This is a genomic window from Delftia sp. Cs1-4, assembly GCF_000214395.1.
Lineage (GTDB): Bacteria > Pseudomonadota > Gammaproteobacteria > Burkholderiales > Burkholderiaceae_C > Comamonas > Comamonas acidovorans.
The window spans coordinates 4624390-4681302 of the sequence record NC_015563.1; the positions used below are offsets into that span (position 1 = coordinate 4624390).

A 56913-nucleotide genomic window follows, 5' to 3' on the forward strand; every position below is an offset into this window, starting at 1 on the left:
CGCCACCTTGGGCACCAGGAACCCCGTGTAGTTGGCCATCAGCCCCACCAGCAGCGCGCCGATCAGCGCCCCGCCCGTGCTGCCCAGCCCGCCGATGATGATCACGATGAAGATCAGCACATTCACCTGCGCCCCCATCTGCGGCACCACGCTCTGCTGGTACATGCCCCACATCACCCCGCCCAGCCCGGCCAGGGCCGAGCCCGCCACGAACACGCCCACGAACAGGCGGCGCACGCGGTAGCCCAGGGCCTCCACCATCTCGCGGTCCTGCACGCCCGCGCGGATCAGCAGGCCGATCTTGGTGCGCGACAGCGTCCAGGCCAGCAGGGCAAACACCGCCAGCCCCACCAGCACGGCCACCACGCGGTACTTCTCCACGGCGGCATCGCCCAGCAGCCAGGCGCCCTTCATGCCCTGGGGCAGCGGCAGCGGAATCTGCTGCGGGCCCCAGATGAGCTTGATCAGCTCCTCGCCGATGATCATGCCGCCCATGGTGATCAGGATCTGCTTGAGATGCTGGCCGTACACGGGCCGCACGATGAAGCGCTCGAACGCCAGCCCGATGGCGCCCGCCACCAGCATGGCCACCACCATGGCCGGCAGCACGGCCAGCAGGTTGCGCCACAGCTGCTCGGACCCCGTCCAGTCGCCCATGGCACCCAGCACGCTGGTGGCCACGAAGGCACCCAGCGCAATGAACACGCCGTGGCCGAAGTTCAGCACGTCCATCAGCCCGAACACCAGCGTCAGCCCCGAGGCGATGATGAACACGATCATCCCCATGGCCAGCCCCGCCACCGTCAGCGTCAGCCAGGTCGAGGCCGAGCCCACCAGCGGCAGCGCCACCAGGGCCAGCACGGGCACCAGCAGCAGCGGCTTGAAATCCCAATCCAGCTTGTTCAGCTTGTTCATAGCGAAAGCCCCAGCAGCGACTGCTGCAACGCCGCGTCTGCCGAGAACTCGGCCATGCCGCCCGCGTGCACCACGCGGCCGTTGTCCATCACCGCCACGCAGTCGCCCAGGCGGCGCGCAAAGCCCAGGTTCTGCTCCACCAGCACAATCGTCGTGCCGCCCGCCTTGAGCTGAGCGAAGGCCGCGATCATGTTCTCGATGATGGCCGGCGCCAGGCCCTTGCTAGGCTCGTCCACGATCAGCAGGTCGCGCGGCTCCACGATGGCGCGCGCCACCGCCACCATCTGCTTTTGCCCGCCCGACAGCTTGCCGGCCGGGTGGTTCCAGAACTTCTCCACGGCCGGGAACATGCCGAAGATCCACTGCAGCCGCTGCGCGTCCATGCGGTCGGCGCGCGAAGCGCCGCGCGCGGCCAGCAGCAGGTTTTCCTGCACCGTCAGGTCCGCGAAGATGCCCATGTTCTCGGGCACATAGGCAATGTTCAGCCGCGCGATCGCCGGCGTGGGCAGGGCCGTGATGTCGGCCCCGCCAAAGGCGATGCGCCCCTGGCTGGCCCGCCACAGGCCCATGATGGTGCGCAGCGTGGTCGTCTTGCCCGCGCCGTTGCGCCCCAGCAGCATGGTCAGCTGACCGCGCGGCACGGCCAGGTCCACGCCATGCAGGATGTGATAGGCCCCGATATGCGTGTGCACGCCCGACAGTTCGAGCAGGTTGGGGTTTGGGTTGAGGTTGGCGGCAGCGCTCATGCGGCCTCCTTCACGGCGCCCTGCTCCGGCATCACACCCAGGTAGGCCTGCTGCACCACAGACGAGGCAATGACCTCGGCCGGCGGCCCATCGGCCACCAGCGTGCCATTGGTCAGCACGATGATACGGTCGGCTAGCTCGCGCACCACATCCATCTTGTGCTCCACCAGCAGGATGATCTTGCTGCGGTCCTGCTTGAGCGTGCGTATCAGGTCCAGGATCACCGGCGCCTCGTCATGGCTCATGCCCGCCGTGGGCTCGTCGAACATATAGACCTGGGGTTCCAGCGCCATCAGCAAGGCCACCTCCAGCTTGCGCTGGTCGCCATGCGGCAGCGCGGCCACGGCCTCGTCGCGCCGGGTGGACAGGGCCACCTGGTCGAGGATGTGCAGCGCTCGCTGCGTGAGCGCGCGGTGGTCGCTCCAGATGCTCCACAGGTTCAGGCCGCGCCGGTGCGCCCCCTCGTCGCGCGCCTGCACGGCCAGGCGCACGTTCTCCAGCACGCTCAGGTGCGGGAACAGATTGGTGAGCTGGAACGCCCGCCCCAGCCCGGCCCGCGTGCGCGCCGAAGGGGCCAGCCCCGTCAGCTCGCGCCCGCCCAGCAGCACGCGCCCGGCAGTGGCCTTGAGCTGCCCCGAGATCAGGTTGAAATACGTGGTCTTGCCCGCCCCGTTGGGCCCCACGATGGCCGTCAGCGTGCCCGGCTCGAAAGCGCAGCTCACGCCGTTGACGGCCACATGGCCCCCGAAGCGGATGGTCAGATCCTCTGTGCGCAACATTGCTCAGCGGCCGTTGCGGATGGGGACCTGCATCTCCTCGGGCTTGATCTCGCGCACCAGCTCCGGCACGCCCCAGGCCAGCGCCGGGTCCACGCGGATCTTGAAGTGGTACATGCTCTGCAGGGCCTGGTGGTCTTCCTTGCGGAAGGTCATCTGGCCCTTGGGCGTGTCGAAGCTCATGCCCTCCATGGCCTTGATCAGACCGTTGGTCTTGGTGTCTCCACCTGTCTTCTTGAGCGCCGTCACGATGGCCATGGCCGCAGAGAAACCGCCGGCCGTGAAGAAATCCGGCGGCGTCTTGTACTGCTTGTAGTGCATGGACACCAGCGCCTCGTTCACCGGGTTCTTGGGAATGCCGTAGTAGTAATAGGTAGCACCCTCCATGCCCGGCAGATTCTTGTAGGCCGCCATGGCGGGCAGGATGTTGCCGCCCGTGGCGATCTCGATCCCGTAGCGCTTGAGATCCATGTCCGCAATCTTGAACGGATTGCCCGCCCCGGCCCACACGATCCAGATGATCTTCCGGCCCGGCTGGTCCTTGAGCTTGTCGATCAGCCGCTGCGCCCCTGCCGTGAAATCCGTGGTGGCGGCAGGCAGGTACTCCTCATGCGCCAGCTTGCCCTTCTTGATGGCGTCCTTGAAGGCCTTCACCCCGTCGCGGCCGAAGGCGTTGTCCTGGGCCAGCGTGGCAATCGTCACGCCCGCCTTGTCGATGGCCACTGCATTGCTGATGGCGTCCTGGCTGGAGTTGCGGCCCGTGCGGAAGATGTACTTGTTCCACTTGTCGCCCGTGATCGAATCGGCCACGGCCGGCTCCACCAGCAAAATCTTCTTGTATTCCTCAGCCACCGGCAGCATGGCCAGCGCCACGCCGGACGACGTGGGCCCCACGGCCAGATCGGCCTTGTCATCGGAATACGCCGTGGCCAGCAGGCTCTTGCCCAGGTCGGGCTTGCCCTGGTCGTCCTTCTCGATCACCACCAGCTTTTTGCCATTCACCGCCATGCTGCCGCCCGTGGCGTACTCCAGCCCCATCAGCAGCCCCGCCTGGGTCTGCTTGCCATAGGCCTCCAGCGCGCCGGTCTTGCTGTAGACGTGGGCAATGCGGATCTCGCCCTGCTGGGCCATGGCGGCAGGAGCCGCAGCGGCCATGGTGGCCATGGCGGAGAGTGCGAGGGCGGAATGCAGGAAGGGGCGGCGTTGCATGGTTTGTCTCCTTGGGTTGGCGGCTGGGCTGGCGCCCGCTGCTTTTGTGGGGAGGGACCATGCATGCTTTGTGCCAGGCAGGCCCAGGCGGGCCAAGCAGGCGCAATGGCGGGCACGGGCAGAGCACGGGCAGCGAGTGCCCGACTATTGAACAGATTCAGTGTCTTGATTTCAGACAGTTGCCTGAATCCGATACAGGGCAAACCATGAACCCCTGGCACCCTTGCACCCCAGGGTTCTGCCCCTGCGCTTGGCCACGCAGGGCATCAGGCCTTGGCGAGCCGCTCCTTTGCCAGCTTCGTGCCTTCTGCCAGCGCCTTCAGCTTGCGCCACGCCACGTCCCGGCCCATGGGCGCCAGGCCGCAGTTCGTGCAGGGGAACAGCCGCTCCTTCGGCACGAACTCCAGCGCCCGGCCGATGGTGTCCGCCACTTCCTCGGGTGTCTCCACCACGTCGCTGGCCACATCGATCACGCCGACCATCACGTCCTTGCCGGCCAACAGCCTCATCAGGTCGGGCGGCACATGGGAGTGGATGCATTCCAGGCTCACCTGGTCGATGCGGCTCCTGGCCAGCGCGGGAAACACCGTCTCGTACTGGCGCCATTCCTCGCCCAGCGTGCTCTTCCAGTCCGTATTGGCCTTGATCCCGTAGCCGTAGCAGATATGCACGGCCGTCGTGCAGGTCAGGCCCTGCGCTGCGCGCTCCAGCGCCTGCACGCCCCAGTCGGCGGCATCCTTCATGTAGACATTGAAGGCGGGCTCGTCGAACTGGATGATGTCCACGCCGTCGGCCTGCAGCGCCAGGGCCTCCTGGTTGAGCAGCTCGGCAAAGGCAAAGGCCATCTTGACCTTGTCGCCATAGAAGCGGTCCGCCACGGTATCGACGATGGTCATCGGGCCGGGCAGCGTGAACTTCAGCTTCTTCCTGGTGTGCGCACGCGCCAGTTGCGCCTCGAAGGCATGCACGCGGCCCTTCAGGCGCAGGGCGGCAACCACCTGCGGCACCATCGCGTCGTAGCGGTTGTCGCGGATGCCCATCTTCACCTTGTTGTCGAAGTCGATGCCCTCCACCTGCTCCAGGAAGCCGTGCACGAAATGCTGGCGCGACTGCTCGCCGTCGCACACGATGTCCAGGCCTGCATCTTCCTGGGCCTTGATCCACAGCAGGGTTGCATCGGCCTTGGCCTGGCGAAGCGCATCGCCCTCGGCCCGCCACTGGGGCCAGAGCTTGTTGGTTTCGGCCAGCCAGGCTGGCTTGGGCAGGCTGCCGGCGATAGAGGTTTCAAACATCTGAGAATTCCTTCAAGGCAAAGAGGGGTGGTGCCAGCGTACTTCAGGACCGTTGTCCCAAGCCGCTGCGCAATCAATGAAAAATGGTCTGTCTGTCTGCCTGGCCGGTCAGAGCGCGCAATCGGCAGCCCACTGCTCAAGAACATTCCTGTACGGCTTGATGAAATGCTCCTGCGCAAACCTGCCCTGCTTGACGGCCAGCTGGCTGCGCTCTTCACGGTCATAGACAATCTGCGTCAACGAGTAATCATGGTTCTTCAGGCTCGGCTGATAGATTTTTCCTGCCGCGCAATTGGCGTTGTAGATCTCGGGGCGGTAAATCTTCTGGAAGGTTTCCATGGTGCTGATGGTGCCGATCAATTCGAGATTCGTGTAGTCGGCCAGCAGGTCGCCCTGAAAATAGAAGGCCAGGGGTGCCACGCTATTGGGCGGCATGAAGAATCGAACCTGCATCCCCATCTTCCCGAAATACCGGTCCGTCGATGACAGCTCATTTTGCTGATACTCAGCACCCAGTACGGGATGCTGGTTCCCGGTGCGCTGATAGGTCTTGCTGGTAGAGGCGCTGATGCAGATGACCGGGGGCTTGTTGAAGTGCTCCCTGTACGTGCTCGAACGGGCGAATTGCTTGAACAGCTTGCCATGCAGGTCGCCAAAATCGTCGGGCGTGCCGAACTCCTGGCGGTTGATGTTGTATTCCGGCAGCAAAACACTGAAGTCATAGTCACGCACATAGGATGAGAAATTATTCCCTGCAATGCCGGCTATGCGCTTGTTCGATCTTCTGTCGAGAATGCTGGTTTTCAATATCTCGATCAACGGAAATACGCCACTTCCCATCTCCGCACCCATGCCCATCTCCACGGAGATGATGTCCAGCTCGACTGAATAGCGGTCTCCCGTCGGATTGTCCCAATGCGCCAGGTCATTGAATCGGTTGTCAATCATCCTCAGCGTATGGCGCAGGTTCTGCTGCCGGCTCGTTCCCCGGGCCAGATTGGCAAAGTTGGTGGTAATGCGCGTGCTGTCCGATGGGTGATAGTTCTCATCGAAACGGATGCTCTTGAGGCTGAAGTGCAGTTCTGCGTTCATGGTGATCCAATGACCTGATTTAGAAATAAAAAAACGTGGGTTGATTCAGGCCGCAGCCATTTCCTCGGCCAGGCAGGGCCTGGCGCGATGCATCAGCTCGACCAGCGGCAATGCCCGTTGCACCGCCAGTGCGGCCCGCTGTATCAGGGCCTCGTCGTGCAGGCGGTAGTCCACGAAATCCTTGTCGGTCGCGTAGACGCCCAGCGGCAGCGTGCGCGCCTGGAAGAAGCTGAACAGCGGCCGCAGCTGGTGGTCGATCACCAGGGCATGGCGCTCGCTGCCACCGGTGGCCGCCAGCAGCACGGGCTTGTCGATCAAGGCGTCCTGGTGAACGAAGTCGAAGAAGTGCTTGAACAACCCGGTGTAGGCGCCACGAAAGACTGGTGTGGCCACCACCAGCACATCCGCCTGCTCCACCGCCGCAAGCTCACGCTCCACCCTCTCGGGCAACTGCGAGCGCCACACCGCGCCGGCAAGCTGCGGCGCAAGCTGGCCCAGCTCCACCAGGCGTTGTTCGCACGGAACTTCGTCGGCGATCAGATCAGACAGATGCTCTGCCAGGGCGGCAGATTTGGAGGGGCGTTGCAGTCCACCGGAAACGGCGACCAGACGAAGCGGACGTGACATGGCTGCTTTCACGCGAGACGGCCAAGTTCAACGCGGGAGCCGGCTCCGGCATCCATGCGATCCGAGGGTGTGGTGATGTCCATGACTGCCTCCCAAAATGCAAACGAACAATGGGAGCGAATGGTATGGATGCGAATCGATGACGTAAAATGGTTTTATTTCACAGATGCATGAACTGCATTCATGTGAAAGTGTGATCCCATCCTTCTGCGCACTGCGCTATGCGGCAGCCATGCCAGGGCCTGCGCGCAACGGGGTTGCTGCGCAGTGAATACAAGGCCAGTTCAGCCGCCCGCCCCATGCACCTGCACCAGGCACTCCCGCAACGCCTGCGCCACAGGTCCCAGCACGCGATCACGCCTTTGCAGCAGGCCCAGGGTGCGCCACACATCGGGCGCGGTCAGGGGCACCCCGCAGACCTGGGCGTGGTCCTGGCGCAGGGCGAGCTGGGGCACGGCGGCCAGGCCCAGGCCCGCTTCCACCAGGGCCAGGGCGCCTGTGACGTGGTTGCACTCGTGCCAGGCCACGGGCTGCTCAGGCAGGCCGGCCATCACCTGGTCCAGCAGCAGGCGATTGCCGCTCTTGTGGGAGACGGAGACCAGGCGCTTGCCCGCCAGCTCGGCCCATTCCACCTGGCTGCGCCCGGCCCAGGCGTGGCTGCGCGGCATGGCCAGCACATAGCGCTCGCGCGTGAGCGCCTCAAAGCGCAGCGACGGCTCCTGGCTGCCCGTGAAGCTCAGGCCAAAGTCAGCATCCCCGCGCAGCACGGCCTCCACCACCTGCTGCGCGCTCTCGTCGATGACATGCACCTGCACATCGGGCTGCTCCACGGCAAAGGTCTTCAGCACGGGCGGCAGCAGATTGGTGGCCACCGAAGGCACGCAGGCGACCGTCACCCTGCCACGGCGCAGCTTCAGCTGGTCATCCACGCGCTGCACGGCCTCGTCCAGGCCGGCCAGGGCCCTGCGCGCCTCCTGCAGGAACTCATGGCCCACCTCGGTCAGTTCCACACGCCGCGTGGTGCGCTCCAGCAGCCGCGCGCCCAGCACGGACTCCAGCCGCTCCACCCGCCGGCTCAAGGCAGGCGGCGACAGGAAAAGCGCTTCTGCGGCCAGGCGAAAGCTGGCTTTCTCGGCCGTGGTCACGAAGGCGATCAGTTCCCCCATGTCGAATTTGATGCGCTGCACGCAACAGTCCTTCCAAAAGTTGCAATTCACAGAATAACACCCGCTGCATAGGATGGCGCCCTTGATAACGCTGCCCCCTGAGGGCAGGCAAGACCAACAAACGGAGACGACATGCACCAACGCAGACTGATCGCAGGCGGCGCCCTGGCCGCCCTTCTTTCCCTGGCCGTGGGCACCGCCCAGGCCCAGGACTTCCCCCCAAAGAAACCCGTGGTCATGGTGGTCGGCTTCGCCGCAGGCGGCTCGGCCGACATTGCCGCGCGCATCATCGCCAAGAAGCTGGGCGAGAACATCGGCCAGAGCGTGGTCGTGGAAAACAAGCCCGGCGCAGGCGGCAACCTGGCCCACACGCAGGTGGCCAATGGCCCGTCCGACGGCTCGGTGCTGCTCTTCGGCTCCATCGGCCCGCTGGCCATCGCGCCGCACTTCATGAAGATCGGCTACGACCCGCTCAAGGACCTGGCCCCCATCACCATGGGCGTGAACTTTCCCAACGTGCTCGTCGTGCCTGCCGCCACCGGCATCAAGACCCTGGGCGAATACGTGGCCAAGGCCAGGCGCGAACCCGGCAAGCTGGACTTCGCCTCCACCGGCCCCGGCTCCGCATCGCACCTGGCCGGTGAACTGCTCAACGATGTCGCCAAGATCGACACCCTGCACGTGCCCTACAAGGGCGGTGCGCCCGCGCTGCAGGATGTGCTGGGCAACCGCGTGACCTCCTTCTACGCAGCCCCGCCCACAGCCCTGCCCCACATCGAATCGGGCAAGCTGATCCCGCTGGCCACCACGGGCCTCACGCGCCCGGCATACCTGCCCAACGTACCCACCGTGGCCGAAAGCTTCCCCGGCTTCAATGCCACCAACTGGTACGCCTTCGTGGCATCCGCCAAGACACCCAAGCCCTTGCTGGACCGCTGGAACACCGAGCTGGTCAAGGTGCTGAACACCCCCGAAGTGCGCGACAACCTGCTCAAGCACGGCCAGACCGCCGCCCCGGGCACCCGCGAGGAACTGGGCCAGTTCATCGCCGCCGAGCACGCCAAGTGGGGCCGCATCATCCGCGAGCGAAAAATCACCGCCGATTGATTCCCTCGGCAGCCGTTAGCCGTTCCCCAACCATAAAAAACCAGGAGACAAACCATGACCGCCATCCGTTCCACCCCCCTGCAGTCCTCCGTGCCATCCACCCTGCGCCGCCGCACCCTGGGCGCGCTGCTGGGCGGCGCACTCAGCCTGGGCCTGGCCCTGGGCGCTGCCACGCCTTCCACCGCCGCCGCAGATGAAATCCGCGTGGTCACCTCGGGCGGCTTCTCTGCCGCCTATGACCAGCTGATACCCCTGTACGAGCAGGCCACGGGCCACAAGGTCGTCACCTCGCGCGGTGCCTCCATGGGCAATGCGCAGGACTCCATTCCCAGCCGCCTGGCGCGGGGCGAGCAGTTCGATATCGTCATCCTTGCGGATGGAGCCTTGGACAATCTGGCCGCCCAAGGCAAGGTGGAGGCGGGCAGCCGCGTGGACCTGGCGCGCTCCATGATCGGCATGAGCGTGCGCAAGGGCACGCCCAAGCCCGACATCAGCACCGTGGACGCGCTCAAGCAGACACTGCTGGATGCCAAGACCATTGCCTACTCGGCCAGCGCCAGCGGCACCTATCTGGCCAACGAGCTGTTCCCGCGCCTGGGCGTGGCCGAGCAGATGAAGGGCAAGGCCACCCGCATCCTCAGCGAGCGCGTGGGCGCCGTGGTGCTGCGTGGCGATGCGGACATCGGCTTCCAGCAGGTCAGCGAACTGCTGCCGTTCAAGGAGCTGGAATTCGTCGGCCCCCTGCCCGATGAAGTGCAGCAGCGCGTCTTCTTCTCCGCAGGCGTGGCCACCGGCGCCAAGAGCCCTGAGACGGCACGCCACCTGATCCGCTTCCTGGCAGCCCCCGCCGCCGCACCCATCGTGCGCAGCACGGGCATGGAGCCGGCGGCCAAGCCCTGACGGCAGGCCCACGAGCCCTCAAGGCCCTCGACACACAGGGGCCTTCACCCCTCCCCGGTTCGACCTCCATTCAGCGGCGCTGCAACGGCACTGCTGCGGCATGCCGCTGCCCAGCCCTATCACCCTCGCCACACCCATGAACACCAAAACCCTGGTGCTGATCACCCTCGCCGCCGCACCGCTGTCGGCCCTTGCGCAATCCAGCATCACGCTCTACGGCATTGCCGATACCGGCGTGCGCTACACCAGCGGCCTCACCGCCGCCAACGCGGCCAGCAACACCTCGGGCGCCGCGCTGTCCAGCGGCGTCAACACCACCAGCCGCTTCGGGTTTCGCGGCCGCGAAGACCTGGGCGGCGGCATGTACGCCCTGTTCAACCTGGAAACCGGCCTGAACCTGGACACCGGCACCACCGCCAACTCCAGCAAATTCTTCGACCGCGCGGCCATCGTGGGCCTGGGCGGCAACTGGGGCCAGGTCACGGCCGGCCGCCAGACCAACCTGCTGGCAGATGCCATCAGCCCCGTGGACCCCGTGGGCATGCGCTTCGCCGCCTTCAACCCCAACATCGCCACAGCGGCCCTGAGCAGCCACGGCCTGGGCGTGGAATACGGCAGCGCGGGCGCCACCACGGGCTCGTACCGGCTGGACAACTCGGTCAAGTACACCGGCCGCTTCGGTGACCTCACCGCCCGCGCCATGTACAGCTTTGGCGAGACGGCGCAAGGCGGCTCCGCCCGCTCATCGGCCGGCGCAGGCCTGGCCTATGGCACGCAGACATGGACGGTCTCCGGCGCCTACCAGCGCTTCAAGACCGCAGACCAATGGGAGCTGAAAGCCGCCACCCTGGGCGCCAGCTACAAATGGGACAACCTGCGCCTTGCGCTGAACACCGCGCGCAGCGACGGCCAGACCAACGCCACCACCGCCCGCACCGTGCAGCGCGTGCACTCGCTGGGCGCCACCTGGTCCGCACGCAGCACGCTGGACCTGACCGCCGCCCTGTACCGCGTGGAACGCGAACGCAGCGGCCGCGCCGCAGACGGCTACACCCGCGCCCTGCTGTTTGCGGAATACAAGCTGTCACGCCGCAGCAAGCTGTATGCGGAGCTGGACCGCACGCATTGGAGTGGAGGGTTTCAGGGCGGGCAGAACAAGGATGTGGCTACGGGGGTGACTGCGGGGTTGATGCATAGCTTCTGAGGGGCGCTGCAGCGACCCGCAGCGCCCACTTTTGAGGTGCTTGTGGAGGGTTGCTGCAGGCCGACCCAATCCCCTCAGACGCAGGCACCAAGTAGTGCCTGCCTCTTGTCCACCGGCATTGATTACAAGCTACTCTGGCCTAGCCAAGCGCGGGACGGACAGCGAATGGGCTGGCCGCTCAGCCCTCGGCGATCTCCAGGCAGACTTCTACGGTAAAGACTTCGAGCGTGAAGGATTTGAGGTTCGCGTGCTCGCTGGCCAAAAGACCAAAGGCAGTGGACAGGCGCGCCGGCGCGCCCACGTGCTTGATGGCTTCCGCCTTGACGGTGACTTCTACAGAGCCGCGCTTCAAACTGCTTCATTGACCGGTTGACTACACCGCCAAAAGAGATAGGTTGGCGCTGAGGCAGAATTAGCCTATTTCCTGGCTGAGTGCGCAATGGATCAAGACATCTGCTTTTTCTATTCTCAAGACCGCCAACGTCGCATCGCGCTTTTTCGTCGAGAGGTGGGAAGTTTTGGATTTGTCGAACAGTATTACTTCGACAACGAAGCCGCCGGCATCGAGGGGTGGGCCTCCTGCCCGTCAGAGTCATCCTTCTACGCTGACTTGGAGACTGCCAAGAAGGAAGCGGTACAAGGAATCCGATGGGCTGCGAGCGAAGATGGATTTGTCGCTGCCGGAAATTAGGTGTAGCACTGCTTACGGCTAGAAGTGGTGCGCCACGGCGGACTTTGGAACAAATGGCTGATGCACAAAAAGCCATGGTGTCCAAAGTTCTCTGACCGCCGCGCACTGCGAGTGCGCAGCAACAGTTCACCCGTAGGGTGCATTGTCAGTTACCTCTGAACCTCGCATACGGGAAATACCTTTGACGTGACGGGCAATGTCTAGAACAGCGTAATCCACCACTACCTCGGCCACCTCCTTGACTGGGTACCCGCGGGGCGAGGCAGGGTAGTCATGAATTCGCTTGAAGATCTCGTAGTCGCGTGGATGTGCCCAAGGCGTTGTGTTGCCCGAGTTCATATGGCAAAGCCAGATGCGGTCCTCATGGGCTTGCACAAGTGAGGCGGTGTCCACTGTCAGTACGTCGTGCTCTCGGTCATCATAGGCTCCGAGCAATGTGTGGAGTCGTGCCTGCGTTGCCCAAAAAAAAGTCTTCCGATTGATGAACTCGTACCACTGAGTTGGTGTTATGCCGCCCAACAGACACTTTTTTAAACGTGCGTCGCTCATAGGTTTCTGATCCCGCAGCACCAGGGCTACTCCGTCAGTCATAGAGATGCTGACACTTGCCGGACGGCGGTGGCTTTCGAGTTGCCTCCGCTCATCCGCAGTGACCTTAGCGCGATCGAGGCTAGCGGTAGTCGACAGGAGACCTTGTTCACGAATGTTGGGCCAACTGCCTAGCTCTGCCATGTGATAGAGCACGGGGTAACGTGCGACCAAATCTTGTTTCTGCATACTGGGGTCAGGATGAACGCGCGGTCCAATTTCTTCTGTCAATGATGGTACGTATGTCGCCGTCGGCATCGCTCCCACGTGGAAAGCGCGTGTTGATCAATGAAACTGGCGCCTGGGCCACTCTTTCGAGTTCCTCGACAAATTTGATAGTCTCAGCCCCCAGTTGTTCGAATCTGCGCGCGTCACGGTTCTTCGAATTCAAGTAATCAGCGAATGATAAGACAATGTCAGTCGGCGCATTCAGCGCGCAGGCTTGGCGGAATTGCTCCCACTCGAACCAGCCGACCCTCCGGTTACGCCGGGTTGTTGAGGTCCTCTCGTTCCTCTCTAACTCTTCTGGATCAAGCCCTACTTCGTCTGCGATCTCGCGGAAGCTTGTCGGATGCTTTAAGTGCCCTGATGTCGCGCCTTGATCTCCATCGGGATCACCAACCCGGATGGGTGTAGGCCGTACCACCATCAGAATCCTGCGGACTCGGCTAGGCGAGATGCCCGCTTCCGCAAGGCAGCCCGCGACGTTCGTGTCGCGCGACGTCACATGGGGATAGCGGCCGTGGAAGATACTGAGTCCGCTTCCCTGAGTGCCTTCCAAGAAGATTGACTGCCGCTTGCGATAGGCAATCTCCAACTGGCGCATCGTAGAGCCACGGTAGGGTTCTTGCTCACCAACGTAGGGGGCAAGCTCCGGCACGTCCTTGGCCAGCCGAACCGTGGACAAGCCCCGATCATTTATCCGGCGCGCAGATGCGGCACCGCTGCCACTGGCAGTCGACGCGATTGCGCTTTTGACACGGGCCTCGGCATCCTTGTCGGCCTGCTCAATGACCATCACATTCGGATCGATGAACAGTCGCTCGGGCGTCACTCCACAGTCCGCGATCTCCTTCAACAGGCCAGAAACAAACACAGTCATTCCCGGCCCAAGCAAAAGCTTGGCATTCACATCCATCGAGCCAGACGGCAGGTGGTGATAGGTGTACTGCCCTTTTAGCCCCAGCACCGTGTGACCAGCATTGGGCCCTCCCACGCGCAACAGCACGTCATACTCTTTCGCCAAGTACGCCACCACGTGCCCTTTCCCTTCGCTGCCGTACTGACCGCCGACCAACACGTCCACACATCGCACATCCGGCGCTGAGACCAGCCCCAAACTGGCGGCCACCCGCGCCATCGTGTCGCGACTGTCGTTTCTCGTTGTGTTGACGCGCAGGTCTGCATCGTTCTTGAAGCCCTCGATATCCTTCTCGCTCTTGATCAGATCAGCATGCACATACTCAGGCGCCGCTTCCCGGCCAGAGCGTTCGTCAAAGCGCTTGCGCAATGCCACTGTCTGGCCGAAGAGATGCACGTGCACACAGGGCAAGGCATGATCGTTCCGAAAGTGCTCCAGTTGCTTACGCGTGCGTACACTGTCGACTACGATCCGAGATGAGTGACCGAGGGATTGGGCCATCGCACAAACGGCTTGATGCAGCCAACCGTCGAGCGTCTCGCGGTCCAGGGTATCACCCAGTTCCTGAAGTGACTTGCGGTCCGATGCTAGGCCTCGCCGTGCCGCCTCCTGCGTCAGGTAGGCGCTACTGCTGAAGCGGTGATAGTCAAATTCGGACTCTAGCATTTGCGCAAGCCCGCTTTTTCCTGCACCGAGATGTCCACTAATCAACACCACTTGGTCCATGTTGCAATCCCTGGGTTGTTTGAACAATATCATTGGCAATGCTGTATGCAGACCGATCACCCGAGTTGTAGACCACATCTGCGATGGAGCCGAGAGCACGCGATGCGACTTCATTGGGATGGCATACAAGCGCCTCATAACTGACGGCTGCCTCGCGTTTGTCACCCGCAGACTGGCGCTGTAGGTAGCGCGCGCGGAGGACCTCCTCCGACGCGGTTAGGTGGACATGCAGCACGTGTGCGAAAGCTTCGCGGAAATGAGCGACTTGTCGCGGCTTTCTTACCGCATCCAGAAGCCATACCAGCGCCTCGCCCCCCGCGGCCTTTTGCATCTGCTCGACGGCCACGTTCACCGGCCAAGCGTAGTCGGTCTGCACATCCAGCGTGTCGCCCAATTGCTGTAGAACAGCTCGCTCAGGGCTTAAACCTTGCGCGGTGGCAAGTCCAGTTAAATGGCGACCTGTGCTTACTTTGCGGAATCTATACGTATCCAGCAAAGCGGTTGTCACAGAGGTTTTGCCAGACCCGACTGCACCGCTAAGCAACAGCAATCGAGTATTGAAAGTAAGGGCTGATGACACAGTGCGAAATGTAATAGAAAAGTTACATTCCAGAAGCTAGGAGTTTCCCTTGAAGTCCTAGCTCTGATGGCTGATTTCCCGCAGCCAGCGCGCAATTGCCTCTTCTGGCCTCTCCCAACCAGGCGGCTTCAACATCTTGCCCTCCCGATTGAGCCGTACCTGCCCGTCAGGCCACCGGTTGGCTATGTTGCTTTCGTAGACCCACGTCATCGGCATGCCTGGAGCCCCCCCCCTCTCTACCAGCGTTCCCATCAAAGGGCTGAGAAGATCCATTAGCGCATCTATCTACCCGACTATCTCCGTGGCTTCGATCAGTTCGTCGATTTCTGTACGCATCCAGGTGGCGCGCGCCTGTGCCCGAGCCGAGCGGAGAAACCGAAGTAAATCCTGTTCGGAAGCTCTAGTTCTAGATGCATACGCAGGAATCGGGCATGCGCTTCGTCCAGTCCGACGAAAGCATTGCCAGAGTATTGCAAATCCATCGAACTTCCTTATGCAACGCATAGCTCAACTAATGGACTGGGAGATCAGCATGTGCCGTCGTCGCCGCCAAAGTCTCAGCCATGGGTGCAGCGAGCGAAATAGGGGCTATGCGGAACGGAGGCTATGCACCTCTGTGCGGTGGCGGCAATTTTGGCTGTTACACGTCGGAGGCCGACTGAGAGTTAGCCAACGTGAAGCGATGCTTGATAGGTGGATGTTGCCCCGAATTCCCGAAGCCGCCCTATTCGCAATAAAGCGCTTGGTCAGCCCCTGCAGCCTGTTGCCGTCTGAACTCCCGAGGCGAACGCCTTTTCAGCGAAGAATGCGGATGTACCTCGTTGAAGTGCTCGAAAGCCGCTGGCAGTTGCGCCAGTACCGTCTGCGCGTCACGCAGGTCCATGCGCGCCACATAGTCGCGCTTGAAGGTGTTGACGAAGCTCTCGGCCATGCCGTTGCTCTGCGGGCTGCAGACGGGAGTGTTAATGGGCTTCAGGCCCAGCGCGCGTGCCAGTGCCCTCGTTTCGGCGGCGATGTAGGCACCGCCGTTGTCACTGAGGAACTCCAACTCCTGGCCCTGCGGGACCGCTTCGACCGAGCCGAAGCGGCGCTCCACGGCCTCGATGAGCATCTCGCGTACCGGCTCACCTGGCAGCCCTTTGCCCTCCCATGCACGCCAAACCATCCCCTCACGGTCGCAGCAGTCCTTGGCGAACGTGGCCGTCACGGTCTGGCCCGAATCGCACTTGATTTCCAGACCATCGGAGCACCATCGAAGGTCGCTGCGCGAGACCGCAACACGGCCTTCATGCGTGCGTGCGGACTGGCGCCGGCGAGGCGCCTTGGGCAGCAGCAGAGCGGCTTGTGCCATGACGCGATAGACGCGTTTGGCGTTGACCCGCGGGGCGCCCCGTGCCGCACGCTGGCGGTTCACCAAGGCGCAGGTACGTCGGTAGCCATAGCTGGGCAAGTCGGAAATTTCCTGGCGCAGTTCGGCGAGCAGCTCGGCATCGTCGCTGGGGGTGCGATGGCTGCGGCCATCGGCCCAGCCTTCACCGCGCCCAAGCAGGTCGCGCACATGCGAGCGCACCAGCCCCATCGTCCGGCAGACCGTTTTCACTGCTCGTCCCCGGGCAACAAGGGCGAGCGCGCAATCCACTTTTTTCTGCGGCGTACTCCACGGCTTCCTTGAGGATTTCGTTCTCCAAGATTTTCTTGCCGAGCACGCGCTGCAGCTTGGAGATTTCCGCGCGGGCAGCCGCCAGCTCGGATGCGGGAACGACTGCCTCGCCAGCGGAGACGGCGGTCAAAGCACCCTGGCGTTCGAGCTTGCGCCATTGGAACAGCAGTCCAGCCGAAACGCCTTCCTGCCGAGCGACCAATGACACGCTCATGCTTGGTTCGTAGGTTCGGCGCACCAGCGCTGCCTTCTCTGCGAGGGACCAGTGCCTGCGGCGCTGGTCCTTCACGACTACCTCGATTGACTCCGTATGCCTAGTCATAGGCACAGTCCTGTTCCTATCTTCAAAGATAAGCGATAGGACGGGGTCGGGAATCAGGGGGCTATCTCACCTGGCTGGCTCGCTGCCGCAGTCAGCAGACAACCGTTTCTACGACGCCAGCATAGGTAAGCAGTTGGTAAAGGTCAGCGACCTTTTGCCGGTTGCCTCGCTCGTTGCAGAACATAAACACCGCCCGTTGCTTGGCGCGCGATAGCGCGACGAAAAACGTTGCCAGCCCTTCGGGGTTGCCAGGCGTGTGGCTCCACCACGACTTGTCGTCAAGGCCGATGAAGGCAATCGTGTCGTACTCGAGGCCCTTGCTCTTGTGCACGGTCAGAAGCGGAATTTGGTCTGCGCCCTCATACAGGTCCAGGCAGGCAGGCCAGGTACCGGTGGCGCCGGCGCACTCGGCAACATGGATGGTCAACCCCTCCCGAATGAGCTGAGCCATATCGTTGCGCTGATAGCGGACATGGGAGCGAACGATGCGCTCCATGCCTAGGAACGTGTACACCTTGTCGACCGCAGCGGTAGCGGAGGCCTGCGTCGGAGGATTTGCGCTCAGGAATGTCCGAAGCTCGGCCAGGAACTTCTCTAGCGCGGCCTCCGCACTGCGAGTACCCAAAGCGTCCGCCGAGTCCACGCCCGATAGGAACTCCACTGCGGACGAAGCCGTCTGCCACGCTGTCGGCGCCTTCACCCGCGTCCCAAGGCGCAGCATGGCCAGCACGACCAGGGCTATGTCATCGACCAGCAAGTCCTGGATGGATACCTTGCCAACGAACTTGCTCTCATTGCGAATGACCAGACCGGCTGCAGCAAATAGAGGGAGCAGCTCCCGCTCGAATACCTCTGCCTTCTGGCGAACCAGCAGCGCGTAGTCGCGCGGTTGCTTCTTTCGCGCCGCCATATCCATGGCAATCCATGTCGCCAGATACTCGGCCTCGCCCTGGCGGTTAGAACTCGACCAGACCTGCACCACGTCCTTGTCCAGCTCAGCTACGGCTTGAGACTGTGTCGGTATGGCGCCGGCATCCATCGCCGTGGCAACAACATGCTGCACCCTCACCAGCTCCGGCGAGGAGCGGAAGTTGAACAGCAAGGGCACCCGCTGCGCGCCGAAGTCCGCCTCGAGTTGCTCGAAGGCATCAGAACGAGCGCCGGCCCACAGCATGATGCGCTGCTTGTGGTCACCCACCACCGTCACGCTCGCAGAGCTGCCCATGAAGGCCGACTTCAGGAAGTCGTACTGGGCGAATGTCGTGTCTTGGAACTCGTCCACGAATACAAACGAGTACGTCGACCGCAGCGCCGCCAGGATGTTGGGCGAACATCTCAGCAGCAGCTCAGCCAGGCGGTTCAAGCAGGAGAAGGTGAGTTTGGAAGGCTGCGCGTGCTTAAGCGACATTGCCCACCAATAGTTCAGCAGCAGCTCTCGGGCGCTCGCTGGCTTCGCTGCAACCAGTGGCAGCTTGCTGTTCCCCAATACGTCTGCTTCAAATCTGAACAGGTCCAGCCGTCCAATCTCGTGGCGCCACTCCTCGCGCGCTACTGCAATCGCCCCACGTTGGAACTCCCTCAAGTAATCTTTGTCTGGGAACAGAACGTCGTAGGGTCTGGTCGGTCGCCACACCGAAGGAAGGGCGTTGGCGAAGCGATCGACCAAGCTCTTCGTGAGCGCGTCGAAAGTGAACGAAGAGAACCGTTTCGCCAGCTCTGGCGGACATCGTTCCTGCACGCGTTTAGCGAGATTGGCGGCCGCGTCGGTCTTGAACGAAATGGCCAGGATGCGATGCGGCGGCCGGCAAATGCCTGTCTCAAGCAGATAGACCGCGCGTTGAGCCAGGAACTCGGTCTTCCCTGCGCCCGGGCCTGCCACGACCGACGTGTTCCCTGTACTACGTAGGGCCGTCCATGCTGCGGGCTCTAGACCGGGAATTCCACGCGGCGTCCAGTCGTCCGCTGTAACCCTTCGAGCGAAGTCCATCGGGGCCACCTCAGAGGTTCTTTCGCATCACGTCGATGAGTGTAATTAGGAAATGCGGCGCAGTGGCTTTCAGCTGTTCGTCTGAAAGCTTGCTGAGCGCGCGCACATGCGTGCTTGGCTTTCCTCGACCCAGGAACAGATACCTGTACCAGCGAAGCGCGTCGTCCTGGTCGGCAGCGTATGCGGTGTGATTGCCGCCTTCCCCAAGAACTGCATCCCGCGCGTCAACGCCGTCGCGCGGGCCGCGCATTCCGTCTTCCAGTGCGGTATACGCGCCGTAATATGCTTGGAGCATCGTGTAGTCCAAGTCCAGCATCACGGAGAAGAACACGCCGTACCCTTGTAGAAACGATAGCCATGCAGCCAAGTTGCCCGTGTCGAACATCGTGTCGAAGCTGGCAAGGTTTCGCTCGGCTTGGGGGTCGTCAACTGCGATGTCATTGAATAGCGCGGATGGAGGGGTGCCGTTAGCTATTAGCTGCGTCAAGACCGTCTTGACTCGCCCCCATCCACCACCCTGACGGCCCCAATCCAGGTCCAGCAGTGTCGCGTGCGGGATGTCTAGCGTGTTGAGCAGCTTCCACATGTGGTTCACGTGGCGACCACCCAGAGGAACTACGACCACGAACGAGCGGTCGATTTCGACACCCATGGCTTTCGACAGCCGCGGGATGACCACTTCCTCAGTGGCGCCCTCGCCCAACACTACGAACTTCGCAAAGTAGAGCTCCGGATAGCTGCGCACGGCCTCGCGGAGGTACTTCGACGCATCCTCCAGCTCTGTGGGCATCTCCACGGCACGGATGCGGGCTGTCCTGTTTTCGGTCAAGCGAAAGTGGCGGACCGCCTCGGGCTTCACGCGGGACAGGATGCTGGCAGAGTGGCTCGAGATGATCGCCTGAGCCTGGGCCGTGCCGACCAGCTCTTCTACCTGGGCGAGGATGCGCGACAGGTAGAACGGCGCCAGCGTGTTCTCGGGCTCCTCTAGCGCGATGAGCGTTAGCGCCGGGATAGCGATGCTTCCTGGAACAAAGCCGTGCGTCGCGTCGCCCTTTGCAGCCTCTGCTTCAGCGTCCAGGGTGGCAGCCGTCAGCGCTAGATGGAACAGCGACTTTTGCCCATCGCTGAGTTCGTTGATGTCACGGTCGCGTCCGTCATCTCCAGGCTGAAAGGTGACATCCACTTGGCCAATGAACTTATGCCAGCGCGTGTCCACCGGACGGAACATCGGAAACGCATCAGTGCCAGCATCGTGAAGGTCCTGCCAACGGCGCTTCACCTTCTCCTCGATTCGCAGGACCGCAGGTTCTTCCCTGAAGACGGTGTTCAACGTCGCGCCGGCGCCTTCCAGCGCGGTCTTGACTTTCCCTGACCACTGGATGGCCTTCCACAGTCGACCCTTCAGCAGCGCCGACACCTGCGAGGCACCATCGCGCGTGGCCGGGATGTAGAGCAACTGGATTCGCGAACGGTCCGCGCCTTTCAAGTTCACACAATCTTCAGTCTTGTAGTCGGCCAAGGACCGAACCGCTACGTAGGTCTCCTCGATCGCTCCTTCGGCCGTGCCGTCGTCAACCCATGTAGCCTCCAAGCGCAACCTGACTTTCAGATTGCCTTTGTCGTCAGCGGCCATCTGCTGAAAGAACTCTGGAACCGCCGTTGTGTCCATGCCGTGGTCCAGTTCGGGGAACACCAAAATGGCCTCGAGGCTCAGCTCGCGCTGCAGCGGGGCCGCTTTCTCGTGCGCTGGCACGTGAAAATCGCGGCGCCGCAGCCTGCGCTGATCAGCGGTGATGCCGAACAGCCTCTGCAGGCACTGCATCACAGCGGTCTTGCCGCTTCCGTTGGCTCCCACCAGAGCCGTCAACGAAGCATCAAGCGAAAGCTTGGTCCCTTCGGGACCGAAGCACCGGAAGTTGGTCAGCGTGACCTGTTCGATGTACATGGTCTCTCCCTGCCAGCATGAACACGCAAAGCTACGCCACCGGCGATTTTCCGGAATGTAACATATTGTGATCTTCGACCTATGATTGTGCTGACCTTCCTCCAAGATCAGCGCGCAAGCCTCCAGCTGTCTCAGCAGCACGGAGCTAAGCCATTCAAGAACAGCCTCTGCGGAGGTTTCTCACCATCCTCCCGGTTGCATATGTCTCGGACGTGCTTCCACTCCACCATCTGGGCCTCACGAAAAGATGATGCGGTCCGGCAGCTTCAGGCCGTCGAGTCAGTCAAGTAAAAGACGGCAATCGCTGCAAGGCCGAAACCCACAACCCACAGATCAGCATCACAAAATGGGTCGATATCAGACAAGAAGTTGGACGACCGGCCAAGCCGGTTGATCAGTTCCGAGGGAGAGCCCAATTGCTTGGCTCTGCGACTGCCCCATCCCAAACGCATGCACAAGGCATTCAAGTTCCCGCGACGGATGAAAGAGTCAGCCATCAAGACAGGACAGACTCAGAGCTTGGCCCCGACCCATATGCCTCGCCCTTGCACCAGACTCTCTGCCTTCCCGGCAATGACGATATCCGGGTGCTCGCCCTTATCAGCGTTGTCGGCCACGGCATGCCAAACATCGCCCACCCGCTGAAAGCGCCGCACAAGCATCTGCCCTTCCCACGCGAATGCATAGACGCTGCCACGGCGCGGCGTTCGATCCGCACGATTGAGCAAGAGCACGGCACCGTCCCGGATCGTGGGCTCCATGCTGGTTCCAGTGACATGGACGATGCCCGCGTTCACTGGGCTGACGCCGATAGCGCGCAGGAAATCGCGTCGAAACTGGAGAGCTCCGAGTTCCTCGACAAGATTGGTTTTTCGAGAGCGTTCGGGCACGGCTTCAACATCCAGGCGGACGATTTGGATGAAGTCTTCACCTTCCGCGACACGGCCTCGCAACAAGGTATCTACGTCCACGCTGAAGTAATCAGCAAACTTCTGCAGTGACTCCATTCGCACACCGGTTTCCCCGGCAACGATGCGCTGCAAAGTGCCCTGCCCGATGTCGAATCCAGCATTCTTCATGTCACTACGCAGGCGCCCGATCGCCTTGCCCTTGATCATCAGGGCAACGTTTTCGGCCAATGTTGCGTTCAAGAAGCTGCGCATGGGCAGCATTCTTTGGTCTTGCTATACCGATTTCGGTACGGTAGAGTTAGTGCAAATTCACTTGATTTCGCCAGTTTTGAAGAGCCAGCCTATGGCTCAACTTGAAACTCCTCATACCGCTTTCGGTGCAGCTGTCCAAGCTCCGGATCAACTTGACAGCACAAGCTTCAACTAGACGTCGACGCCTACATCCATGCACATCACCCACCACTTCACCCCCGGCCTGCACTTCGCCGCACGCTGGAAGTACGCCGCCCGCGCGCCATCGGGCAGGGCCTGTTGGTCGCGGCTGCCGCTGGGGCAGCCGGATGCGGGCAGGGCCGATCCGCATGGCGCCTGGTGGTGCGTGAGGCGCTGCGCTGCCGTGCTGCGGCGGGAGATGTGGCAGTCTGTGGATCTGCCACCAGGCATGCCCTTGCGGCCGGGGCCGGAAGATGTGGCGCTGGCTCTGCACGCGCTGATGCCGCGTTGGCAGGTGCAGCTCAGCGCAGGAGCCGGGCACAGCCCGCTGCAGTCCTGCACCCGGGCGCTGCTGGCGGGCGGCGGGGCCGTGCTGCAACTGCAGTCAGAGGCGCTGCACCGGTGCCCACAGAGCACGTTCTGGGCCTGGGTGATTGGTGTGGAGATGCATCAGAGAATGCTGCCCGCGCCGGTGAAGCCATGGCCGTCATGCCGTGCGCCCCGCCCCGTCGCGCTACTCGCCATTCCCTTTGGCTGGAGCATGCCCTGGGCCTGCGGCTATGCGGCGCGGGTGCAGGTGAACCGCGACGGGCATTGCGATGTGGATGGCATTGACGGGCAGTGGCGCGAGTGCCGCTGTCTGGCTGCAATCACGTTGTCGCCCGCGCAACGCGGCAATGCAGGGCCATTGGCGGGGCACGCACCGTGTTGAAGTCCACCAAGACAAGGTCCCACATGGATGAGACCACGCACCTCACCCACCGCTTCACCCGAGGGCTTCGCTTTGACGGACTGTGGACCTACTCGGCGCTCACGCCTTCAGGCCGAGCCTATTGGGCACGACTGCCGGCAACCCGGGCAGGCGGCGTGGCTGCAGCAGACCCACAGCGGGCCTGGTGGTGCGTGCGCCAGTGCGTTGCGGTGCTCAATCGCAAGCCCTGGCATTCCGCGCATCTGCCCTCTGGCCTGCCTGCGCAGCCGGATTGTGGTGATGTGGTACTGGCCCTGGGCGCAATGCTTGCGGACTGGAACGTGAAGGTGCTGGATGAGCCCTCGACACAGGCGCCGCTGCTGCGCAGCACCGATGCGCTGCTTGCCGGTGGCTGCTCTTTGCTGCAGCTGCAGGCCGAGGATTCGAGCGATGCCGCGCAAGGCGTTTTCTGGGCCTGGGTGATCGGCGTGGAAATGCACGAGAGATTTCAGCGTGCCAAGCGCATTTCAGCCTTTGAAATGCCCGGGCGCCCTAGCGCGCTGCTGATCTGGCCCTTCGGCTCGGCCCTGGCATGGAACCACGCCTTGAGGGTGACGGTGGATGACGAAGGGCTGTGTGATGTGGATGGCATGGATGCGCGCGCAAGCCGGTACCGCTGCACGGCGGCCATCACGCTGGAGCCACTGAGCAACGACATTGCCATCAACGGCAGCTTCTCCTGACCGGCTTTTCCTGACCCGAAGAAATGCAGAACTCCAATCTCACGCCAGAGCAGTACGAGCGGGAAATTCCGCTGGAGCCAAGCAGTCCCGGTCAACGCCTCATCAGCGGCCTGCGCTTTGATGGCCACTGGCAGTACAGCAGGCGCACGCAAGTTGGCCAGACCCGTTGGACACAACTGCCGATGGCCTCCGACCCTGTTGGCTCGGCCGACCCATATGGCGCCTGGTGGTGCGTTCGCCGGTGCACCTTGGTTCTGGAGCAGAGGCACTGGTTGTTCCTGCGACTGCCCGTTCAGCTGCCCCCGCTTCCCGGCGTGGAGGAGCTGGCACAAATCCTTGATGTGCTGCTGCCCGATTGGGACGTGCAGGCACCTGCTGAATGCGCCCGGACGCCCTTGCTGTGCGCCCAGGCGGTCGAGCAGGGAGGCAGTGCCTTGCTGATGCTGGAGTCACCGCAATGCGATGGTCCCAAGCCGGGCATTTTCTGGGCCTGGGTGGTGGGGTACGAGCCTGAGCTGCCGTTGTCGTGCACCGACGATTGCATTACGTCCGACACGTTGCCGTCAGCGGGTGCGCAGGCCATGGCGCCTCCCAAGGCTTTGCTTGCCCTGCCCTTTGGCTCGACCCTGCCCTGGTCCAGCGGGTACGCCACCCGGATCCAGGTGCAAGCCGACGGGACCTGCCTCCTGCATGATGCGGGCGGCCCGTGGCACCCATGCCAGTGGCTTGGCACGGTCACGCTTGCAGCCAGGCCCGCACCGGTCTGACGCTGGTGACTCTGCAGCCGCAATGCACATGCCCAGGTCTCCCATTCGTACCTTCATGCCCGGCCTGCGCTTCGATACGCAATGGCGCTACGAAGTGGGTACACAGGCGCGCAAGACGCGCTGGGCCACACTGCCCACGGTTCCCGATGCCCAGTGCCTGCCCGATCCGCTGGGCGCCTGGTGGTGTGCGCGGCGATGCGCTGCCGTGCTGCGGCAACGGGCATGGCTGCAGGTGCAATTGCCGCTGCAGTTGACGCCACAGCCAGGCCCGCAAGAGCTGGCACAGGTTCTGGCTTTGCTGCTGCCCGGCTGGAAAGCGCAGCTTGAGAATTTCCCCGCCCTCGCTCCGCTGCGTTGTGCCCAAGCCATGCAGCGGGGCGGCAGCGCCATGCTGCTGCTGGAAATGCCAGGCCACAGATTTCGCCACCCGGCGCTCTTCTGGACCTGGGTGATCGGCATGGAGCGATCACCGCTGCGCCTGCGCTCTGCAAAAAATCTCACGCGCCTCGAACCCCATCCACCAGCGCAGCCGCTGCCCGAAACCTTGCTGGCCATGCCCGCCCGCCGGTCAAGGCCCGGGGCCAACCGCCACGTCACCCGCATCCAGATGGATGCCACCGGGCGCTGCATATCGGATGACGCCGCCTGGCCATCGGATGGATGCAGGTGGCTGGCGTGCATCACGCTGGAACAGTTGGGCGTGGGTTGAGCTGTGGCCGCGGCCAGGTGCCCTGCGCAGCACGCCTCAGGTCGGCGTATCCACGTCATCCCAGTCATTGCCCTCGAAGCGCACGAGCCAGTTCAGCGCATGGTGGCGTTCCATGAGCACGTCGGCGCTCAGCCCGGCTGGCGCGGGCTGCTGTTGCACCTGGGCCTGGCGCACGATCCAGTGCAGGCGGTAGTGCTGGTCCAGTGCGTCGAGGATTTCGCTGTCGGGCCGCATGCGTGCGGCATGCAGGGCGCCCTTTAGGTCGCCCGCCTGCAGCAGGGTGCGCGAGGTGAGCGGCACGTCGCAGATGGCATCGGGGAACGGCAGCGTATCGACCAGGCCCAGCGCCCATTCCAGCAAGTACGCGGCTTCGTAGCGCCAGCCGAACTTGGCGATGGCCTCTTCGGAGGGCTGGGCAGTGGCCATGAATTCGCGCTCGTTGGGGGTGAGCGCAGCCTGGGCGGCCGGCAGGCGCTGGAACAGTTGCTCGGGCGTGAGCGGTTCGCCACTGTTCAGTGCTTCGTTCAGTGCGTCGTTCAGTGATTCGGCGCGCACGGCCACGGCCAGCAGGGCGAAGGCGCGTGCGGCGATCTCGTCGGGTGCGCGCATGCGCAGTTCGGGCTCGGAGATCAGCAGCGGCAGGCTGGCCGCTGGCGTGAAGCCGCGCTGCGCCAGCACCTGCTCGCTGCGCTGCTTGCGCTGCCAGGCCTGCTGCGGATAGGGCAGCGCAGCCTGGTCATCAGGCTCGGCGCCGTTGGCATCCAGCAGGATGCGGCCTTGCGGATCGCGGATGCTGCCGTCCGTCAGAAAGGCGATGGCGTTGGCGCGCTGCGCCCAGCCGGCAAAGGCGTCGAGCTGGGCCGGCGCAATGCCCAGGCTCAGGTGCTGCTGCACGCGCTGGATGTGGCGCATGGCGTGGTAGCGATTGCGCGTCATCTGCCCATCGCCGCGCCCCAGCACATAGCCGACAAAGCCGGAAAGATGGGGCGCCAGCTCAGGGTCCGAAAGATCGCGGCGCCCGGCCAGCGTGTGCGGAAAGTCAAGCGCGGGAAGGTCCCAGACGGTGCAGTAGGCGTTGATGAGTACTTCGTCTTCTGCGGCATCCGACTGGGGTTCGTGCGGCTGGTGCTGGGTTTGCTGGTGTTCCTCTTGGCGAGCGGTCTCGGGGGCGGGCTTGCTGAATGCGGTCTTGAGGCGGGTGAGGAGATTTTTCATGTTCACGGGCTTGGTTCCGGGCTTGGTTCCGGGCTTGGTTCCGGGCTTGGTTCCGGGGTTGGTTCCGGGATTGGGAGCGGCAGGAAACGCACCGCCTCTTGGCCACAGTGCGGCTTGCAGACGGCGGGTAACTCAGCCCTGCAGCTCCAGCACCGCCATCCGGTCATACAGCGTGGCCCGCGAGATGCCCAGCTGGCGCGCCGTGGCCAGTTTGTTGCCGCTGTTGGCGGCCAGGGTGGCGGTGATGGCCTTGCGCTCCAGTTCGGCCACCTGCTGGGCCAGGGGGCGCAGCAGGTCGGTGTCGGCGGGGCTGTTGTGGGCAGGGGACGGGGCGGGTGCAGTCTCGGGGCCGGGCGCGGGTGCGGCGGGTTCCACGCCGGATGAGCGCAGCACTTCGCGCAGTTGCTCTGCGTTGATGGCGGTGTCTTCGCTGCGCATGGCGGCCTGCTCCAGCACGTTGCGCAGCTCGCGGATGTTGCCGCGCCAGGTCTGGCCGGCCAGCAGGGCCAGGGCGTCGGGCAGGAGTTCGGGCGGGGGCATGTCGTTGCGCAGGGCCAGTTCTTCGGAGAGGACTTCCACCAGGGCCGGGATGTCCCGCCTGCGTTCGCGCAGCGGCGGCACGCGGATGGGCAGCACGTGCAGGCGGTAGAAGAGGTCTTCCCTGAAGCGGCCATCGCGCACCATCTGCGGCAGGTCGCGCGAGGTGGCAGCGACCACGCGCACGTCAAAGCGCACGAGCTGGTTGGAGCCCAGCGGTTCGATCTCGCCCTCCTGCAGCGCGCGCAGCAGCTTGGCCTGCAGGTTCAGGGGCATGTCGCCGATTTCGTCGAGGAACAGCGTGCCGCCGTCGGCCAGCCTGAACTTGCCGTCGCGCGGCTTGCGGTCTGCGCCGGTGTAGGCGCCGGGGGCAACGCCGAAGAATTCGGCCTCCAGCAAGGCGTCCGGCACGGCGGCGATGTTGACGGTGACGAAGGGGCCGCCGGTGCGGGCCGATGCCGCGTGGATGGCATGGGCCAGCAGTTCCTTGCCGGTGCCGGTTTCGCCCAGCAGCAGCACGGGGCTGAGCGACTGGGCCGCGCGGCGCGCCTGGCGCTTGACCTCCACGGCCGCCGGGCTGCTGCCGACAAAGCTGGCAAAGCTGTACTTGGCGCGGCGCTCGCCCTGCACGGACACGCGCAGGCTGCGGTTGCGCTGGGCGGCCAGCTCGCGCCGGGCCTCGTCCAGGTCGCGCTGCAGAACGGCGAACTTGCTGATGAGGGGCTGCAGCGTGGTCTCCGGCTGGTCGAAGAGCACGATGCCGATGGCACCGATGACCGCGCCCGCATCGTCCTTGAGCGGGATGCGGCTGACCACGAAGGTGCCGGCGCGGTTGGTGAGCAGGTCGATGAGTACGGGCTCGCCGGTTTCCAGCACGCGGCGCATGCGGGTGTTGGGGATGACGTCCTCGACCATGTGGCCCAGGAAGTCGTCCACCGAGGCCACGCCCAGGTCGGGCAGAAAGCGCTGGTAGCCCTCGTTGACCCAGACGATGCGCCCTGCCCTGTCGGCCAGGAACATGCCCTGGCTCATGGTGGAGAACAGCTGGAACATGGAGCGCGCTGCCAGCGCGAGGATGCCGTCGGCATCGAGCGGCAGGGGCTGGACCAGGGTGGGTGTGGGCGGCATGGATGGCATCCTAGCGGAGTCGCCTTGGGTCCCCTTGAGATCCCTTTTTGCAGCCTGCGGGTCTGCCGCGCTCAGCCCTGCGCGATGGCGACCTGGGCGCAGATGGCGCGGCACATCTGCGCCGCCTGCGCGTTGGCGATGAAGTAGTAGATGCTGACGCCTTCGCGACGCCGGCCCAGCACGCCGGCCTGGTACAGCGTGTTCAGGTGCTGGGACATGTTGGGCTGCGTGGTAGTGATGTCGGCGAGCAGTTCGGTCACGTTCTTCTCGCCATGGCACAACACGCTGATGATCTTCAGGCGCACGGGCGCCGCCATGGCACGGAACAGCTCCGCAGCGCTCTCGAACACGCTGTCGTCGCTCAGGTCCATGCTGTCATTGCGGCTGTCCATAGGCGTCTGTCATCCTGGTAATGGAGGGTGGGCGGTTGGCGGGCCGGCATGCTCGCCGCCCCATCGGGCTAGTTTATAGCCCGCAGGGCGGCAGCGCAGGCTCGGCCCGGCTCGGGTTCGGCTTGATCTACGGCAAGGCGCCGCGTCATCGCTCAGAAATCAACCGTGGCCGACAGCATGAAAGTGCGCGGTGCGCCCAGACCCAGGCTGGTCCACAGCGGCGTGGCCCAGTAGGCCTTGTTGGCCACGTTGGTGATGCTGCCGCGCAGCGTGAGCGGGTGGCCGGCCGCCGTGGTCACATAGCGCGCGCCAACGTCGAACACGGTGCGGCCGGGAACGGACAGCGAGTTGTCGGCATTGATGTACTGCCTGGATGCCGTGGTGGCATTGGCCGTCAGCGTCAGGCCCTGCAGGGCAGGCACATCCCACTCCACGCCCAGCTTGCCCTGCAGCCTGGGCACGCCCGCTGCCAGCTTGCCCTGATTCACGCCGCCGGCCGTGCGGGTGAGCTTGGGCTGTACGTAGGCAATGCCGCCCATCAGGCGCACGCCCGTGGCCACGTTGCCGAAGAAGCCCCATTCCACGCCCCGGTTGCGTTGCTCGCCGCCGAAGGAGAAGACGTTGGAGACAGGATCGGTGTAGCCGTTGGGGCGCTGGATCTCGTAGAGGCTGAAGGTGTGGGCGAAGTCGCCCAGGTCCAGCTTCAGGCCCAGCTCCTTTTGCCTGGATTTGTAGGGAGCAAACACTTCGCCCGCGTTGGCCGCCGTCATGGGTGCGGTGGCGCCCTGGCTCAGGCCTTCGATGTAGTTGGCGTAGACCGAGACACGCTCGCTGGCCTTCACCAGCAGCGCGGCGGCGGGCGTGGTGGCGCCCTGGTCATAGCGCGAGGTGCGCGCGCCCGTGGCCACGTTGAAGGTGTCGCTGAGCACCTGCTGGCGGCGCAGGCCCAGGGTGAGCTGCACGCGGTCCTGCGCAAAAGACAGGGTGTCGGCCACGCCGATGCTGGTCAGCCGCAGTTCGGTGCGAGAGATCGGTGGCGCATTGAAGCTGGTGGCCGGGCCCCAGATGGGGTTGTAGATGTTGGTGATCCAGTCCTGGGCCAGCACGTTGCGGCGGCCGAACTGCTTGTCGGTATGCGTGTAGTAGGTGGCGTTGAGCGCCCACTGGTGGCCCACGCCGGCCGTGTTGAACTTGCCCTTGAGGCCGGCCTCGGCCGACTTCTTGTCCATCTCGAAGCCCAGGTCGGCCAGGTTGGTGCGGTAGTCGCCGGCTGTGTTGAAGACCTGGATCAGGTAGGCCCCCGTGGAACGGTACCGGGTCTTGCTGGTGCCCACGGCGGCATAGGCCGTGACGCGGTCGCCCAGGTCGAGTTCGCCGCGCACCATGGCGCCCTTGTCCTTGGTGTCGTAGAAGGCCCAGCTGGGATTGAGCAGGGTGTCGGCCTTGGGCGGCCTGGGCACGGGCAGGCCTGCGGCCAGGTTGATGCCGCGGTTCAGGCCGTCGGTGCGGTCATCGCTGCTGTACAGGTCGGCCGACAGGCGGGCACGGTCGCCGCGCCAGTCCAGGCCCAGCGAAGCCAGCCGGGTTTCCTTTTCCTGGTGGTTCACGGCGCCGTCGCCGTCGCGCAGCACGCCGTTGAAGCGGATGCCGAACTGCTTGCGCTCGCCAAAGCGGCGGCCCAGGTCGATGTGGGCGCCTAGTTGCGCATCGGACATGAAGGAGGTGGTCAGCCGCGTCAGCGGCTCATCACCCGCGCGCTTGGGCACGAGGTTGACCGTGCCGCCTACCGAGCCGCCGGGCGGCATGCCGTTGAGCAGGGCCGATGGGCCCTTGAGCACGTCCACGCGCTCGAACATTTCTGGCGATGCGCGGTAGAACGGCGCCACGCCGAACAACCCGCCAAAGGTCACATCGCCAATGCTGGAGCTGAAGCCGCGAATGGAATAGTTCTCGCTGATGATGCCGGTCATGCCCGTGCTGAACACGGTGGGGTCGGCGGCGGAGATCACGTCGGTGATGTCGCGGGCCTGGCGGTCGGCGATGAATTTCTCGGTGTAGCTGATGGTGTTGAAGGGCGTCTCCATGAAGTCCTTGTCGCCCAGCAGGCCCATGCGGCCGCCTGTGGATACCTGGCCGCCGGCATAGGCTTCCGGCGCCTGCTGAGCCTGTGCGCGCACGGTGACGGCGGGCAGGAGCACGCCGCCCTCCACGGGCGCTGCGGCGTTGCGGTCACGGCCCAGGGTATAGCTGCCGTTGGCCTCGCGCAGCGCGCGCAGGCCCTGGCCGCGCAGCAGCTCGGCAAAGCCTTCGGCCACGCTGTAGCTGCCCGACAGGCCTGCACTGATGCGGCCTTGCAGCAGGCTGGAATCGACCGTCAGCTCCACGCCGGCCGCTGCGGCAAAGGCGTTGAGCGCCTGGCCCAGCGGGCCGGCGGGGATGCTGAAGGCGCGGGGGGCCTCGCCGGGTGCCGCCCCGGAAGCTGCTCCAGATGCGGCCCCCTGGGCAGCCGCCTGCGCCAGCGCGGACGGCATGGCCACGGCCAGGCCGCCCAGTGCCAGGCCCGCCATGCAGAGCATGTGCACGGCGATGGCCGTGTGCCTGGAGGCAAAGGCCGGGTGCGGCAGGGCGCGCGATGCGCCGTTCTGCGCGGGGCGGGATGGATGGCGTAGTGCCATGCGGGACTCCTTTCGATTCGGGTAGGCGTTGGGTGTTTCACCTTGTCTTCCGAACGAGAAAGCCAAACCCTCAATCGAGAATGCGATCAATTTGCAACCGCAGTTGCCACCGATGCTGTGCCCGCTGCCGGCGCATCGCCGTAGCCCTTGAGCACGTCATCGACCATGAGCTTCACCGAGGTCACGCTGGCCGCCGTGACGTACCAGGCCTCGGAATCGACGAAGACCACGCGGTTGTTCTTCCAGGCGCTGGTCTGGCGCAGCAGCGGGTTGTCCATGCCGGCAGCATCCATGCCCGGGCGGCGCTGCATGATGGCCGTGCGGTCGATCACGTAGAGGATGTCCGGGTTGGCCTGCTGTATGAATTCGCTGGAGATGGGCTGGCCGTGCAGGTCGGCCTCGGCCGCCGTGCTGGCGGGCTTGACGCCCAGCGCGTTGAAGACAAAGCCGTAGCGCGACTGCGGCCCGAAGGAGCTGAAGGCGCCGTTGTTGTGCATGACGATGAGGGCCGTCTCCGCACGGCCTTCAGTGGCGCGCCGGGCCTGGGCGACCTTGTTGTCCATCTCGGCCGCCTTGGCGCGCGCCAGGTCCTCCTTGCCGAAGATGCGGCCCAGGGTGAGCAGGTGATCGCGCACGGTGTCCAGGTGCCGGGTGCCGCTGTTCCTGAAGTCCACGTCGAAATGCACCGTGGGCGCAAAGCCCGAAAGCTCCTGGTAGGCGCTGGCCTGGATGGGCGAGATCAGCACCAGGTCGGGCTTGAGCGCGTGCACGCGCTCCAGGTTGGGCTGGACGATGGAGCCCAGGTCCTGCACGTTGGCATCGTCCTTGTACCGGGCCAGGAAGTGGGGTACGAAGTCCTTGGGCATGCCGGCAATGGGCACGCCGAGCTGGTCGAGGAAGTCGGCCTCGTTCATGTCCAGCGCCGCCACGCGCTGCGGAAGGTGCTCCACCACCGTGGTGCCCAGCTGGTGCTGCACGGTGACGGGCTTGAACTCGCCGGCCGCCGCCTGGGGCGCTGCGGCCTGTGCCGACGGGTTGGCGGGCCGGTCGCAGGCCGACAGGGCCAGGGCAGCGGCCAGGGCCAACATGGAAGCGTGATGGGGAATGCGGAACAGACGGGTCACTGGCTTTCTCTCCTGAAAAATGGGATGCATTGCGTTGGGTGTTTTTGGGAGGCCGGGGGCCGGCTCAGGCCCGGCCGCGCCCGCGCACCATGAGCGCGAGGAAGTAGCTGCCGCACACCAGGTTGACGAGGATGCCCACCGAGGTCCGGTAGTTGAAGACATGCTCCACCGCCAGCTGTGCCGCGATGAAGATGGACACGGCCACGGCGCAGCCCAGCGGCAGCGTGACGCGGTGGCGCGCCGTGCCCGCCAGCGCGTAGCTGATGTGGGCCACGAAGATGCCCATGAAGGCCGTGGGCCCCAGCAGGCTGGTGGACACCGCCACCAGCGCGGCAATCAGCGCCAGCTGCAGGCGCAGCTGGCGCTGGTAGTGCACGCCCAGCGAGATGGCCTGCTCGCGGCCCAGGGCCAGCACATCCAGCACGGGCAGGCTGCGCCGCACGATCACGCAGGCCAAGGCCACGATCAGCGCCGACCACAGCAGCTGCGCGGGCCGCGCGCGGTTGAACGATGTGTAGCTGTAGCCCTGCAGCACAGAGAACTCTCCGGGGCTGATGCGCAGCTGCACGAACTGCGTGAAGGTGCCTATCACCATGCCCAGCACCAGGCCCAGCAGCAGCAGGAAGTACACGCTGTCCCGGCCCCCGCCCAGCAGCCAGCGGTGCAGGGCCCAGGAGTAGCCCAGCATGCAGGCCACCGACAGCCAGAAGTTGCCGCCGGGGCCCAGCACCACCAGGCTTTGCACGCCCATGGCCAGCACCAGCAGCGCCTGCAGCAGCAGGTAGACCGCCTCGTAACCCATGATGGCGGGGGTGAGGATGCGGTTGCCCGCAAGCGTCTGGAAGACGATGGACGACAGCGCAATGCAGATGCCGCCGATGACGATGGCCGACAGCCGCGTCAGCCGCCGTGCAATGACATAGCCGAAGTCCAGGCCCGAGCCCAGCAGCACGAAGCAGGCCGCCAGCGCGGCCACCACTATGGCAGCCGCAATCCATGCGGTTGTGCGAGGCAAGGCCTTGCGCATCACGGCCTCCTGCGAAGGATGAGCACGAGGAACAGCACGCCGCCCACGCTACCCGCCGTCAGGCCGATCGGCACCTCGAAGGGGTGCATGATCAGCCGGCCCACGATGTCGCAGGCCAGCAGCAGCGAGGCGCCGCTGAGCGCGACGATGGGCAGGGTGCGGCCCAGGTTCTCGCCGCAGCGCATGGCCACCAGGTTGGGAATGACCAGGCCCACGAAGGGAATGGCGCCCACGGTGATGACCGTGGCCGAGACGGTGACCGCCACCAGCACCAGGCCCAGTGTGGCCAGCGCCGGATAGCTCAGGCCCAGGCTGGTGGCCATGCCCTCGCCCATGCCCAGCACGGTGAAGCGGTGCGCAAACGCATAGGTGAGCGCCACGATGGGCACGATGAGATAGATGATTTCGTAGTGCCCCTGCACGATGCGCGAGAAGTCGCCCAGCAGCCAGCCCTGCATGCTTTGCAGCAGGTTGTGGCGAAAGGCATGGAACTCGGCGATGGCGCTGAGCACGCTGCCGTACATCAGGCCCACCACGGGCACCAGCACCAGGTTGCGCAGGCGCATGCGGCGGATGATGGCCACGTACAGCAGGCTGGCGCCCAGACAGAACACCAGCGCGAACACCATGCGCCAGGCCACGCCCCACGCGCCCGAGGTGAAGGCCGAGGCGGGCGCCACCGTCAGCGACACCAGAATGCCCAGCTTGGCCGCATCCAGCCCGCCGCAGGTAGCAGGCTCCACAAAGCGGTTCTGCACGATCTGCTGCAGCACCACGCCGCACACCGACAGCCCCACCCCCGTGAGCACCAGCGCTGCCAGGCGCGGCAGCCGGCTGGCCGTGAGGGTGAGCCAGGCATCGCCCGACAGCGACAGCAGCTGCCCCCAGTCCACCTGCCGCGCGCCGATGAGCACGGACGCGCAGCACAGCGCGGCAAAGGGCAGCAGCCACGGCGCCAGGCGCGGGACCTGCGTCCCTGTCTTTGGCTTCGCAGGCTCGCTCAACGGAGGTCCTCGCCCATGCCCGTGTCCGTTCCCGCGCGCGTTCCCGCAATGCGCCAGCCCTTGGCGGCGCGCCGCCGCGCAAGAAAACGCGCGTACAGACCCTGCGCCTGCGCCAGCTGCTGCGGCGTGCCCTGCTCGCTCACGCGGCCCTGGTCCAGCACGATGATCTGGTCGGCCATGGCCACGGTGGACAGCTGGTGGGCAATCACGATCAGCGTGCGCCGGCCGCGCAGCCGCGCCAGCGCCTGGGCGATGGCGGCCTGGTTCTCGGCATCCAGCGCGGCCGTGGCCTCGTCGATCAGCAAAATGGGCGCATCCTTGATGAGCGCACGCGCAATGGCGATGCGCTGGCGCTCGCCGCCCGACAGGCGCGCCCCGCCCTCGCCCACGGGCGTGTCCAGACCCTGCGGCAGGCGCCCGATGATTTCGGCCACGCCGGCTTGGCGCGCGGCCTCCATCACCTCGGCATCGCTGGCCTGCGGGCGGCCCATGCGGATGTTGTCGGCAATGGAGCCCTGAAAAAGGTAGCTGTCCTGAAAGATCTGGCTGATCTGCCCGGCCAGCCGCTCGCCCGCAATCTGGCGCACATCCATGCCGCCCACCAGCACGCTGCCCTGCGCCACATCGAAAAAGCGCGCGATCAGCCGCAGCACGGACGATTTGCCAGAGCCCGAGGCGCCCACCAGCGCCGTCATCGAGCCCGGCTCCACGCGCAGGCTCAGGCCGCGCAGCACCTCGGGCTGGCCCGGCCCGTAGCGGAACACCACATCGCGCAGCTCCACCGAGGCATCGCGCGGCGCTTGGGGTATGGCGGGCTCGGGCAGCGGCTGGACCGCGAGGATGTCGCGCACGGCATCGAGCTGCACGCGCGCGGCGCGCAGCGAGTCGGCGTAGCCGGCTACCTCCAGCAGCGGATCGACATGGCGGCAGGCCAGCAGCAGGGCCACGATCACGGGGATGGCGGCTTCCATTCCCATGCCCATGCCCTGTGCTGCAACGCCGCCCAGGCGCTCGTCCAGCCACAGCGCGCCGGCCACCAGCAAGGCCGCAAACACGGCCTGCACGGCCCAGCCATTGAGCACGCCCGACAGCGCCACCAGGCGGATGGACTGCGCGCCCGATGCGCGCTGCCGGCCCAGGGCCTGCTCCAGCCAGCGCGTGCCGCCGCCTTCGCCATTGAAGGCGCGCAGCACGGACTGCGCCTGGGCAAACTCCACCATGCGCTGGCTGGCGCCGGCCATGCTGCGCTGCAGGCGCTCGTCGGCACGGCGGCCCAGGTGCGCGGTGACCAGCAGCACGCCTGCCAGCAGCGGCAGCGCCAGCAGTGCAATCAGGCCCATGCGCCAGTCCATGGCAAACAGCGCGGCCACCACGGCAACGGGCGCCACGGCGCCGCTGAACACGGGCGTGAACACATGGGCCGGCAGTTGGGCCACTTCCATCATTCCCTGCGAAACGACGTGGTTGAGTCGGGCCGTGTTCTCGGGGGTGAACCATCCCACGGGCAGGCGGGCCACATGGTCACCAAGCCGGTGGCGCGCCACGCGCAGCACGGCCGCGCCCAGGCCCAGGCCGGCCTTTTCCACCTGGCGCTGCCAGGCCCAGCACAACACCACGCCCGCCAGCAGCACGGCCAGCCAGGCCGCGGCGCCGCGCGTATCGCCTGCCAGCAGGCGCGACAGCACGGGCACAAGAGCGGTGACGACCAGGCCGCTGAGCAGGCCGTGCAGCACGGCCATCCAGGCATAGCGGCGGAAAAGCCGGGCATCGTCGCCCAGCAGTTGCATCAGGGTCTTCAGCATGGCGGCAGCTCCGGGGCCAGGGCGGGGGTGGAAGGCTGGGCTTGCGTGGGCGGTGGTGCATACCCGCCCAGCGCCCACAGCCGTGCGTAGCGTCCGCCCAGCGCCAGCAGCTCGGCATGGCGGCCGCGCTCGCGGATGGCTCCGCCCTCCACCACCAGGATCTGGTCCGCATGCATGACGGTGTCCAGCCGGTGGGCGATGACCAGCAGCGTGCGTCCGGCAGCCAGGCGCGACAGGGCTTCCTGGATGGCGGCCTCGCTCTCGGCATCGGCAGCGGCCGTGGGCTCGTCCAGCACCAGCACGGGCGCATCCAGCAGCACGGCGCGCGCAATGCTCACGCGCTGCTGCTCGCCGCCGGACAACTGGGCGTCTTCGCCGATCACGGAGTCATAGCCGCGCGGCAGCGCCAGGATGCGTTCATGGATGTGGGCGGCGCGCGCCGCCTCTTCCACCTCCTGCGCGCTGGCCGAGGGCCGGCCCAGCGCGATGTTCTCGCGCACGCTGGCGTGCACCAGGCGCACGTCCTGCAGCACAAAGGCCAGGTGGCGGTACAGCTGCCGGGTCTCGATCTGCCGCAGGTCCACCCCGCCCAGCGTGATGCGCCCTTCGTTCGGGTCGAAGAAACGCAGCAACAGCCGGGCGAGCGTGGACTTGCCCGCGCCCGAGGCACCGACCACGGCGGTCACCGTGCCGGGCCTGAGCGTGAAATCCATGCCCTTGAGCACGTCATGCCCCGCCTCGTAGGCATGGCCAACGCCTTCGAAGCGGACTTCGCAGCCTTGGGGCAGCCTGCATTGATCGGCGGCCGGTTGCTCCAGTACGGGCGTGCGCAGCAGCGCCTGCACGCGCTGGGCGGCGCCCGTGGCGTGGTTGAGCGCATGCAGGTTGAAGCTGAGCAGCTGCAGCGGCGCGCTGATGCCCGGCGCCACCAGGGCAAAGGGCAGCACGTCCACGGGTGCCATCCAGCCCAGGGCCGTGAACAGCGTGCCGAAGGCCAGCACCACGCCCAGCACGGCCACGGGCGCGATCAACGCATTGGCATTGGCGCGCGCCGACACCAGCGGGCGCGCAAAGCCGAGGAAGGCGTCGGTAAAGCCATCGACGGCCTCGCGGTAGCTGCCATGGGCGCGCCCGCTGGCACCAAAGGCCTTGACCACGGGAATGCCGTTCACGAACTCCACCACGGCGTTGTTGATGCGCGCCAGCCCCGCGCCAAAGGCCGGCATATGGGCGCCGCTGGCCTGCATGGCATGGCGCATCACCAGAAAGAAAATGCCGAACGGCAGGGCCGAGACCAGAGCCATGCGCCAGTCCATGGCCACCAGGTAGACCGCAGAAGCGGCCACCGTGCCCGCGCCGCGCCCCACGGTGGTGTAGAAGTGCGCAGTCAGTTCGTGCAGGGTGGCCACGTCGTCCTGCATGGCCTGCTTGACCTGGCCCGAGGCCCGCTCGGAAAACCAGCCCAGCGGCACGCGCGCCAGCCGCTGCATGGCCGACAGGCGCAGCCCGTGGGTGAGGCGGTTGTCGGCCAGATGGGCAACCAGCTCGCCCGCCGACACCAGGGCCATGCCCGCGAACAGGCAGACAAGGCACAGCGCGATGACGCGCCAGGCATCGGCCGCCACCATGCCGCCATCGGCCAGCGCCAGCCGCGCGATGTGGGCAATGCCCGCCAGCGGCGCCAGCGCCAGCACGGCGCCCGCAAACGACAGCAGCGCGGCAAGAACAAGCTGCGCGCGGATGGGCTGCAGCGTCTGCGCAATGGGGCCGAGGCCGGCCTGGGGGTCATCGGCATCGGTGGAGTGCATGGGATTTCCTGGAAGGCATGGCGGAACAGAAAACAAGGGCTCTTGCCTGTCTTCCGAACGAGAACGCCAAACCCTCAATCCGCAGGGGCAGGAATTTGAATCAGCCGGTAACGGGTTCCGAGAAACGGGGAAGGCGCCGCGATGAAAGGCGCCTCAGCCCGCCGCCTGCACCATGACCCAATAGCGCGTGCGCGCGACCACCTGCACGGGCAGGCCCAGCGCCAGGTTGTGCAGGGCGCGGTCGGTATCGCGCAGCGAGAACACGCCCGTGACGCGCAGGCCGGCCACCTGCGGGTCGCAGCGCAGCAGGCCCGTGCGGTAGCGCGCCAGCTCGGCCACCAGCTCGCCCAGCGGCATGTTGTCGGCCACCAGCACGCCGCGCGCCCAGGCGGCGGCGCTTTCCTGCGCAGCCACCGGGGGCTGGGCCAGATCGCCGGAGAAGACGGCGCCCTGCCCTGCCTCCACGCGCACCACCTGGCCCGGCGCCCGGGCGGGACGCACTTCCACAGCGCCCTCGAACACGGCCACGCGGGACTGCTCATCTTCCTGGCGCAGCGTGAAGCGCGTGCCCAGGGCCTGCACCGTGCCGTGGCGCGAGCGCACGCGCAGCGGGCGCGGTGTGCTTTGCCGATCAGGCGCGGTGGTCACGAGGATTTCGCCTGCGCGCAGCAGGATCAGGCGTTCGGCCCCGTCAAAGCGCAGGTCGATGGCCGAGGCCGAGGCCAGCACCACCTGCGTGCCATCCGGCAGCGTGATCTCGCGGACCTCGCCACGCGCCGTGCCATGGCTGGCAGCGGCGATTTGCCAGGCATCGGTGCCGCGCACCACATGGGCAATGCCACCGGCCATGGCCATGAAGCCCAACACCTGCATGGCGCGGCGGCGGCCACGGCGTGGCGCCGGCGACGCAGCGGAGGTGTCCGCCAGCGCATGCCGCGCAATGCCGCCGGGCACGCTGCGCAGCTTGTCGTCAAAGGCCTGCAGCCGGCTCCAGGCCAGTTCGTGCCGCGGATGCTCGGCACGCCAGCGGGCGCAGGCGGCGCGGTCTTCGTCGCTGGCGTCATCGGCCCATAGCCGGGCCATCCATTCGGCGGCGCGCTGGACAATGGCCGGCTCCAGCAGCTCGCTGGAGGCCTCGGGCGATGCAGGCGATGCAGGTGATGAGGACATGCGGGCGAACCGTTCAGCACACCGGGCCGTGCAGCGCCTGGTAGCAGGCCAGCAGGCCGGCGGCGATGTATTTCTCCACCGAAGACACGGACACGCCCAGCTCGGCCGCGATGTCGCGGTAGGCCATGCCGTCGAGCTTGCACAGCAGCAAGGCCTTGCGCGCCTTGGGCGGCAGGCCGTTCAACGCGGCATCGATCTCCACCAGCGCCTCCAGCGCCAGGGCACGTGTTTCTTCGGAGGGCGCCATCTGCTCGGGCAGCAGGGCCAGCGCTTCAAGATAGGCCGCCTCCACGCGGCGGCGCCGGTAGAGGTCGATCACCAGGCCGTTGGCGATCTGGGTGAGATGGCGGCGGTGCTCGTCGGCCGGCGGAACACGGCCGGTGCGCAGCAGTTGCAGGTAAACGTCGTGCGCCAGATCGGCCGCATCAAAGGCATTGCCCAGCTTGCGGCGCAGCAGGCCGCGCAACCAGCCGTGGTGATCGGTGTAGAGAATTTCGACTTGTTGCTGAAGCGCAAACTCGGCGGCGGCCACGATACCCCTCCCTGTATCCCAGGGCGCAGGCAGGCCAGGGACGAATGACAAATGAGAACCATTTGCATTTTATAGGGAGACAGCCCCGCCGCCGCCAACGCCACCATCAACGCCACCTCCACCGCGTGCAGGCGCGGCTAGCGCGGCAGCAGGCCCGGCAGTATGGCGTTCAGATCCACCGCATCGGCCATGGCGCGATTGCCTTCGTCGCCAGGATGCAGGCGGTCGCCCGAGTCGAAGCGCGCCGCCATGCGGGAGGGATGGGCGCCATCGCGCAGCACGGCATCGAAGTCGATCACCGCATCGAAGGCGCCGCCCAGGCGTATCCAGGCGTTCACCTGCCGGCGCAGGTCGTCCTTTTCGTCCTGGTAGTAGTCGTCCAGCGGCGTGCCTGGCAATGCGCCCTCGAAGGGCGGCAAGGTGGCGCCGATCACGCGCAGGCCGTGGCTGCGCGCCCTGGCAACCAGCTGGCGATAGCCCTCTGCCATGTCCTGCAGCGTGGGACGCGGCGCCTGCCGCGCAAAGGCCGTGCCGGGCCAGGAAATATCGTTGATGCCCAGCAGCACGATGAGGCTGCGCACACCGGGCTGGGCCAACACATCACGCTCCAGCCGCGCCAGCGCATGCTCGCCCATGCCATCGGACAGCAGGCGCGCGCCAGAGATACCAGCATTGACCACTGCCGCGCCGTGCGGCGCAAGGCGCGCGGCCAGGAAGTCCGGCCAGCGGCTGTCCCGGTCCAGGCTGGCCGTGGCGCCGTCGGTGATGGAGTCGCCCATCACCGCTACCACGGGCGCCGCGGGTGACGCGGGTGACGCGGGGCTGGCCTCAACCTGAATACCCGCCAACAGCGGGCGGGCCGTGCTGCTGATTGCGCCAGGGTCCGAAGTCCGCAGCGCCGCAGCAGAGGACTGATCGCCCGCCACGATCCAGCCGGTCTGACGCCCATCCCAGTGAAAACTTTGCACAGGCGTGGCGCCGGGCACGTACAGGCTCACGGCCACCTGCGACAGCGAGGCCAGCGGCAAGGCCACAGGGTCGCTGACCAGGGATGCGCCTGCGGCAATGGTGGCTTGCGCGCTGCCGCCAAAAGTCACGGCCTGCAGGCTGCCAGCGTCAATGGCGCCCTCCGGCAACGGCTTTGCCACGGTGGTCCTGCCCACGGTCACAGGCTGGCCGCCGTAGGCGTTGGACAGCACGATGCGCAGGCGCGGCCCGCCCAGGCTGATGCGCGCCACTTGGCGCACGGTCTGGTCCTGCAGAACGACGGGCAGGTTGGTGGGAAAGAGGAAGTCCGCCCCCCAGACCGGCTGCGGGCTGGCCTGCCAGGTGGCGGCCCAGTTGGAGGCTTCAGCCGAATCCGCTAGCACCGTCGAATCCGCCATGGCAGGCGTGGAAATCACAAGCGCCAGAAGGGCCGCGCCCGAGGCCGTGGAAAGCGATGGAAAAAGTTGCCGCATGCAAGGAACCCGATGTCTGTCGATGGCGGGATCATGGATTCAAGGGCTGCGCGGGACTAGACGGTCTGCTGGAACACCATCTGTGAATTTAATTCACGATGAGACCTGTGCTGTGCTTTGGTAGCGAGGATGGGGTGCGTATTCAAGCGTTTTTTTGTAGGAGCGATGCAAGGCTGAGGCGGTCTTCTGACGGCAAAAATCACATCCTACAGATTCACCCTCGCCAATTACCTGATGTCCAGTTATTGTATTTCAGGCTTGAAATCGCCATGCTCACAATATTTCTTCGCCATTTCCGAAGTGTATTCAGTCGAATTCAAATTAGTAGCCGTTGTCGCCTTCGTCACATAATAAATTTCTTCACTAGAGCTTACTTTTCCCACCAGATATAGATTTTCACCAAATCCATTCGAAATGTCCTGAAAAGCGCACCACCCTGATTTTAATTTCTCAACGCCCTTTTGAAGCAGCGCCACTCCATTTTTTGATGCTTTCATATTCATCTTTTTCTGAAAATCAATAGATTGAATTTTTTCCAGCTGAAAGAACATATAAAAATGATTAGTTTCCACATCAGCATATATTCTGATATTAAAGGCAGTTTTTGGTAAAAAAACGGGAACCCAAGAGATATATCTTTGCCCATCTTCATCCAATAGATCATAGGAAGAGAAGAAGCTCTCCTTTTCATTCTCGACTGAAGAAATAAGAAAAATAAATCCCAAAAGTGCAACCACAACGAATGATCCGAAAGATACTTTTATTATCTTCTTCATGGGCTTATATATTCAATACTCATAAAACAAGCGCTTATTTCGCAAGACCCAAGAATGAAACTCCAAAAATTCCAGTGGAGCCTCTATTACTTGCAGCCTAACTAATCTACATCCGCCACCAAAATTACCGTGACTATTGGACAATTTGACATGCATAACAGTAGCGCCCCGGCCAAAAAGAGCCATTTATTTTTTGCAACAACAGCTAGTCCAACATCAGCAAAGAAAGATCTGTGCACACCCACTCCAGATTGGATGCAATACTAAAATACTCGCTTAACTGTGTGAGTGCATTAGTTAAAAAAGACTATGGCACTTGGCACAAGTCTTCACTTCAAGGAAAGTTAAATCGCGGTAATATCTTCATCTACCCAAACAACCATATTCACCCATCGAATTATTCTTCACCATTTCTTCTCCAGAAGAAATTATTTCATTATTTTTATAAAGAAATAAGTAAAAATACCATCGTCCATTGATTCTTTGTACGCCACATCATCCTTTAAATCACTTGAATATTTTCTCAGCTCTTCAAGAACAACTAATTTTGGCGTATATGGCGGAAATACACAAACAAAGTCGTAATCTTTATTTATATAATAATCAAAACCATCTTTTCTGAAGAAAAAATATCCATTTAGCAAGATTAAAATAATAATTACCAATTTAATCTTCATGGAGTTTTCCAGTCTTTTCTTGCATTAAGCGCACCAGAGTTCTTTCTATGATCCATACACCGCCATCATCAATACTATCTTGGAAATTATTTTTCACGATCTTTGTCAGGTGTTATTTTTTTCTCTCTCGCTCTGCTGCTTATTATTACTTCTACAAAAAATCAACACAAGAATAATTATCGGACTAATGAGAAAATAAATCGTCACCAGCGTTTTTATATTTCTTGGAACCTCACAATAAACAGAGAAAAATACGCTTATCATCCAAATTGATGCGTATATTGTTTTTCTTATTGAATGCATATATATAGATCCAACAATGCAGACCAAAAATACGAAAAATATTGCCCAAAAATAATACAACACCACATCGGTTGCAAAAGCGAAATCCGGCATGGGTAATGCAAGAAAGAAAATCAGTCCAATCGCATCCGCAAGTAATTTTGAACGCATTGCTTTCATTGCCTTTGAAATCTTTCCAAGCTTGTTCTGTAATTTTTCCTAGATCACTATTCTCGCCCGGTTGTACTATTTCCTGGCTTACGTGACGTGCTTTATGAAGCGATCCTTATTCACCACTCCATACCTCAAACCTCTGCGAGACGTCCCTGTGGGTTGTATTCGTGCAGCACATTGCCACAGGGGTCCAGCTTTGCCACCTATCCTGTCTGGTCCGTCAGCGCCATTGGCGTGCCCAGGTGGTCGCAGTCGTAGTGGTGGATGGCGATGCGGGCGTGCTGTTCTTTTTCCTGTTCCTGCAGCTGGGCCTGCATGCTGCCCAGCAGGCGTGTGGGTGCTGTCTGCCTGTTCGCCCAGCGTGGCTTGGGCGCCGGGCGGCAGGTCCAGCGTGTGGGGCAAGTGGCGGGCAGCGTCTTGTTGCACGGCACTAAATAAGAGTTATATCGCAAAGTCAAACGAGCCATCTCGGAGAACGAAACTCATAAAACAGGTTATTTGCAATTCATGTCTTCTTTTTTTAATCGCAGAGCCCCATTTTTAGGAAGTAGGACGTTGTTCTCGCTATAAGCGGAATAACTCCAAAATATTATCACAGGATTTTTTTTGAGATGACTGCAATAATTTGGTATTAACCATTTTATTTCTATTTCGCCGTTGACTTCTGCTCCCGGGAGAATGGAAACCAGCTCCTGATTGCTACCGATTGGTAATGCAAGAGGGATTGAATCCAATTTATCAGATTCATTGTATGCATATATCTTGATCCCTCTGACAAACAGAGAGTGTGGCATTTCGTCTTCTCGTATCCTTAGAGGAAAAGAAGATGTATTCTTTATATTAGTCTTAAGTATTTCATCTTTAATAGATAAATTTAATTCGTATTTGATGAGATTTGCATTGATTGGCGCTTCAGCGTGTACAATTTTTGCAATCACAAGAAAGAATAAGAAAAAAGTATATATTTTCATTTTAATTTGGGTAGGTGCCTGCATTGACTTTTGAGAGACCATTTTTGGTTGCACTTATCTCTGCCTCTATGCCTATCGTTGTGCAACCGATAGGCGGATCCTTCAATGCTCGCTCGAGAATAGCTAGCTCTAACTCATGCGCCTTTTTCTCGGATGAAAGTCTCTCATCCATGTATGTACTTAAAATTTGAGTTACCCCTTTGTTATTTTTGCAGATATCGGGATTTTTCTTCACCACATCATTTCGATGCGAATGCTCATGCGCCACAGTTGTGCCAAGGGCGTTTTGACATCTCCCAATGTTATTGGAATTTATTTTGATCTCGCCATCATCACAATAAACTGTATTCGAATTTAGTGGATTGTCTTTGCTGGCAGAATCTTTTGGAAAGGTTTTTCCAAGGATCCATTCCAAACCTTTGGGATCAGTCCGCAATATGGGAATGGAAGTTGCATATTGCATTAAATTTATCCCCCCTGTCAACCCAATCGGATCCTGATTGATATAACTCCCCACCACCGGATCGTAATACCGATGCCGGTTGTAATACAGCCCCGTTTCCCTGTCATGGTGCTGCCCCGGCAGCCGGATCGCCTGGTGCATGCCCTGCGGGTTGTACTCCTGCAGCGCATTGCCCCAGGGGTCCAATTTGGCGGCCCAGGTCACCTGGCCGGTCTGGTCCGTCAGCGCCATGGGCGTGCCCAGGTGGTCGCAGTGGTAGTGGTGGATGGCGATGCGGGCGTGCTGTTCTTTTTCCTGTTCCTGCAGCTTTGCCTGCATGCCGGTGAGCAGGCGCGCGGTGCTTTCGGCCTGTTCGCCCAGCATGGCCTGGGCGCTGGGCGGCAGGCCGTGGTCCAGGGTGTGGCGCAGATGGCGGGCGGCGTCTTGCTGCATGTCGCGCGGCATGGCGTCGAGCATGGTTTGCATGAGGGCCAGGGCCGGCCTGTGGTTGGGGTCGTCCTGGTCGGGCAGGCCTGCGGTGATGGCTTGCACCAGCAGGTGGGGCTCGTCTTGGGGGTCGCCGCTGGCCGTGGTGCTCAGGCGCACCAGGGGCGTGAAGCTGCCCGGTTCGTAGATGGTGTGCTCTATGTGGCGGGTGTCATCGCCGCCCTGCAGGCGCTCGGTGTGGATGAGGCGGTCGCCGTCCCAGCCGTAGTAGTGGGTGCGGGTGGATTCTGTGGAGTCCGCGCTTTCGACCTGCTGCTTCAGGCGCCTGCCCAGGGCGTCGTAGGTGTAGCGGCTGTGGTGGCGCAGTTGCTCTGCGTTGCCCTGGATCTGGCTGCTGCGCACCGCTATGAGCTGGTGGGCTCCGTCGTAGTGCAGTTGCTGCTGGCTGTGGTCTGCCTGCATTTGCGCGATGCGGTTGCCGCAGGGGTCGTAGCGCCAGACGCGGTCTTCGGTGAAGCCGATGCGGTTGTCTTCCCAGCGCTGCACGGGGCCTTGCCGCTGGCCTGCAAGGTGGCCCAGGCCCATGAGGTTGAAGTCGGTGTGCCGCCAGTGGGCGTGGACCTGGGCGGCCCAGTTGTCTTGTGAGTCTGTCTGGCCCGGCGCGCCGGGTGCTGGCAGGCGGTTGCCTGCAGGGTCGATCTGCCAGCGGGTGGTGGTCTGGGGCTCCTGGCTGTCGGTGGCCGCTCTGAGGCGTCCTGCGCTGTCGTAGCCGTAGCGCAGCAGCTGCGCGGCCTGGCCTGGGGCACCGGCCTGTTCGATGGCAACGAGCTGGCCCAGGCTGTCGTAGTGGTAGCGACGGCCGAGGATCTGGCCTATGAGGGTGTGGACCTGGGCGCCGGTGTCTGTCAGGTCGGTGTGCTGCAGCGCTTGCAGGCCCGTGGTGCCCAGGGCCGTGAGGCGGCCCAGGCTGTCCCATTGGCGTTGCACCTGCAGGGGGTTGTGTGCATCTGCTGCTGCGGCGGTGGGTTGGTGCAGGCTGCGGCGGACTTCGCGGTGCAGGTTGTCGCGTTCGAAGTCGATGAGGCTGGCTCCGTTGAGCTGCAGTCCGTGCACATGGCCTGAGCCGTAGGTGAGCCAGGCGATCTCTCCCAGGCCTTGCAGCTGGCTGTGCTGGCGTGCGCCCAGCGCATCCAGGCTGTGGGCGATGCGGTGTTCGTATTCGATCTGGTCTGCGCCCCCGTTCCCGTTGCCATTGCCGTTCTTGCCGGGCCGGTACAGCTGCTGCACTTCTGCGGTGATGCGGCCCAGGGCGTCGCGCTCCAGTGCTATGCGGCTTTGCAGTTGGGCGATGACGCCGTTGTCGTTGTCTGCGGTGCTGTGTTGCCAGACACTGGCGGCCGTGAGGCGCCCGGCCGCATCCCATTCGTATCGGTGGGTTTGTGCAGGCGCATGGGGTGTGGCGGGCAGCTGGCGTTCGGCGAGACGCCCGCCTTCGTCCCAGCGGTAGTAGCTGCTGCTTTGCTGTGCGGCGTTGCCGTCCGTGGCTTCCATGAGCTGGCCTGCCGCGTCCCAGCGGTAGCGCTGCAGCCGTTGGTCAAACCCTTCTTCCTGCACGAGCCGGTCCAGCGCGTCCCAGGCAAAGCGGCTTTGCGCTCCGTTCTCGTTGACGAGGCGCAGGAGGCGGCCAGCGCTGTCGTATTCGAAGGCCAGGGTGAGGCCACCATGTGTTCGCTGGACCAGCCTGCCCCAGAGGTCGTAGCGCAGGTGGATGCTGGAGTCGGCGGTCTGGGTTTCGCTGGAGGTGCCCGCAGGCTGGGCCGGATCGATGCGCGTGAGGTGGCCTGCGCTGTCGTAGTGGTAGCGCTCGATCTGGCCGTTGGGCAGTTCGCTGGCCACGATGCGGCCCTGGCCATCGCGCTGGTGGCGTTGGCGCTGGCCCAGGGCGTTGTCCACTTCGATGAGCGCGCCCCAGCGGTCGTAGTGGTAGTGCGTGCTGTGGCCCGAGCAGTCGGTGTAGCTGAGCAGTTGGCCCGCGTCGCTCCAGGCCAGCTGTTTGCTGCCGCCCTGGGCGTCTTCGATGCGCCGGGGGCTGTCGCAGGTGAGCGGCGCTTCTTTGGGATCGGGGTAGTGGTAGCGCTCGGTGCTGCCGTCGGCCTGGGTGATCTGGGTGAGGCGGCCCCAGGCGTCGTATTCGTAGCCGGTGGTGGCCCCTGCGGTGTCAGTGCTTTGCAGCAGGCGGCCCGTGGCTTCGTCGTGTTCCTGCTGGGTGCTGCGCCCGTCGGGCAGTTGCACGCCGATGAGCCGGCCCTGGCCATCACGCCTGAGGTGGACGCTGCGCCCCAGCGGGTCGGTGCGCGAGGCCAGGCGGCCGAAGCTGTCGTAGGCCTGCAGCCAGCGGCTGCCATCGGCCTTGTGGTGGGCGATGAGGCGCGACAGGCCCGCTGCGCCTTCGAAGTAGTAGGTCTCGATGCGATCCAGGCTGTCGCTGACGCGGGTGGCGGCGCGCGGCTGGCCGTCGGGGCCCGGGGGCTGGGACAGGTAGTCGAAGCGGTAGCTGAGCCCTTCCTGGTTGCTGTGCTCGATGACGCGGGCACCGGGCTGGGCGCTCTCGTAGCGGTAGCGGTGCCAGGGTCCGCTGGCATGGCGGTGGGCGCTGATGCGGTGGTGGTCCCATTCGAATTCGCGCACGAGCTGGCCTGCGCGGTCGTGGACGGTGATGAGGTCGCCTGCGCTGCTGTAGCCGTAGCGCACGAGGGCGATGGGCGCGGACAGGGGCTGCAACGGGTCCTGTGTGAGGTCCACGCCTGTGACCCGCCAGCCGTCGTCGGCGCCCCACAGTCCGTTCAGTCCCTGCGCGTCCTTGCCGCCATGGATGCGCTGGTGCAGCAGCCGGTAGCGCCGGCCTGGGCCGTCGCTCAGCGAGACCAGGCGGCCTGCGGGGAGGAGGTCCTTGCTCGCACTGTGGCCGGCCTCGGGCGTGGTGCCGTCGCTGTAGTGGTAGAGCTGGCGGCGCCCGAAGCGGTCGATCTGGGCCATGAGGCGCCAGGGACTCTGTGCACAATCCCGGGCAGGTTCACCGGGCGCAGGGCCAAAGCCCCAGAGGGTGTCGCCATCGCCGCTGACCGCAAGGATGGCTTGCGGGTTGCGCACCAGTGCCTGTTCCACATGCGACCACCGAGGATTGGCGGCCCAGGGCGCTGTGCCGCCGTCCGGCTCCGTGCTGCCGCCGCGCAGCAGCCAGATGTCTTCGCTGGCACTGTGCAGCTGGCCGCCCGGCACCAGAGGCTGGTCGAAGGTGATGACGCGGCCGCTGGCGTCCAGCAGCAAGGTGGTCTCGTCCTGCAGGCGGATGCTGAGCTCCTGCAGCAGGTGCCAGCCATGGCCCAGCAGGCCGCAGGCCGCGCCGTGCTCGGGGTTGACGTAGCTGCTGTATTGACGCTGCCAGGCCACAGGCAGCGCAGCCGATGGCAGGGCGAAGTCCAGGTCTTGTGCGCCCAACAGGACCTTGGCGCCCAGCTGGGGGTTGACGGGGGAGCTGACGGTGATGCCACCTGGGCAGACGGAGCAGGCCAGGCCCCCCTGGCTGCCGATGAGCACGGTGAGCGAGCCGGTGACGATCTTGCCCTTGACGACGCTGTCGGTGATACGGGCTGCGGGTTTGCCACTCATGCAGACTTCTCCTGAGTGGACTTGATGGCGCAGTCGCAATGTATCGCTGTATCCAGGGCGGCAATTGCTTCACATTGCCTCATTCCGGGTAGATGGAAACAGTGGCGGATTCTCTGATGGCCAGGCATTTCATGAGAATGCAGTGGCTCGCCCCATGGCGTGCGGATGGCAAATGGTCGTGTCATTGTGTCAACCGTCCTACGGACGGCTCCCTCTCTCGATGAGCGGGAATCATAGACAGGCCACTGGCAATGGCGCAATTGATTTATGCGTCAGACTCCTCTTATAAATGTAAGCAAATTGATTATCTTGGATACATCAGCAATTGAATGCCACCTCACCAATGGAAGGATATATCGATAAATTTCCCATGCCATTGGTGCAATCGGCATGAGGCGCCTGCTGATCCGCATCAAGGCGCGCCAATAAAAAAAGCCCCTGCCTCGGAAGGCAGGGGCTGTCAGGGGCCCGGGGCGCCATGCGTGGCACCGCCGGGCCGGCTAGCAACGGGTTGGCATCAGCCTGCAGCCGCCTCCGGCGAGGGCTTGGGCTGCAGGCGCTTGAGCACGCGCGGCACGATGAGCACGCAGGCCACGATGATGATCAGCGTCAGCGACATGGGGCGCTGCAGGAAGATCCACCAGCTGCCTTCGCCGATGGACACGGCATTGCGCATCTGTGCCTCGGCCAGGGGGCCCAGGATCATGCCGACCACGACAGGCGCGGTGGGGAAGTCGAAGCGGCGCATGATCACGCCCAGCACGCCGATGCCGTACAGCAGGAACAGGTCGAAGGCGCTCTGGCGCATGCCGTAGGCACCCACGGTGGCGAAGATCAGGATGCCTGCGTACAGCTGGGGACGCGGGATCTTGAGCAGCTTGACCCACAGGCCCACCATGGGCAGGTTGAGCACCAGCAGCATCAGGTTGCCGATGTACAGCGAGGCGATCAGCGCCCAGACCAGGGCGGCGGACGAGCTGAACAGCTGCGGGCCGGGGTTGATGCCGTAGTTCTGGAACGCACCCAGCAGCACGGCCGTGGTGTTGCTGGTGGGAATGCCCAGGGTCAGCAGCGGGATCAGCGCGGCGGTCACGGTGGCGTTGTTGGCGGCCTCTGGGCCGGCCACGCCTTCGATGGCGCCTTTGGTGCCGAACTCGGCACGGTTCTCACCCTTGGCCAGCTTCTTTTCGGTGGCGTAGCTCAGGAAGGTGGGGATCTCGGTGCCGCCGGCAGGGATGCAGCCGAAGGGTGTGCCGATGACGGTGCCGCGCAGCCAGGCGGGCCACGAACGCTTCCAGTCGCGGCCGGTCATGTGCACGCGGCCCATCCTGTTTTGCGTATCGACGACCTTGCCTTCGTACATGGCGGCGTACAGCACCTCGGCCACGGCGAACAGGCCCACGGCCACGAGCACGATGTCCACGCCGTCCAGCAGTTCCATCTTGCCCATGGTGTAGCGCGCAGCGCCCGAGATCTGGTCCATGCCGATGCAGCCCAGCGCCAGCCCCAGGAACAGGGCCGTCATGCCGCGCAGCGCGCTTTGGCCGAGCACGGCACTGACGGTGGTGAAGGCCAGCACCATCAGCATGAAGTACTCAGGCGGGCCCAGCTTGACGGCAAAGTCCGCCACCGACGGCGCGAACAGCGTGACGACCACGGTGGCCACGGTGCCGGCCACGAAGGAGCCGATGGCGGAGGTGGCCAGCGCGGCGCCCGCGCGGCCGCTCTTGGCCATCTTGTTGCCCTCCATGGCCGTGACCATGCTCGCGGTCTCCCCGGGCGTGTTCAGCAGGATGGAGGTGGTGGAGCCGCCATACATGGCGCCGTAGTAGATGCCCGCGAAGAAGATCATCGAGGCGGTGACCTCGACCTTGGCGGTAATGGGCAGCAGCATGGCCACGGCCACGGCCGGGCCGATGCCGGGCAGCACGCCCACGGCCGTGCCCAGGGCGCAGCCGACCAGAGCCCACAGCAGGTTGGCGGGTGTAATGGCGGTGGCGAAGCCCGCCATCAGTGCGTCAAAGATTTCCATTACAGCCACCCTGTCTCAGTCAGGCCCGGCAGGTTGATTGCCAGGAATTGCGTGAAGGCCCAGAACACGGGTGCCGAGATGAGCAGCCCGGTGACCACGTCCTTGACCCAGGTGATGGGTGCGCCCGCCTGGGCCTGGCCGCCAGCACGGCGCAGGCCCTGCACGGCCAGCACGTAGCAGACGGTGCAGCTGACGATGAAGCCCACGGTGCCGATCAGTGCGGCGTTGACCATCAGGCCGGCCGACACCCAGACGAAGGCGCCGATATCGGCGCGTGGGTGGCCGCCAGGTGCGGAGGCTTCGCGGAAGCCGCCCGTGCGCGCCTCCCAGACCAGCCAGGCGCCGCAGACCGCGAGCACCACGGCGCACAGCCAGGGCAGGAAATTGGGGCCGACGCCGCCGTAGCCGGAGTCGGAAGGAATCTGCAGCGCGCCGAAGGCCAGGCCTGCAGCGACGAGCAGCACGCCAGAGCCGACGATGGTCTGCGCGCGAACCGAGGGAAAGCCGCTGGGCTCATCGGCCTGGGCGGCATCCGTGGCAAGTGGATTGGGTTGTGAGGACTCGGACATGGTCAGTTCCTGGCCGCAGCGGAACCGGCGACCGGGCCGGCCACCGCTGCAGACGTGGGGAAAAAATTAAGCCGCCGGGGCCTGCGGGCCGCTGGCGCGGCGCGCGGGCATCTTCCGCTTCTTGAAGCAGGCGCTGCGACTGGCGCCTGCCGTGGCCCGCAGGAGTGCGGGCCTGTGGCCGCACCGGCCCCGCAGGAGGCCGGTGCAGCCGTTCGATCACACCATGCCGGACTTGACCATGGTGGCGCGCAGGCTCGCGAACTCCTGGTCCACGAACTCGCCGAAGGCATCGCCGGCCAGCCACGCGGGCGTCCAGTCGTTCTTCTGCAGAGCCTCGGCCCAGGCCTTGCTCTTGGTGGCCTTCTCCAGCATGGCGACCAGCGCGTCGCGCTGGGGCTTGGTGATGCCGGGCGCGCCGTACACGCCGCGCCAGTTGCCGATCTCGACGTTGATGCCCTGCTCCTTGAGCGTGGGCACGTCCACGCCCTTCAGGCGCTGGCCCGAGGTCACGCCGATGGGCTTCATCTTGCCGGTGCTGATGTACTCGGCGAACTCGCTGAAGCCGCTGCCGCCCACGGTGACGTTGCCGCCCAGGATGGCGGAGATGGCCTCGCCGCCTCCACGGAAGGCCACGTAGTTGATCTTGGAGGGATCGACGCCGACTTCACGCGCGATCATGGCCGCCGCAATGTGCTCGGTGGAGCCGCGCGAGCCGCCGCCCCACTTGACGGAGCCCGGGTCCTTCTTGAGCTGGGCGATCACCTCGGCCATGTTCTTGAAGGGCGAGTTGGCGGGCAGCACGAACACGTTGTATTCGCTGGTCAGGCGCGCCAGCGGCGTGGCCTGCGTCAGGTTCACGGGCGGCTTGCCCGTGATGATGCCGCCCAGCATGACGGCGCCCATGACCATCATGGCGTTGGGATCGCCCTTGCTGCCGTTGACGAACTGCGCAAGACCGATGGCGCCAGCGGCGCCGCCCTTGTTGTCATAGGTGACGGAAGCAGCCTGACCAGCGTCCTGCAAAGCCTTGCCCAGGGCACGGCCCGTGGTGTCCCAGCCGCCGCCGGGGTTGGCCGGCAGCATCATCTTGACGGCGACCGCAGCCTGAGCAGACAGCGGCAGGCTGCCTGCGGCGGCCAGTGCGGCCAGCGACTTCAGAAAAGTATCACGACGCATGGTTTGACTCCTTGTGTTGTAAGGCTGTCGATGATCGGTTCGCTACCTGTCAAATGGCTGTCCAAACTCCTAGGGGAATCCCTAGATCGCTCTTGGCGCGATGGCCTGCATCGCGCCCGGTGCTAACGTGCGGGCCATGCAATTGCTGCTCGTAGAAGATGACAACGCCATGCGCACCACGCTGCAGCGCACGCTGATCCGGCGCGGCATCCAGGTGGAGACGGCGGCCGACGGCCCCTCGGCCCTGGCGCAGTGGCTGGTGCGCGAGCCCGACGCCGTGGTGCTGGATTTGAGCCTGCCCGGCCTGGACGGCCTGCAGGTGCTGGAGCGTGCGCGCGGCCAGGGCCTGCGCACGCCCGTGCTCATACTGACTGCGCGCGGCACCGTGGGCGACCGCGTGCTGGGCCTGAACGCCGGCGCGGACGACTACCTGGCCAAGCCCTTCGACCTCGACGAGCTGGAGGCCCGGCTGCGCGCTCTGCTGCGCCGCAGCAGCGACAGCTTCGCGCCCAAGCCGCCGCCCGAGACCATTGCCATGGGCGCGCTGCGCTACGACAAGACCAGCGGCGCCATCCACCGCGATGGCGAGATCATGGAGCTGACGCCCCGCGAGCTGGCCCTGATGCACGCCCTGCTGGCGCGCCCCGGCCATGCCGTGGCCAAGGAGCGGCTGTTCGCGCTGGTGTTTCCCGGCGAGTCCGACGTGCAGTACGAGGCCGTGGAAGTCGTCGCCTACCGGCTGCGCAAGAAGCTGTCGGGCACGGGCGTGCAACTGGTCACGCTGCGCGGCCTGGGCTATCTGCTCAAGGCCGAGTCGGCCTGACGCATTGCCGCATTCCTGCACCGCAAGCCCATGCGCGACCCCGGTCTTCCCCTTCCCGCCCCCGCCCGCGCGCGCCAGCCCTGGTCGCTGCGCCGCCAGCTGCTGACGGGCATTCTCGTCCCCGTCATTCTGTTCATTGGCTTCAATACCTGGAGCCTGTACCACCAGACGCTGGCTGCGCTGAACACGGCCTATGACCGCACGCTGCTGGCATCGGCCAAGAGCATCAGCGAGCAGCTGGATGTGACGGGCTATGACGAGTCCGCCCAGTTGCATGCCATCGTTCCCTACTCGGCGCTGGAGATCTTCGAGGCCGACAACCAGAGCCGCATGTTCTACCGCGTCTCCACGCTGGACGGGGAAATGGTGTCGGGCTTTGGCGAGCTGCCCATGTGGCACGGCGTCATCCCCCAGCGCCCGCCCTACGCGGCCCTGGTCGATTTCTATGACGCACAGTTCCGCGGCCGGCCCGTGCGCATGGCCGTGCTGCTGCAGCCCGTGGCCAGCGCCAAGGGGCGCGGCATGGCCGTGATCCAGGTGGCCGAGACGCTGGAGCTGCGCGAGACCCTGGCCCTGCAGATCCTGCGCACCACGCTGGCACGCCAGGCCCTGCTGGTGGCTGCCGTGGCGCTGATCGTGATCTTCGTGGTGCAGCGGGCCACCCAGCCCGTGCGCCAGCTCAGCAGCGACCTGCGCTCGCGCCCGCGTGGCGACCTGAGCCCGCTGTCGGCCCCCGCTGCGCCGCGTGAATTGCAGCCGTTGCTGGAGGCCATCAACCAGCTCATGCTGCGGCTGCGCCAGCTGCTGTCGGACCAGAAGCGCTTTGTGCGCGATGCATCGCACCAGTTGCGCACACCGCTGGCCGTGCTCAAGGCCCAGCTGCAGTCGGCCCAGCGCGGCGATGTGCCGGCCGAGCAGGCCTTCGAGGAAATCGGCGCCACCGTGGACCGCGCCACGCGGCTGGCCAACCAGATGCTGGCGCTGGCCAAGGTCGAGCAGCTACGGCAGGAAGACAGCGCCGAGCCGGCGTCGCCCGCCCCCAGCCTGCTGGACGAAGTGGTGCGCGACGTGGCCATCGAACTGTCGCCGCTGATTGCCGAGCAGGACATCGACTTCTCCATAGACACTGAGCCCTGCCCCGTGCCGGCCCATGAATGGATGCTGCGCGAGCTCACGCGCAACCTGCTGCACAACGCCATACGCCACATGCCTGCGGCCGGCAGCCTGCATATCAGCGTGCACCAGGCCGGCAGCCAGGCCGTGCTCAGCCTGCGCGACAGCGGGCCGGGCATAGACAGCGATCTGGCCCAGCGGCTGTTCCAGCCGTTCTCGGCCGGCAATGCGCGCAGCGGCTCGGGCCTGGGGCTGGCCATCTGCCACGAGATCGTGCAGACGCTGGGCGGCGCCATCGAACTGCGCAACATCTACCGGCAAGGCCTGGTCTGCGGATTGCACGCGCACGTGGCGATTCCGCTGCAACCGGCCACTGGCAAGCACCCCGCGCCGCGCGCACAATAACGCCATGACCGATATCGAATCCATGCGTCTGGACAAATGGCTGTGGTGCGCGCGTTTCTACAAGACGCGCAGCCTGGCGGTAGAAGAGATCGGCAAGGGCCGCATCACCGTCAACGGAGCCCTGGTCAAGCCCGCGCGCGAGGTGCGCTGCGGCGACACCGTGGTGCTGCGCCAGGGCCAGATTCCGCGCACCGTGGTCATTCGTGGCCTGTCCGGCATGCGCGGCCCCGCACCCGTGGCCCAGGCCCTCTACGAAGAAACCGCCGCAAGCCTGGCCGAGCGGGAGCGCCTGGCCGAGCAGCGCCGGCTGGCGCCCGAGCCCGCCAGCAGCATTGCCGACCAGCACGACGGCCGCCCCACCAAGCGCGACCGCCGCCAGATCGACCAGGTGCGCGAGCGCGGCAACTGGGACAGCCGCTGGAGCGCATCCATCGACGACCTGGACCGGCGCTGAATCCTGCGGCCCTGCCCGCCTCACGCCTCTTCCAGCAAAAAGGCCATGCGCAACCGCTGCGCATGGCCTTTTCTCATGGGTTTGCGGGCGCAGACCCCTGCGGCGTTCAGACCACCTGGTCCTTGGCCGGTGCGTCGTCCCCCTGCGCACGCGGCAGGATCAGGTTCATGACCATGGCGGCCATGGCCCCCACGGTCACGGCCGAGCCCAGCAGGTACTGCAGCATGTCCGGCAGGGTTTGGACCCAGTCCTTGGGGGCCAGCGTGGCGAAGAAGGAGCAGATGATGGGCACACCCACCACCAGCATGGCGCGCTCGTCCAGGCGCACATGGCGCAGGATGCGGATGCCCGCCATGGCAATGGTCACGCAGACCACGGCGAACATGCCGCCGATCACGGGCGAGGGAATGGCCGCAATCAGCGCCGAGAACTTGCCCAGAAAGCCCAGGCAGGCCAGCACCAGGCCGGCTGCAATGAAAACCATGCGGCTGGCCACGCCGGTGATCGAGATCACGCCCGCATTGGTGGAGTAGCCGGTGACGGGCGTGGCGCCGATGAGTGCGGCCACGCTGCAGCTCAGGCCCTCGCCCACGGCGCCACGGTCGAGCTGGCGGCTGGTGATGGGCTGGTTGATCACGGCCGAGACCGCAAACCAGGTGCCCGTGGTTTCCGCCATGACCACCAGATAGATCACGACAAAGGTCAGCACGGCAGGCAGGCTGAACTGCAGCGGGTAGTCGATGCCGGCCAGCTTGGGCAGCGTCAGCCAGGGCGCATCCACAACCGGCTGCCAGGCGAACAGGCCCATGGCCCAGGCCACGGCCGTGCCGCCGGCCAGCGCAATGATCACCGACGACAGGCGCATCCAGCGGCCCAGCCGGTTGTCAAAGCGCAGGCCCAGCATCATGGCCGCGATCAGCAGCGCCGCCGACACCGAAGCCAGGGCAATGGACTGGTTGACCGTCATGCCGCCATGCACCGAGAACACGTTGGCGCTGAGCGCAATCGGCAGCAGCGACAGCCCCACCACGAGGATGATGGTGCCGCCGACGATGGGCGGCACCAGCCAGCGGATCACGCGGTGGAACCAGCCCAGCGCCCCCAGCGCAATGACGATCAGCGCTCCCGGAATCAGCGCGCCATAGACGGCTCCCATGCCGCCGAAGCCGCCACCCGCGCCAAAGGCCACGGCCAGGATGGCACCCAGGGGAATGTAGGAAGGCCCTTGCGCAACAGGCATGCGCATGCACCAGGCGGTCTGGATCAGCGTGCCCACGCCTGCGGCAAGAAAGGTGGACTGGATCATGGACGCCGCATCGGCTTGCGACAGCGCCAGGGCCGAGGCAATGATGAAGGGCACGACATACACGTCCATGGCCATCACATGCTGCAGGCCCAGCAACAGGGCCTGTGACAGCGTGACGCGGTCGTCGGGGCGGGCGATCAGGCGCCCTTCGTAGGAGGAGGTCGGTTCGGTCATGGGGCGGAAAAATGCGGAAAACGGCCGCAGCGCAAAGACTGCGGCGCTCAGACAGCAGTGACAGCGCCGGCGGCCAGGCGCCGGTGCACGCACTCGCCCTGCACCCAGGTGCTGGCCACATTGGCGCGCGTGGCGTGGTGGATGATCTTTTGCAGAATGTCGGCCGGGCCATCCGCGCCGGGCCAGATCTGGACATTGGAGTCAGGCCCCTGGCAATCGATGGCCAGGGCGTCCATGGCGTGGCCGGGCTCGATGCGGCCAATGGGCAGGTCCAGCGCATCGCCCGCCGCCGCAGTGGCCAGCCACAGCGCAAAGACGTGGTCGATGCGGGCCTGCACGCCCTGCCCCGCCCTGCCGCGCTGCGAAGCGCCCAGGGCCGGGTCCACCCCCTCATGCAAGGCCAGCGAGGCCGTCATGGCGTGGCGGCAGGCATCGAACATGCTGGGGCTGTAGCCGCCCGAGATGTCCGTGGCCAACCCCATGCCCAACCCCTGCGAGCGGCCGCTGCGGGCCGGGAACACGCTGTTGGCGAAATAGAAGTTGGACAGAGGGCAGTGCGCGACCGAGGCGCCCGTGCGCGCCATCAGCGCCACGTCATCGGCCGTGAGGAAGTTGGCATGGG

General features: G+C 64.4%; 50 protein-coding genes (2 of these 50 cut by a window edge). 11 read left to right on the top strand and 39 right to left on the bottom strand.

Annotation, left to right across the window (positions count from 1 at the left end; genetic code table 11):
• The 8 genes from DELCS14_RS20280 to DELCS14_RS20315 form a co-directional block, all read right to left on the bottom strand.
• A protein-coding gene (locus DELCS14_RS20280) for a branched-chain amino acid ABC transporter permease (RefSeq protein ID WP_013803327.1) crosses the window boundary here: on the bottom strand, positions 1-915 show its 5' portion. The gene continues 78 nt to the left of window position 1, outside the view; only the first 915 of its 993 coding nucleotides appear in the window; it begins with the start codon at positions 913-915; its stop codon lies beyond the left edge, outside the window.
• A complete protein-coding gene (locus tag DELCS14_RS20285; protein WP_013803328.1) occupies positions 912-1661 on the bottom strand; it encodes an ABC transporter ATP-binding protein in 750 nt (249 codons plus the stop codon). The genes DELCS14_RS20280 and DELCS14_RS20285 overlap by 4 nt, the downstream gene beginning before the upstream one ends.
• Positions 1658-2440, bottom strand: coding sequence for an ABC transporter ATP-binding protein (locus DELCS14_RS20290; protein ID WP_013803329.1), 783 nt, complete (start codon positions 2438-2440; stop codon positions 1658-1660). Before DELCS14_RS20290 ends, DELCS14_RS20285 begins: the two co-directional genes overlap by 4 nt.
• A 3-nt stretch (positions 2441-2443) precedes the next feature.
• Positions 2444-3646 carry a substrate-binding domain-containing protein gene (locus DELCS14_RS20295; protein WP_013803330.1) on the bottom strand — a complete coding sequence of 401 codons (1203 nt, stop codon included), beginning with the start codon at positions 3644-3646 and terminating at the stop codon, positions 2444-2446.
• A 266-nt stretch (positions 3647-3912) separates the two neighbouring features.
• Complete coding sequence (locus DELCS14_RS20300; protein ID WP_013803331.1) at positions 3913-4938, bottom strand: methionine synthase; 1026 nt, start codon at positions 4936-4938, stop codon at positions 3913-3915.
• 108 nt (positions 4939-5046) lie between these two features.
• A complete protein-coding gene (locus DELCS14_RS20305) occupies positions 5047-6030 on the bottom strand; it encodes a DUF1852 domain-containing protein (RefSeq protein WP_013803332.1) in 984 nt (327 codons plus the stop codon).
• Positions 6031-6075: 45 nt separating this feature from the next.
• Positions 6076-6657 (bottom strand): FMN reductase, encoded by a 582-nt coding sequence (gene msuE / locus DELCS14_RS20310; protein ID WP_013803333.1) that lies wholly within the window; start codon positions 6655-6657, stop codon positions 6076-6078.
• 284 nt (positions 6658-6941) lie between these two features.
• Positions 6942-7844, bottom strand: coding sequence for a LysR family transcriptional regulator (locus DELCS14_RS20315; protein ID WP_013803334.1), 903 nt, complete (start codon positions 7842-7844; stop codon positions 6942-6944).
• A 111-nt stretch (positions 7845-7955) separates the two neighbouring features.
• Here DELCS14_RS20315 and DELCS14_RS20320 point away from each other — a divergent pair, with 111 nt between their 5' ends.
• The 3 genes from DELCS14_RS20320 to DELCS14_RS20330 all read left to right on the top strand — a co-directional run bounded on the left by DELCS14_RS20320 (position 7956) and on the right by DELCS14_RS20330 (position 11034).
• On the top strand, positions 7956-8930 hold the full coding sequence (locus DELCS14_RS20320) for a tripartite tricarboxylate transporter substrate binding protein (RefSeq protein ID WP_013803335.1): 975 nt from the start codon (positions 7956-7958) through the stop codon (positions 8928-8930).
• 54 nt (positions 8931-8984) lie between these two features.
• On the top strand, positions 8985-9830 hold the full coding sequence (locus tag DELCS14_RS20325) for a substrate-binding domain-containing protein (RefSeq protein WP_013803336.1): 846 nt from the start codon (positions 8985-8987) through the stop codon (positions 9828-9830).
• 100 nt (positions 9831-9930) lie between these two features.
• On the top strand, positions 9931-11034 hold the full coding sequence (locus DELCS14_RS20330) for a porin (RefSeq protein ID WP_013803337.1): 1104 nt from the start codon (positions 9931-9933) through the stop codon (positions 11032-11034).
• Positions 11035-11212: 178 nt separating this feature from the next.
• On the opposite strand, the gene DELCS14_RS30800 is transcribed toward DELCS14_RS20330, so the two are convergent.
• Positions 11213-11386 carry a hypothetical protein gene (locus DELCS14_RS30800; protein ID WP_157158304.1) on the bottom strand — a complete coding sequence of 58 codons (174 nt, stop codon included), beginning with the start codon at positions 11384-11386 and terminating at the stop codon, positions 11213-11215.
• A gap of 87 nt (positions 11387-11473) precedes the next feature.
• Between DELCS14_RS30800 and DELCS14_RS30805 the strand changes: the two genes are divergently transcribed.
• On the top strand, positions 11474-11725 hold the full coding sequence (locus DELCS14_RS30805) for a hypothetical protein (protein WP_157158305.1): 252 nt from the start codon (positions 11474-11476) through the stop codon (positions 11723-11725).
• A gap of 126 nt (positions 11726-11851) precedes the next feature.
• Here the strand turns inward: DELCS14_RS30805 and DELCS14_RS30165 are convergent, their stop codons facing one another.
• The 7 genes from DELCS14_RS30165 to DELCS14_RS20365 all read right to left on the bottom strand — a co-directional run bounded on the left by DELCS14_RS30165 (position 11852) and on the right by DELCS14_RS20365 (position 21837).
• Positions 11852-12274, bottom strand: coding sequence for a hypothetical protein (locus tag DELCS14_RS30165; RefSeq protein WP_228676799.1), 423 nt, complete (start codon positions 12272-12274; stop codon positions 11852-11854).
• A 235-nt stretch (positions 12275-12509) separates the two neighbouring features.
• Entirely contained in the window at positions 12510-14180 is a 1671-nt protein-coding gene (locus DELCS14_RS20335; RefSeq protein WP_013803339.1) for an adenylosuccinate synthetase, read from the bottom strand.
• A complete protein-coding gene (locus DELCS14_RS30170) occupies positions 14158-14760 on the bottom strand; it encodes an AAA family ATPase (protein WP_013803340.1) in 603 nt (200 codons plus the stop codon). The genes DELCS14_RS20335 and DELCS14_RS30170 overlap by 23 nt, the downstream gene beginning before the upstream one ends.
• 724 nt (positions 14761-15484) lie before the next feature.
• Positions 15485-16742, bottom strand: a protein-coding gene (locus DELCS14_RS20340) for an IS3 family transposase (RefSeq protein ID WP_228676800.1) whose coding sequence is annotated in 2 segments (ribosomal slippage) — positions 15485-16409 and positions 16408-16742 — 1260 coding nt in all. Because the reading frame shifts where the segments join, the coding sequence is not laid out codon by codon here.
• Between the two features lie 91 nt (positions 16743-16833).
• Complete coding sequence (locus tag DELCS14_RS20350) at positions 16834-18729, bottom strand: ATP-dependent helicase (protein WP_013803342.1); 1896 nt, start codon at positions 18727-18729, stop codon at positions 16834-16836.
• A 10-nt stretch (positions 18730-18739) separates the two neighbouring features.
• On the bottom strand, positions 18740-20674 hold the full coding sequence (locus DELCS14_RS20355; protein WP_013803343.1) for an AAA family ATPase: 1935 nt from the start codon (positions 20672-20674) through the stop codon (positions 18740-18742).
• 512 nt (positions 20675-21186) lie between these two features.
• On the bottom strand, positions 21187-21837 hold the full coding sequence (locus DELCS14_RS20365; RefSeq protein WP_228676801.1) for a S24 family peptidase: 651 nt from the start codon (positions 21835-21837) through the stop codon (positions 21187-21189).
• Between the two features lie 193 nt (positions 21838-22030).
• Here DELCS14_RS20365 and DELCS14_RS20370 point away from each other — a divergent pair, with 193 nt between their 5' ends.
• Genes DELCS14_RS20370 through DELCS14_RS20385 form a run of 4 tightly spaced genes read left to right on the top strand, consistent with a single transcriptional unit; the run spans position 22031 to position 24927 of the window.
• Positions 22031-22729: a hypothetical protein gene (locus tag DELCS14_RS20370; RefSeq protein ID WP_013803345.1), complete on the top strand. Its 699-nt coding sequence runs from the start codon at positions 22031-22033 to the stop codon at positions 22727-22729.
• A 23-nt stretch (positions 22730-22752) separates the two neighbouring features.
• Complete coding sequence (locus DELCS14_RS20375) at positions 22753-23451, top strand: hypothetical protein (RefSeq protein WP_013803346.1); 699 nt, start codon at positions 22753-22755, stop codon at positions 23449-23451.
• A 23-nt stretch (positions 23452-23474) separates the two neighbouring features.
• Entirely contained in the window at positions 23475-24218 is a 744-nt protein-coding gene (locus DELCS14_RS20380; RefSeq protein WP_013803347.1) for a hypothetical protein, read from the top strand.
• A gap of 28 nt (positions 24219-24246) precedes the next feature.
• Positions 24247-24927 (top strand): hypothetical protein, encoded by a 681-nt coding sequence (locus DELCS14_RS20385; protein WP_228676802.1) that lies wholly within the window; start codon positions 24247-24249, stop codon positions 24925-24927.
• A 36-nt stretch (positions 24928-24963) separates the two neighbouring features.
• On the opposite strand, the gene DELCS14_RS20390 is transcribed toward DELCS14_RS20385, so the two are convergent.
• From DELCS14_RS20390 to DELCS14_RS20465, 21 genes are all read right to left on the bottom strand, one after another.
• Positions 24964-26142, bottom strand: a complete 1179-nt coding sequence (locus DELCS14_RS20390; protein ID WP_013803349.1) for a DUF4272 domain-containing protein — start codon at positions 26140-26142, stop codon at positions 24964-24966.
• Positions 26143-26274: 132 nt separating this feature from the next.
• On the bottom strand, positions 26275-27807 hold the full coding sequence (locus DELCS14_RS20395) for a sigma-54-dependent Fis family transcriptional regulator (protein WP_013803350.1): 1533 nt from the start codon (positions 27805-27807) through the stop codon (positions 26275-26277).
• Between the two features lie 71 nt (positions 27808-27878).
• Entirely contained in the window at positions 27879-28199 is a 321-nt protein-coding gene (locus DELCS14_RS20400) for a metalloregulator ArsR/SmtB family transcription factor (RefSeq protein ID WP_013803351.1), read from the bottom strand.
• Between the two features lie 152 nt (positions 28200-28351).
• Positions 28352-30874 carry a TonB-dependent siderophore receptor gene (locus DELCS14_RS20405; protein WP_013803352.1) on the bottom strand — a complete coding sequence of 841 codons (2523 nt, stop codon included), beginning with the start codon at positions 30872-30874 and terminating at the stop codon, positions 28352-28354.
• Between the two features lie 86 nt (positions 30875-30960).
• Entirely contained in the window at positions 30961-31998 is a 1038-nt protein-coding gene (locus DELCS14_RS20410) for a siderophore ABC transporter substrate-binding protein (protein WP_013803353.1), read from the bottom strand.
• A gap of 64 nt (positions 31999-32062) precedes the next feature.
• Positions 32063-33025 carry an iron chelate uptake ABC transporter family permease subunit gene (locus DELCS14_RS20415; protein WP_013803354.1) on the bottom strand — a complete coding sequence of 321 codons (963 nt, stop codon included), beginning with the start codon at positions 33023-33025 and terminating at the stop codon, positions 32063-32065.
• On the bottom strand, positions 33025-34029 hold the full coding sequence (locus DELCS14_RS20420) for an iron chelate uptake ABC transporter family permease subunit (protein WP_013803355.1): 1005 nt from the start codon (positions 34027-34029) through the stop codon (positions 33025-33027). Before DELCS14_RS20420 ends, DELCS14_RS20415 begins: the two co-directional genes overlap by 1 nt.
• Positions 34026-35831 (bottom strand): ABC transporter ATP-binding protein, encoded by a 1806-nt coding sequence (locus tag DELCS14_RS20425; RefSeq protein WP_013803356.1) that lies wholly within the window; start codon positions 35829-35831, stop codon positions 34026-34028. Before DELCS14_RS20425 ends, DELCS14_RS20420 begins: the two co-directional genes overlap by 4 nt.
• The gene (locus tag DELCS14_RS20430) at positions 35825-37639 is read right to left on the bottom strand and encodes an ABC transporter ATP-binding protein (protein WP_013803357.1); all 1815 of its coding nucleotides are present in this window, start codon (positions 37637-37639) and stop codon (positions 35825-35827) included. Before DELCS14_RS20430 ends, DELCS14_RS20425 begins: the two co-directional genes overlap by 7 nt.
• 153 nt (positions 37640-37792) lie before the next feature.
• Positions 37793-38809: a FecR domain-containing protein gene (locus tag DELCS14_RS20435; protein ID WP_013803358.1), complete on the bottom strand. Its 1017-nt coding sequence runs from the start codon at positions 38807-38809 to the stop codon at positions 37793-37795.
• 13 nt (positions 38810-38822) lie between these two features.
• Entirely contained in the window at positions 38823-39341 is a 519-nt protein-coding gene (locus DELCS14_RS20440) for a sigma-70 family RNA polymerase sigma factor (RefSeq protein WP_013803359.1), read from the bottom strand.
• Between the two features lie 137 nt (positions 39342-39478).
• On the bottom strand, positions 39479-40801 hold the full coding sequence (locus tag DELCS14_RS20445; protein WP_043796412.1) for an SGNH/GDSL hydrolase family protein: 1323 nt from the start codon (positions 40799-40801) through the stop codon (positions 39479-39481).
• 242 nt (positions 40802-41043) lie between these two features.
• Complete coding sequence (locus DELCS14_RS30810; RefSeq protein ID WP_013803361.1) at positions 41044-41577, bottom strand: hypothetical protein; 534 nt, start codon at positions 41575-41577, stop codon at positions 41044-41046.
• Positions 41578-42005: 428 nt separating this feature from the next.
• Positions 42006-42254: a hypothetical protein gene (locus DELCS14_RS30815; protein WP_013803362.1), complete on the bottom strand. Its 249-nt coding sequence runs from the start codon at positions 42252-42254 to the stop codon at positions 42006-42008.
• A gap of 105 nt (positions 42255-42359) precedes the next feature.
• Complete coding sequence (locus DELCS14_RS30820; RefSeq protein ID WP_157158308.1) at positions 42360-42716, bottom strand: hypothetical protein; 357 nt, start codon at positions 42714-42716, stop codon at positions 42360-42362.
• Positions 42717-42913: 197 nt separating this feature from the next.
• Entirely contained in the window at positions 42914-43027 is a 114-nt protein-coding gene (locus DELCS14_RS30825) for an RHS domain-containing protein (protein WP_157158309.1), read from the bottom strand.
• Between the two features lie 177 nt (positions 43028-43204).
• Positions 43205-43705: a hypothetical protein gene (locus DELCS14_RS30830; protein ID WP_172642963.1), complete on the bottom strand. Its 501-nt coding sequence runs from the start codon at positions 43703-43705 to the stop codon at positions 43205-43207.
• Complete coding sequence (locus DELCS14_RS20450; RefSeq protein WP_013803363.1) at positions 43683-48239, bottom strand: RHS repeat-associated core domain-containing protein; 4557 nt, start codon at positions 48237-48239, stop codon at positions 43683-43685. The genes DELCS14_RS30830 and DELCS14_RS20450 overlap by 23 nt, the downstream gene beginning before the upstream one ends.
• A gap of 517 nt (positions 48240-48756) precedes the next feature.
• Positions 48757-50271 carry a tripartite tricarboxylate transporter permease gene (locus DELCS14_RS20455; protein WP_012204439.1) on the bottom strand — a complete coding sequence of 505 codons (1515 nt, stop codon included), beginning with the start codon at positions 50269-50271 and terminating at the stop codon, positions 48757-48759.
• On the bottom strand, positions 50271-50840 hold the full coding sequence (locus DELCS14_RS20460) for a tripartite tricarboxylate transporter TctB family protein (RefSeq protein ID WP_013803364.1): 570 nt from the start codon (positions 50838-50840) through the stop codon (positions 50271-50273). The genes DELCS14_RS20455 and DELCS14_RS20460 overlap by 1 nt, the downstream gene beginning before the upstream one ends.
• A 216-nt stretch (positions 50841-51056) precedes the next feature.
• Entirely contained in the window at positions 51057-52016 is a 960-nt protein-coding gene (locus DELCS14_RS20465) for a tripartite tricarboxylate transporter substrate-binding protein (RefSeq protein ID WP_013803365.1), read from the bottom strand.
• A gap of 100 nt (positions 52017-52116) precedes the next feature.
• Here DELCS14_RS20465 and DELCS14_RS20470 point away from each other — a divergent pair, with 100 nt between their 5' ends.
• The 3 genes from DELCS14_RS20470 to DELCS14_RS20480 are packed head-to-tail and all read left to right on the top strand — an operon-like array spanning position 52117 to position 54811.
• Positions 52117-52839 (top strand): response regulator transcription factor, encoded by a 723-nt coding sequence (locus DELCS14_RS20470; RefSeq protein ID WP_012204436.1) that lies wholly within the window; start codon positions 52117-52119, stop codon positions 52837-52839.
• A gap of 30 nt (positions 52840-52869) precedes the next feature.
• On the top strand, positions 52870-54357 hold the full coding sequence (locus DELCS14_RS20475; RefSeq protein ID WP_013803366.1) for a sensor histidine kinase: 1488 nt from the start codon (positions 52870-52872) through the stop codon (positions 54355-54357).
• A gap of 4 nt (positions 54358-54361) precedes the next feature.
• Complete coding sequence (locus tag DELCS14_RS20480) at positions 54362-54811, top strand: RNA-binding S4 domain-containing protein (protein WP_013803367.1); 450 nt, start codon at positions 54362-54364, stop codon at positions 54809-54811.
• Positions 54812-54917: 106 nt separating this feature from the next.
• Here the strand turns inward: DELCS14_RS20480 and DELCS14_RS20485 are convergent, their stop codons facing one another.
• Positions 54918-56291, bottom strand: a complete 1374-nt coding sequence (locus DELCS14_RS20485) for a solute carrier family 23 protein (RefSeq protein ID WP_013803368.1) — start codon at positions 56289-56291, stop codon at positions 54918-54920.
• 47 nt (positions 56292-56338) lie between these two features.
• Positions 56339-56913: the final stretch of a guanine deaminase gene (gene guaD, locus DELCS14_RS20490; protein ID WP_013803369.1), read on the bottom strand. 844 nt of this gene lie beyond the right edge of the window; 575 of the gene's 1419 nt are visible here — the last part of the coding sequence; its start codon lies off the right edge, out of view; it ends in the stop codon at positions 56339-56341.

What these genes read in the sequence shown, in the direction of transcription:
- DELCS14_RS20375 (WP_013803346.1), top strand. Translation starts at nt 22,753, where the DNA reads ATGGATGAGACCACGCACCTCACCCACCGCTTCACCCGAGGGCTTCGC.
- DELCS14_RS20450 (WP_013803363.1), bottom strand. Translation starts at nt 48,239, where the DNA reads ATGAGTGGCAAACCCGCAGCCCGTATCACCGACAGCGTCGTCAAGGGC.
- DELCS14_RS20330 (WP_013803337.1), top strand. Translation starts at nt 9,931, where the DNA reads ATGCCGCTGCCCAGCCCTATCACCCTCGCCACACCCATGAACACCAAA.
- DELCS14_RS20305 (WP_013803332.1), bottom strand. Translation starts at nt 6,030, where the DNA reads ATGAACGCAGAACTGCACTTCAGCCTCAAGAGCATCCGTTTCGATGAG.
- DELCS14_RS20445 (WP_043796412.1), bottom strand. Translation starts at nt 40,801, where the DNA reads ATGCGGCAACTTTTTCCATCGCTTTCCACGGCCTCGGGCGCGGCCCTT.
- DELCS14_RS20480 (WP_013803367.1), top strand. Translation starts at nt 54,362, where the DNA reads ATGACCGATATCGAATCCATGCGTCTGGACAAATGGCTGTGGTGCGCG.
- DELCS14_RS20295 (WP_013803330.1), bottom strand. Translation starts at nt 3,646, where the DNA reads ATGCAACGCCGCCCCTTCCTGCATTCCGCCCTCGCACTCTCCGCCATG.
- DELCS14_RS20380 (WP_013803347.1), top strand. Translation starts at nt 23,475, where the DNA reads ATGCAGAACTCCAATCTCACGCCAGAGCAGTACGAGCGGGAAATTCCG.
- DELCS14_RS30825 (WP_157158309.1), bottom strand. Translation starts at nt 43,027, where the DNA reads ATGCAGGCCCAGCTGCAGGAACAGGAAAAAGAACAGCACGCCCGCATC.
- DELCS14_RS30815 (WP_013803362.1), bottom strand. Translation starts at nt 42,254, where the DNA reads ATGAAGATTAAATTGGTAATTATTATTTTAATCTTGCTAAATGGATAT.
- DELCS14_RS20390 (WP_013803349.1), bottom strand. Translation starts at nt 26,142, where the DNA reads ATGAAAAATCTCCTCACCCGCCTCAAGACCGCATTCAGCAAGCCCGCC.
- DELCS14_RS20385 (WP_228676802.1), top strand. Translation starts at nt 24,247, where the DNA reads ATGCCCAGGTCTCCCATTCGTACCTTCATGCCCGGCCTGCGCTTCGAT.
- DELCS14_RS20405 (WP_013803352.1), bottom strand. Translation starts at nt 30,874, where the DNA reads ATGGCACTACGCCATCCATCCCGCCCCGCGCAGAACGGCGCATCGCGC.
- DELCS14_RS20325 (WP_013803336.1), top strand. Translation starts at nt 8,985, where the DNA reads ATGACCGCCATCCGTTCCACCCCCCTGCAGTCCTCCGTGCCATCCACC.
- DELCS14_RS20485 (WP_013803368.1), bottom strand. Translation starts at nt 56,291, where the DNA reads ATGACCGAACCGACCTCCTCCTACGAAGGGCGCCTGATCGCCCGCCCC.
- DELCS14_RS30820 (WP_157158308.1), bottom strand. Translation starts at nt 42,716, where the DNA reads ATGAAAGCAATGCGTTCAAAATTACTTGCGGATGCGATTGGACTGATT.
- DELCS14_RS20320 (WP_013803335.1), top strand. Translation starts at nt 7,956, where the DNA reads ATGCACCAACGCAGACTGATCGCAGGCGGCGCCCTGGCCGCCCTTCTT.
- DELCS14_RS20435 (WP_013803358.1), bottom strand. Translation starts at nt 38,809, where the DNA reads ATGTCCTCATCACCTGCATCGCCTGCATCGCCCGAGGCCTCCAGCGAG.
- DELCS14_RS30810 (WP_013803361.1), bottom strand. Translation starts at nt 41,577, where the DNA reads ATGAAGAAGATAATAAAAGTATCTTTCGGATCATTCGTTGTGGTTGCA.
- DELCS14_RS20425 (WP_013803356.1), bottom strand. Translation starts at nt 35,831, where the DNA reads ATGCTGAAGACCCTGATGCAACTGCTGGGCGACGATGCCCGGCTTTTC.
- DELCS14_RS20365 (WP_228676801.1), bottom strand. Translation starts at nt 21,837, where the DNA reads ATGCGCAGCTTCTTGAACGCAACATTGGCCGAAAACGTTGCCCTGATG.
- DELCS14_RS20475 (WP_013803366.1), top strand. Translation starts at nt 52,870, where the DNA reads ATGCGCGACCCCGGTCTTCCCCTTCCCGCCCCCGCCCGCGCGCGCCAG.
- DELCS14_RS20430 (WP_013803357.1), bottom strand. Translation starts at nt 37,639, where the DNA reads ATGCACTCCACCGATGCCGATGACCCCCAGGCCGGCCTCGGCCCCATT.
- DELCS14_RS20415 (WP_013803354.1), bottom strand. Translation starts at nt 33,025, where the DNA reads ATGCGCAAGGCCTTGCCTCGCACAACCGCATGGATTGCGGCTGCCATA.
- DELCS14_RS20350 (WP_013803342.1), bottom strand. Translation starts at nt 18,729, where the DNA reads ATGGACTTCGCTCGAAGGGTTACAGCGGACGACTGGACGCCGCGTGGA.
- msuE (WP_013803333.1), bottom strand. Translation starts at nt 6,657, where the DNA reads ATGTCACGTCCGCTTCGTCTGGTCGCCGTTTCCGGTGGACTGCAACGC.
- DELCS14_RS20455 (WP_012204439.1), bottom strand. Translation starts at nt 50,271, where the DNA reads ATGGAAATCTTTGACGCACTGATGGCGGGCTTCGCCACCGCCATTACA.
- DELCS14_RS20470 (WP_012204436.1), top strand. Translation starts at nt 52,117, where the DNA reads ATGGCCTGCATCGCGCCCGGTGCTAACGTGCGGGCCATGCAATTGCTG.
- DELCS14_RS20460 (WP_013803364.1), bottom strand. Translation starts at nt 50,840, where the DNA reads ATGTCCGAGTCCTCACAACCCAATCCACTTGCCACGGATGCCGCCCAG.
- DELCS14_RS20300 (WP_013803331.1), bottom strand. Translation starts at nt 4,938, where the DNA reads ATGTTTGAAACCTCTATCGCCGGCAGCCTGCCCAAGCCAGCCTGGCTG.
- DELCS14_RS20285 (WP_013803328.1), bottom strand. Translation starts at nt 1,661, where the DNA reads ATGAGCGCTGCCGCCAACCTCAACCCAAACCCCAACCTGCTCGAACTG.
- DELCS14_RS20465 (WP_013803365.1), bottom strand. Translation starts at nt 52,016, where the DNA reads ATGCGTCGTGATACTTTTCTGAAGTCGCTGGCCGCACTGGCCGCCGCA.
- DELCS14_RS30830 (WP_172642963.1), bottom strand. Translation starts at nt 43,705, where the DNA reads ATGCAGGCACCTACCCAAATTAAAATGAAAATATATACTTTTTTCTTA.
- DELCS14_RS20400 (WP_013803351.1), bottom strand. Translation starts at nt 28,199, where the DNA reads ATGGACAGCCGCAATGACAGCATGGACCTGAGCGACGACAGCGTGTTC.
- DELCS14_RS20370 (WP_013803345.1), top strand. Translation starts at nt 22,031, where the DNA reads ATGCACATCACCCACCACTTCACCCCCGGCCTGCACTTCGCCGCACGC.
- DELCS14_RS20290 (WP_013803329.1), bottom strand. Translation starts at nt 2,440, where the DNA reads ATGTTGCGCACAGAGGATCTGACCATCCGCTTCGGGGGCCATGTGGCC.
- DELCS14_RS20395 (WP_013803350.1), bottom strand. Translation starts at nt 27,807, where the DNA reads ATGCCGCCCACACCCACCCTGGTCCAGCCCCTGCCGCTCGATGCCGAC.
- DELCS14_RS30805 (WP_157158305.1), top strand. Translation starts at nt 11,474, where the DNA reads ATGGATCAAGACATCTGCTTTTTCTATTCTCAAGACCGCCAACGTCGC.
- DELCS14_RS20335 (WP_013803339.1), bottom strand. Translation starts at nt 14,180, where the DNA reads ATGGACCAAGTGGTGTTGATTAGTGGACATCTCGGTGCAGGAAAAAGC.
- DELCS14_RS20355 (WP_013803343.1), bottom strand. Translation starts at nt 20,674, where the DNA reads ATGTACATCGAACAGGTCACGCTGACCAACTTCCGGTGCTTCGGTCCC.
- DELCS14_RS30165 (WP_228676799.1), bottom strand. Translation starts at nt 12,274, where the DNA reads ATGAGCGACGCACGTTTAAAAAAGTGTCTGTTGGGCGGCATAACACCA.